We start from the raw sequence: 57,019 nt of genomic DNA on the forward strand, positions 1-57,019 counted from the left end.
CCATCCGGCGCAAGCACAATTGCATTGCGATACAGGGTTCGCCATGTTGTGGCGGGCGCTGACCTGATGCCGTCAGCTGGTTCACCTTGGAAATCAGACGCCGCGCCTGTGCGGCTTTTTTTGAAGTACGATAATGACTGTCCAGACAGTCACAAATATGGGAGCATGACCATGTCAGATACCGTTTTAGTGACCGGAGGCAGTGGCTTTGTCGCCGGCTGGTGTATCGCCGAACTGTTAAAGCGCGGCTACACCGTGCGCACTACCTTGCGCAGCCTGTCCAGGGAAGCCGCGATCCGCGCCATGCTGGTCCCGGTCGTCGACGCCGGCGACAAGCTGACCTTCCACGGCGCAGACCTGACCAGCGACGCTGGCTGGGATGCCGCGATGGCCGGCTGCGACTACGTGCTGCATGTCGCCTCGCCGCTCGGCGGCGATGGCACAAAAGATCCCGATGAATTGATCATCCCGGCCCGCGACGGCACGCTGCGGGTGTTGCGCGCCGCCACCAGGGCCGGCGTCAAGCGAGTCGTCATGACGTCGTCCACGGCTGCCTCGTGTCCGCCGCAGCGCGGCCCCGACAGCTTTAACGACGAAACCGTCTGGAGCAACCCGGACGACCGCAACCTGCCGCCCTACCGCAAATCGAAAATACTGTCCGAAATGGCGGCCTGGGATTTCATGCGGACGCATGGCGGCGCCACCACGCTGACCACCGTGCTGGCCAGCGCCGTGTTCGGCCCGCTGCTGAGCGCCGACAACCTCGGTTCGGTACAAGTCATCGGCCGCCTGTTGAGCGGCAAGATGCCGGCCTATCCAAGGTTGGGCTTCAATGTCGTCGATGTGCGCGACCTGGCCGATGCGCATATCCGCGCCATGACGGCGCCGGAAGCGGCCGGCCAGCGCTTTATCGCGGCCAGCGATTACCTGTGGATGAAAGATATCGCCGGCACCCTGCGCAGCAGGCTGGGCACGCAGGCGGCCAAGGTGCCGACCCGCCGCATGCCGGACTTCGCGCTGCGCCTGCTGTCGCTGTTCGATCCGTCGCTGAAAGTGGTGACGCCCGGCCTGGGCCGCAAGCACAGCTTCAACGCGGCCAAGGCGCGCCGCGTGCTGGGCTGGACGCCGCGTCCTGCCGCCACCACCGTGCTCGATTGCGCCAACAGCCTGATCGAGAAGAACGCGGTGTAGAGCGCCGGGTTCGCGTGCGCGGTATTGGCGCGGCGAGCAGCCGATGATGCACTGGCCGACCGGCTGTGGCGTCTCAGCAAACAGTTGAACGACCTCGAATACGATATAAATTAATCAAATGTAAGCAATTGTAAGTGGCGTCAACGCTCAGGCAATCGACCGCGTTTTTTGCTCAGTGACACGGGAATTATCCCCACTAACAGATTAAACAACCACTTGAGGATTGCACCATGAAAAAAGTTATCGCTACCCTGATCGCCGGCCTGTTCGCTTCCGCTGCATTCGCTCAAGCTCCAGCACCTGCCGCTTCGGCTCCTGCGGCAGCGCCGGCAGCCGCCAGCGCAGAAGCTTCGGCGCCAGCAAAAGCCGCTAAAAAATCGCACCACAAAGCGAAAAAAGCAAAAAAAGCCGCTGAAGCCAAAACCGAAGCGCCAGCAGCTGAAGCCGCTCCAGCCAAGTAATTCAGGGCTGCACCGATGAAAAAAGACAGGTTCGCCTGTCTTTTTTCATTTCCGGACGGCGTTTCAGTCATACGTCACACCTAAACAGCTCCGGCTTTTTCCTGCGACCGCTGCACCGCCGAATCGATAAACGAACAATTCCTGGTGATCGCCTTGTCCATCTGTTCGTCATCCGGCGCAAGCGACGCATCCAGGTCGGGCCCCAGGTCGGCCTTCTCGCCCATCGTCAGCCGTATCGCGATCGAGGCAAACAAGCCTTGCGAGCCTTCTTCCTTTAACTGCGCGGTCAACCGCGCCTTGCCGGCAGCAAGATTCGTGCCTTTTGGCAAACGCGCTTGGCATGCGGCTGACTCTCTGTGCCCTGGTTCCGGTCTGGAGTTGCCGTGGCTGCCTCCGGCCGGCGGCTTGCTGGCGGCCGGCGCTTCCCTGCTGCTGTATTTCAGCCGTTCCGATACCAGCACAGTGCCGCTGGCGGTATGGCGGCGCCTCAACCGCCCCAGGCAATTATTTCCGCAATCAACCGATCCGGCTGCTGCTCCAGGTCCAGCGTGATGCCGGTTTCATCCGATTGCAACGGTTGCAGCGTGGCCAACTGGCTGTCGAGCAAGTTCAGCGGCATGAAATGGCCCGCCCTGCCCGTCATGCGCGCGGCAAGGACATCACGTGCGCCGGCCAGGTGCGCGAAACCGAGCGCCGCATCGCCGCCGCGCAGCACATCGCGGTAACACCGCTTCAACGCCGAGCAAGACAGCACCAGTCCTGATCCATTGATACGCGCGGCGGCGATTTTCGCCTGCAGCGTCAACAGCCAGCCAGCCCGGTCGGCATCGGTCAGGGGAATCCCCGCCGACATCTTCGCCACATTGCCGGCCGGATGAAAATCGTCGCCCTCGATAAACGGCAGGTCCAGCGCGGCCGCCAGGCGGCGCCCGATTTCACTCTTGCCGCAAGCACTGACGCCCATCACGACCCAGCTCTTTTTCTGTTGTTGCATACGTATTCCTTACCTGTTCTTTTGCATCTGCACGCAGATGTAAGCGTTTGTAATGTCCGTCAACGGTCCCGTCCGCCAGCGCGTTTTTTGCTCAGAGACACGGGAATTCAGCCACAGCAGAATTATCCCAGCACTCACACATTAAACAACCACTTGAGGATTGCACCATGAAAAAAGTTATCGCCACCCTGATCGCCGGCCTGTTCGCTTCCGCTGCATTCGCTCAAGCTCCAGCGCCAGCCGCGTCGGCCCCCGCCGCTTCCGCTCCGGTCGCCATGAAAGCCGAAGTCAAGCACAGCAAGGAAGTCGTCAAGGCGGATGCCAAAGCGGCGACCGCCGTGCCGGCAGCCAGCGCGGAAGCCAAGACCGCCGACACAGTCAAAGCGCATCACGGCGTGAAAAAGAGCAAAGTCAACGCCGGTGAAGTGAAAGCGGTAGCCGCGTCGGCAACGCCGGCGGCATCGGCGCCAGCCACCAAGTAAGCGCCGCTTCGCAGCGGCAAATGTAAGCCTTTGTAAAGGTCGTCAACGGATCACCTGCTGCACGCGTTTTTTGCTCAGTGATACGGACTCAGTTACACCGATTCAATGCACTACCCAACATTCAACCACGTGAGGATTACAACATGAAAAAAGTTATCGCTACCCTGATCGCCGGCCTGTTCGCTTCCGCTGCATTCGCTCAAGCTCCAGCACCTGCCGCTTCGGCTCCTGCGGCAGCACCGGCAGCCGCCAGCGCGGAAGCTTCGGCGCCAGCAAAAGCCGCTAAAAAATCGCACCACAAAGCGAAAAAAGCAAAAAAAGCCGCTGAAGCCAAAACCGAAGCGCCAGCAGCCGAAGCCGCTCCAGCCAAGTAATCCGGGCTGCATCCATGTCAAAAAAAGACAGGCTTGCCTGTCTTTTTTTTGAGGCGCCGGTGGCGCACATCGTCCCGCGCCTCCCTGACGCGCAAGCAAAGGCAGACATGCAAAAACATATCATCATATTGCTGGCCAGCCTGGCTTTTCTTTACGCCTGCGACACGTTTGTCCAACACACCGAACCGCCTCTGTATGCCGGCCTGGACGATCCCGGGCTGAGCCTGCCGCTGGCGGCAGACCCCGAAGACGCCTTTAACTAAAGCCTTTATTTCGGTATCAGCACGCTGTCGATGACATTGATCACGCCATTCGACTGATAGACATCGTAGGTGCTGATATTGGCGCTATTGCCGCTCTCATCCATGACCGCGATATTGTGCATGCCGTTCATCGCGAACATCAGCTTGCCGCCGCTGGCGGTCGGCAGCGTCGCTTTGCCGTCATGCAGCTTGATTTCCTTGGCCAGCGCTGCGAAATCATATTTTCCCGGCACCACGTGATAGGTCAGGATCTTGGTCAGGGTCGCCTTGTTTTCAGGCTTGACCAGGCTGTCGACAGTGCCGGCCGGCAATTTCGCGAACGCGGCATTGGTCGGTGCGAACACCGTGTAGGGTCCCTTGCCTTTCAGCGTGTCGACCAGTCCGGCTGCCTTGACCGCCGCCACCAGCGTGGTGTGATCGGCCGAGTTGACGGCATTGTCGACGATATCCTTGCTCGGCAACATACTCTGCCCGCCGACCATGACGCTGATGTCCGCGCCGAAGCTGGCGCCCGCGGCCATGATGGATGCGGCAAACAACATTGCTGGGGTAAAGGTACGCATGATTATCTCCTGAATGACTGCCTGTGCATGATTGCAGGGCTATTTACGCACTCGGATGGCGGATCGGATTCAATTATTTTTCAAGGCAAAAAAATACGGCGGAGCGCACCTGCGCATCCGCCGTATTCAACACAACAACTACCGGGTTAGTTCGAAGCGACTTGCGCGCTGGCTTGCGCCGCGGCCGGCTGGTCGCCCCAGCCGCCGCCCAGTGCGCGTATCAGCGCCACGGTGGTCACCGCACGGCTGCCGCGCAATTGCACCGCGTTGCGTTCGATGGCCGCCAGGTTGCGCTGCGCATCGAGCAAGTCCAGGTAGCTGGAACGGCCCGCCGCATACAGTTTTTGCGCCAGGTCGGCCGAACGGCGCGCCGATACCACGGCTTCGTCGATCTGCCGGGTCTGGCCCGCCAGAATGCGCAAGCCGGCCAGGTTGTCTTCGACTTCGGCAAACGCCACCAGCACGCTTTGACGATAGCTGGCAACCGACTCTTCCAGCGCCGCTTCGCTGCGCAGGATGTTGTTCTTGTTGCGGCCGCCGTCGATGATCGGCATCGACATCAGCGCGCCCAGCACCCACGAACGGCTGCTCCACTTGAAGATGTCCGAGAAGGTGTCGGTCGCGCTGCCGGCGGCGGCGTTCAGCGACAGCGCCGGGAACATCGCCGATTTGGCGATGCCGATGCGGGCGTTCGAGGCCACCATGGTACGCTGTGCGGCGGCGATGTCAGGACGGCGCTCCAGCAGAGTCGACGGCATGCCCGCCGGGATCACCGGCAGCAGGTTCGAGTCCAGCAGCGGGCTGACGCCGGCCGTGAATTCGGCCGCCGGCTTGCCCAGCAAGACCGCCAGTGCGTGCTCGTTGGTGACGCGCTGGCGCTGCAAGCCGATGGCTTCGGCGCGCGAGGTCGACAATTCGGTCTTGGCGCGGGCCAGGTCGAATTCGCCGATGTCGCCCAGGTCGTAACGGCTCTGGTTGACCTTGACGTTTTCTTCACGCAGACGCACGGTCTCCTGCAGCGTCGCCAGTTCGGCGTCGGTTTCGCGCAAATTGAAATACGTTTGCGCCACGTCGGCCTGCAAGGACAACAGCACCGAACGGTAAGTCGCTTCGACGGCGGCGGCATCGGCTTGCGATGCGCTGACATTCGAGGCGACCCGGCCGAACAGGTCCACTTCATAGCTGGCCGTCAGGTTGGCCTGGTAAATCATGCCCGGCGCCACCGGCGTGCCGTTCGGCAAGCCGAGCGACAGCGCCGACGAACGGTTGCGCTGCGCGCCCGCATTCACGCCGATTTGCGGAATGCGGTCGGCTTCGGCGATGCCGGCAATCGCCCGGGCTTGCTTGACGCGGGCCGCCGCCACCGCCAGGTTGGCGTTGGCGCGGGTGGCGTCCGCGATCAGCTGGTTCAGCGCCGTATCGTTAAAGGCCAGCCACCATTCGCCGCGCGGCTGCGCTTCGGCCGATGCGGCCTGTTTCCATTGGGTGCCGTCGGACGCGGTCTGAATCGCTTGCGATTCCTTGAAGGCGACCGGAATGTCGACCTTCGGCTGTTTGAATTCAGGCGCGGCGCAGGCCGCCAGCAGCAACGCTGCCAGCAGCGGCGCAACGCGCTTGGCCATCGTGGTATGCGAGTTCATTAATGGTTTCCTTCCAAAGCAGGCGCGGCGACAGCCGCGGCGGCAGGTTTTTTCTCAAAGCGGTCGGCCAGCTTGCGCAGCAAGACGTAGAACACCGGCGTCAGGAACAGGCCGAAGAAGGTCACGCCCAGCATGCCGGCGAATACCGCGACGCCCATCGCATGACGCATTTCGGAACCGGCGCCGTGCGAGAACACCAGCGGCACCACGCCCATGATGAAGGCGATCGACGTCATCAGGATCGGACGCAGGCGCAGACGGCACGATTCCAGCGCGGCTTCGACGATGGTGCGGCCATGGGTTTCCAGTTCGCGGGCGAATTCGACGATCAGGATCGCATTCTTCGACGCCAGGCCGACCAGCACGAACAGCGCGATCTGGGTAAACACGTTGTTGTCGCCATGGGTCAGCTTGACGCCGATCAGTGCGCACAGGATCGACATCGGCACGATCAGGATCACCGCCAGCGGCAAGGTCCAGCTTTCATACTGGGCGGCCAGCACCAGGAACACCAGCAGCACGCAGATCGGGAACACGTAGATCATGGTATTGCCGGACAAGATGTCCTGGTACACCAGCTCGGTCCATTCGTAGGCGATACCCTTCGGCAGCACTTGGTTGACGATCCTGGTCATTTCAGCCTGCGCTTCGCCGCTCGACACGCCCGGGGCCGGAGCGCCGTTCATTTCAGCCGACACGTAGGCGTTGTAGCGCTGCACGCGGTCCGGACCATAGCTGTCCTTGATGCGCATCAGCGACGACAGCGGGATCATTTCGCCCTTGTCGTTGCGAACCTTCAGTTGCGCGATGTCTTCGGCGTGCGAACGGAACTGCGCGTCAGCCTGGACCCGCACCTGGTAGGTGCGGCCGAACTGGTTGAAGTCGTTGACGTACAGCGAACCGAGGTTGATCTGCAAGGTCTGATAAATGGTTTGCAGCGGCACGCCCAATTGCTTGGCCTTGGCCCGGTCGATGTCGGCGAACAGCTGCGGCACGTTGATCTGGAAGCTGGAGAACACGCCTGCCAGTTTCGGGTTTTGCCATGCCTTCATCTGCACTGCCTGCACCGCCTTGTACAAGGCGTCGTAACCGAGGTTTTCACGGTCTTCGAGCATCAGCTTGAAACCGCCGGTGGTGCCCAGGCCATTGACTGGCGGCGGCGGGAATACCATGATGAAGGCATCCTGCACCACGCCCATGCGCTTGTTGATTTCGGCGGCGATCGCCTCACCCGATTCGCTCGGCCTGGTGCGTTCGTCAAACGGTTTCAAACCGGTAAACACGATGCCCGCGTTCGGCGCATTGGTGAAGCCGTTGATCGACAGGCCCGGGAAAGCGATCGACGATTCGACGCCGGGAATTTCCTTGGCGATGTCGGACATCTTGCGGATCACCGCTTCGGTACGGTCCAGCGACGCGGCGTCCGGCAATTGCGCGAAACCGATCAGGTACTGTTTATCCTGCGCCGGCACGAAGCCCGGCGGCACCAGCTTGAACATGAAGCCCGCGGCCACCGCCAGCAGCGCATACACCACCAGCGAACCGCCCTTGCGGCGCAAGACCGCGGTGACGCCGGTTTCGTAGTTGTGCGAAGCGCGGTTGAAGAAGCGGTTGAACCAGTTGAAGAAACGGCCGAAGATCATGTCCATGCCGCGCGTCAGCGCGTCCTTCGGCGCGTCGTGCGGTTTCAGCAGCGATGCGGCCAGCGCCGGCGCCAGCGTCAGCGAGCTGAATGCCGAGATCACGGTCGAGATGGCGATGGTCAGCGCAAACTGTTTGTAGAACTGGCCCGACAAGCCCGACACGAAGGCGATCGGCACGAACACGGCACACAGCACCAGCGCGATCGCGATAATCGGGCCGCTGACTTCCTTCATCGCCTGGATGGTCGCTTCGCGCGGCGCCAGGCCATTGGTAATATTACGCTCGACGTTTTCCACCACCACGATCGCATCGTCGACCACGATACCGATCGCCAGCACCAGCCCGAACAGCGACAGCGTGTTGATCGAAAAGCCGACAGCCAGCATCACGGCAAAGGTACCGACGATGGACACCGGCACCGCCAGCAGCGGGATGATCGACGCACGCCAGGTTTGCAGGAAGATGATGACCACCAGCGCCACCAGGATGATCGCTTCGATCAGCGTGTGGATCACCGACTTGATCGATTCGCGCACGAACTGGGTCGGGTCATACACGATGCTGTAGGTTACGCCCTCGGGAAAATCCTTGGACAGCTCGGCCATCTTGGCGCGCACGTCGCTGGACAATTGCAGCGCGTTGGCGTTCGGCGCCTCGAAAATAGGAATCGCCACCGCCGATTTATTGTTCAGCAGCGAGCGCAAGGCATACGAGTTCGAGCCCATTTCCAGGCGCGCCACGTCCTTCAGCTGCGTCACCGCGCCGTCGGCGTTCACCTTGACGATGATGGTGCCGAATTGCTCGACCGTTTGCAAACGGCCCTGGGTATTGACGGTCAGCTGGAAGTCGGCGTCCTTGGCCGGACCGGCGCCGATCACGCCAGCCGCGACTTGCACGTTTTGCTCGCGGATCGCATTGACGACGTCGCCCGCGGTCAGGTTACGGGCCGCCACTTTTTGCGGATCGAGCCAGACCCGCATCGCATAGTCGCCGGAACCGAACAGTTGCACCTCGCCCATGCCGGGCAGGCGCGCCAGTTGGTCCTTGACGTTCAGCACCGCGTAGTTGCGCAGGTACAGGTCGCTATAGCGGCCGCTCGGCGACTGCAAGTGGACCACCATGGTCAAGTTCGGCGAAGACTTGACGGTCGTCACGCCGATCTGGCGAACTTCGTCCGGCAGGCGCGGCAAGGCGCGCTGCACCCGGTTTTGCACTTCGGTTTCCGCTTGCTGGACGTTGGTGCCGATCTTGAAGGTCACGGTCAGCGCCAGTGCGCCGTCCGAGGTATTTTGCGAGGACATGTAGAGCATGTTCTCGACGCCGTTGATCTGCTCTTCCAGCGGCGCGGCCACAGTTTCGGCGATGATCTTCGGATTGGCGCCCGGATACTGCGCGCGCACCACCACCGACGGCGGCACCACGTTCGGGTACTCCGAGATCGGCAGCTTGAAGATCGAGATCAAGCCCGCCACGAAGATAATGATCGACAATACCGCCGCAAAAATCGGCTTGTCGACAAAAAAGCGTGAAATGTTCATATTCTTATTCCTTTACAGCGCCGGTCTTAACGGCGGCTAACTTGTCATCTTTTTTTACTTCCGGCTTGGCTGGAGCAGGCTTGGCGGGCGCCATCGGATCGAAATCCATCGCCACCATCTGCGCCGTCACCGGTGCGCCGGGATGGACCCGCTGCAAACCGTTGACGACGATTTTTTCGCCCGCCTTCAAGCCGTCGCGCACCACCCGCATGCCCTCGATTTGCGGTCCCAGCGTGACCGAGCGGTACTCGGCCTTGCCGTCGGCGCCGACCACGTAGACGAACTTGCGGTCCTGGTCGGTGCTGATGGCGCGGTCGTTGATCAGCAGCGCGCTCCTGACGTCTTGCGAACCGGCCAGCTGCACCCGGGCGAACAGGCCAGGCACCAGCGCGCCGTCGCTATTGTTCAGGGTGGCGCGCATGCGCACCGAGCCGCTCTTCGGATCGAGCTGGTTGTCGACGAATTCCAGCTTGCCTTCGTGCGGGAAGCCGGTTTCATTGGCCAGGCCGATTTTCACGCTGGCCGGCTGGCCTTTGTGGGAGGCGGCGCCGACGCGCAGATAGGTATCTTCATCGCCGTCGAAGCTGGCGTAGATGCGGTCCAGCGACACCACCGACGTCAGCACGGCCGAGGTGTCGACCAGGTTGCCCAGCGTGATTTCCGCTTTCGAGACGCGGCCATTGATCGGCGACACCACCTGGGTGTAGCCCAGGTTCAGCTTGGCCGTTTCGTACTGGGCTTGCGCGGCGCGCACGTTGGCTTCCAGTTCCTTCTGGTCGGACGCTTTTTGATCGTAGTCACGCTGGGCGATGGCTTTGTCGGCCAGCAGTTTTTCAGCGCGCACCAGTTCCAGCTTGGCCAGGTCGGCCTTGGCGCGGGCGGCCGCGGCGGCCGCTTCGGCGCGGTTGGCTTCGGCCTGGTAAGGACGCGGATCGATGACAAACAGCACGTCGCCTTTCTTGACTTCGCCGCCCGGTTTGAAATTGATCGCGGTGATGAAACCGCCGACACGCGGACGGATCTGCACCTGTTCGATCGCTTCCAGGCGGCCCGAGAATTCCTGGGTTTCGGTGATCTGTTTTTCCAGCACATTGGCGGCCGAAATCGGCGGACCGCCGGCGGCCGGCGCTTCCGGCGTTTTGCTATTGGCAGAATCGCAACCCGCAAGACTGAAAGCAAGCAATCCCGCCACAGCCATGGCGCCGGCCAGAGGCCGGACCAAAGCACTTAATTGTTTAGCGTTTTTCATTTAGTTCCCTTTTTATATGAAAATTTTTAATGGTACAGGCGTCACGATACTGCCCAGCTTTAAAAACAGGTGCGTTCAGGCTGGCGCCCGCTCAGGCGCCGCTATGGAAATAGATGGATGGGCTGCGAAAAATCGACCAGATATGTACACAGCACGCGTTATGCATGTACACTACACAGTGTAGTTGATAACCATCAATAAGTAAACTACTCAGTGTAATTTATTTCGCCATTCCCTGTTGTTGCCTTTATGAAGCCGGTTCTGGTCCGGAACCGGCTGTCAGGCCGGCCACAAAACTGGCGATTTCAGCCAACACATGTACACGACAGGCGCACTTGCTGCGCGCGTCCGGATCGCTGAGCGGCGCCGCCGGCATGCGCCGCACGGTCGTCTTGATGCCGCAGGCGATCAGCTTGACGCCGTATTGTTCAGCTTCATCGCGTAATGGGTCGTCCTCGGCCGACAAAATCAGTGCCGGCGGCAAATTCTTCAAGCGGCTCGATTGCAGCGGCGACGCATACGGATGACTGCGGTCGGCCGCATTCGGCAAATAGCCCCGGTAGGCGGCGGCGCAGGCGTCGGCCACCTGGCTCATATCCGGACAGCTCGGCACCGCGCGCATGGAACAGGTCGACAAGCCGGGATCGAGCATCGGCATGATCAGCAACTGGCCGGCCAGCGCCGGGCCGCCCCGGTCGCGCGACATCAAGGTGCATACCGCCGCCAGGTTGGCACCCGCTTCGATACCGGAAACAATCATTTGCTGGCCGGTCCAGCCCAGCTTGGCCTTGTGTTTCTTGGCCCATACCAGCACCGCATGCGCATCTTCCACCGCCGCCGGGAATGGCCGCACGGTAGCCAGCGTGTAATTGGTGCTCATCACGACATGGGCAGGATTGCTTTGCACCAGGCAACGCAGGAAATCGTCGCACTCGCCCAGGTCGCCGCCGACAAAACCACCGCCGTGGAAAAACACGATCAGGCTGTCGCGCTTGGTCGTATTCAGACCGGCCCGGTAAGTCCGCGCAGCGAGCGGCCCTTCGGCGCCCTGCACTTCAATCTCGCGGATATTCAGCGGCGCGTCGAGGGCGATGCTCATTGGGTGACCGCCTTGCCGTTTTGCGCTTCCACATTCGCCGGCAACACCTGTTCATCGTTCGAGCACAGCAGCACAGCGCCATTGCCGACTTCCGACGTCAGCGCGTAATAACCGCTGGCCTCGGCTTGCGCCGCGTGCGAATAAGCGTCGGTGTACACCATCCCGGCCAAAGCAACCGAGCTCAAAGCGAGAGCCAGTACTGCAAAGATTCCATTCCGATGACCCATGACATTCTCCTGATAACGATAAACACGTGCTGCAATCCATGCTGCAGTACAACAACTATAGACTTGTTCTACAATCTGATAAATAGCTGAAAGCCGAATTGATTGTTCGGGATCCTGAACAATAGGGAATAAAATGAATAAACTGCAGGCGATGGAAGTTTTCATACAGGTGGTCGACGCTGGCGGATTCACGCGCGCGGCCGAAAATATGCAGTTGCCGAAGGCGACAGTGTCGACCTTGATACAAACGCTGGAAAGTACGCTGGCGGTCAAGTTGCTGCATCGCACCACCCGCCACGTCAGCATCACCGCCGACGGCGCCGCCTATTATGAACGCTGCCTGCGCATCCTGTCGGACGTGCGCGACGCCGAGGAATCGCTGTCGCGCAACCGCCTGAGCCCGAGCGGACGGTTGCGCGTCGATGCGCCGACCGCGCTGTCGAGCGGCTTCATCATTCCTGCCCTGCCCGACTTTTTCGAACGTTATCCCGACATCCAGCTGGAACTGGGCAGCAGCGACCGGCCGGTCGACCTGGTCGAGGAAGGCGTCGATTGCGCGGTGCGCGGAGGCGAACTGGGCGATTCGACGCTGATCGCGCGGCGGGTCGGCATCTTGCACTTCCTGACTTGCGCAGCGCCATCCTACCTGGAAAAATATGGCCGGCCCTTGCATCCGAACGAGCTCGTCAACCACCGCGGCGTCAATTTTTTCTCGGCCAAGACCGGCAAGACCTTCGAATGGGATTTCACGCGCGATGGCGAGCGTATCCAGATGACGATGAACAGCAATATCGCGCTGAACGACTCGAACGCCTATATCAGCGCCGGCCTGGCCGGGCTGGGCGTGGTGCAAATGACGCACTTCATGCTGGGGCCGCTGATCGACATCGGTAAAATGGAAGAGTTGTTGACCGACTGGAGTTCCGACCCGCTGCCGATTCACGTGGTGTATCCGCAAAACCGCCACCTGTCGGCCAAAGTGCGGGTGTTCGTCGAATGGGTCGCCGAACTGTTCGCCAACCATCCGGGCACCCAATTGAAAAGCAAACCGGTGCATGGCGCGCCGGCCATTCCCACTATCGAGACAGGAAAATAAACATGAGCACCGTCGCCACAAGGGATACCGCACACAAGATTGTTTTCCTGGACCGCGACAGCCTGATCGCCGACGTGCGCCGGCCCGCCTTCGACCATACCTGGCAGGAATATCCGGCCACTGGCGCGGCCGACGCGGCGCCGCGCCTGGCCGGCGCGACCATCGCCATCACCAACAAAGTGCCGCTGCGGGCAAGCGACCTGGAACGGCTGCCGCACTTGAAAATGATCGCGGTGGCCGCCACCGGCACCGACGCCATCGACCTGGCCGCGTGCCGCGCGCGCGGCATCGTGGTATCGAACATCCGCGACTACTCGCGCGCATCGGTGCCGGAACACACGCTGGCGCTGATGCTGGCCCTGCGGCGCCGGCTGCTCGAATACCGGGCCGACATCGAGGCGGGCTTATGGCAAAAATCGGAACGATTCTGCCTGTTCGGCCATCCGGTCCAGGACCTGGCCGGCAGCCGCCTGGGACTGGCCGGTTATGGCGCGCTGGGCAAGGCGGTGGCGCAGCTGGCGCGCGCGTTCGGCATGCAGGTGATCGTCTACAGCCGCTCGAAGGTAGCCGACGCCGGCATCACCCAGGTGGCATGGGATGAATTGCTGGAAACCTCGGATGTACTGAGCTTGCATCTGCCGCTAAACCAGCAGACCCGCAACATGATCGGCGCGCAAGAACTGGGCCGCATGAAACCCAACGCGCTGCTGATCAACACCGCGCGCGGCGGCCTGGTCGACGAGGCGGCGCTGGCCATGGCGTTGCGCGATGGCGTGATCGCCGGCGCCGGTTTCGACGTGCTGTCCAGCGAACCGCCGCCGGCCGACCATGTGCTGCTCAATCTGCGGTTGCCGAATTTCATCCTGACCCCGCACACGGCCTGGGCCAGCGGCCAGGCGATGCAGACGCTGGCGGACCAGTTGATCGATAACCTGGAAGCGTTTGCGGCGGGGGCGCCGAGGAATCTGGTCGGCTGAGCCGGCGGGGCCAAACGCTAGAACGATCCCGGCAGCAAAATAGTCCGGTCCACCTGGCGCACGTCGCGCAGCCCGCAGAAGGCCATCGTCAAATCCAGTTCATTGCGGATAATGTCCAGGCATTTGCCGACGCCCTGCTCGCCCAGCGCGCCCAGGCCGTACAGGAAGGGCCGGCCGATATACACGCCCTTGGCGCCCAGCGCCAGCGCCTTGATCACGTCCTGGCCGGAGCGGATGCCGCCATCCATATGCACTTCGATCCGGCCGCCGACCGCATCGACGATGGCCGGCAGCGCGCCGATCGACGATTGCGCGCCGTCCAGCTGGCGGCCGCCGTGGTTCGACACGATCAGCGCATCGGCGCCGCTGGCCAGCGCCAGCCGGGCGTCTTCGGCATCCATGATGCCTTTGAGGATCAGCTTGCCCCCCCAGCGCCGCTTGATCCACTCGACATCGGCCCACGACAGCGTCAGGTCGAACTGCTGCCGTGTCCATTCATGCAGCGACGTCATGCCGGACACCGACGCCGCATGGCCGACGATGTTGCCGAAGCCGCGCCGTTTGGTGCCCAGCATGCCCAGGCACCAGCGCGGCTTGCCGGCCATGTTGATAATATTTGGCAAGGTCAATTTCGGCGGCGCCGACAAGCCGTTGCGCAAGTCCTTGTGGCGCTGGCCCAGCACCTGCAAGTCCAGCGTCAATACCAGCGCGGAACAGTTGGCCGCCTTGGCGCGGTCGATCAGGCGGTTGATGTAATCGCGGTCTTTCATCACGTACAGCTGGAACCAGAACGGTTTGCTGGTGTGGGCCGCCACGTCTTCGATCGAGCAAATGCTCATCGTCGACAAGGTAAACGGCACGCCGAATTTTTCGGCCGCCCGGGCCGCCAGGATTTCGCCGTCGGCATGCTGCATGCCGGTCAGGCCGGTCGGCGCCAGGGCCACCGGCATGGCCACCTGCTGTCCCACCATCGCCGATTGCAGGCTGCGGTTTTCCAGGTTGACGGCGACGCGCTGGCGGAATTTGATGCGTTCGAAATCGCTGCTGTTGGCGCGGTAGGTCGATTCAGTCCATGAACCGGTGTCGGCATAATCGTAAAACATGCGCGGCACTCTTTTTTTCGCCAGCACACGCAAGTCCTCGACACAGGTAATGATCGTCATGCACGCTTTCCTTTTGATGAGTGATGCGCACCATCATCGGATATTTGCGGCCAATTGGCTATCGTTAAATCAGCCGTACAGTAAAACGCGCAAGCGCAAGGCGTCCGCTGGATGCGGCGCACAACCGTCACCAGCGCCGCGCACCGAGGATTTTCTCGCCCAATTCGCTCAATTGCGCACGCGGGTAACGGGTCTTTTCGCGCTCCAGCGGGTCGCCGGGAAACGCATATCCTTGCGGCGCGCAACGTTCATGCCAGCTTGCCACGCGCCAGTCGCGCAGCGCCTGATTGTCTGCTTGCGCCGGCGTGAAGGAAATGTATTGCGCCAGCCGCACTTGATGATCCGACGTATTCGGCCGGATGCCGTGCGCCAGCAAACTGTTAAAGATCAGCAAGTCGCCCTGCTGCATCGCGATGAATTCCAGCGCATACGGCACCGTCGCCAAGTCCGGCTGCCACGGATTGCGGTCCGGCGGCACGGTCTTGCGCCATTCCACGAAATTCCTGAACAATTCTGGATAGCATTGAAATCCCCCGGAGGCCGGCGAGGTGTCGGACAAGGCCAGCACACCCTGCACATTGACCGGCAGCGGGTACAGCGTGGTGTCGGCATCCCAGTGGATGAAACCGGCAAACCTGCGTTTGCCATGGTTCGGCGTGTTCAGGTTGGCGCGGTCGATGGTGACCCACAAGTCTTCGCGGTCCCAGATATCGACAAAGGCATGGTAGATGCGCAAGGTCTGGCGGTTATCCCACAAGGTTTGATGATGGTAAGCCTCGACCATGCCGGAACCGTTCAATTCCTTCATCGCATGGTCGCGCAACTGGGCCTGGTTCCATGAGCCTGGATCGTTTTCGTCCAGCCCCTGGAATTCCCACAAGAAATCGGCGCTGCGCTTGACTTGCTCCGGTGGCACGGCATTGCGGACGATCACATAACCATAGGTTTGCCAATGCAGGAAGTCGGCCTGCGACAAGACCCGCAGCGGCAAGCTTTTCTGGATATCGCGCAACTGGGTTTGTTCAGCGCAGGCCACCGACGGATTGCCGGGGCGCTGGTCGCCAGCGTGGTAGCGGTGGTTCATCTTGTCTCCTTTGTCAGGTAATCGGGCAGACAAATTTTGCGGCCAAAACAAGCAGGCAAATGTGCCAGGACCAGCCGATATTGATACTATCCTGACTTAGAGCCTATCCCAGTAGATGAATACGCCCTCTTCTGGCGCTCCTCAGGAACGGGGACTGCGTTGATCGTCGTCGCGTGGCCCGCCACGCGTCCTCCTTACGCCTGGTCCGCGCTCCTGATGCGCGGCCAGAACAAGACGCTCACTACTGGGATAGGCTCTTAGCGCCTAACAAAACATCCATGGCGGCGCTACATTGCCTTGTCGACCCTTTGTACTGCCCCCGGCGTACTGCCCACGGCGTGATGCCCACGGCAATGCGCCTTGCCCTGAACATTTTGTCAGGCGCTCTACATCACTAAAAAGCCATCAAAAAATCGTCACCATGACACCTCAATTTGAACAGGTAACGATACCGCCCGGCCATTCCTGGGGGCTGTTATGGCGCGAACTGCCGGAATTGCCGTTCCTGTGGCATTACCATCCGCAATTCGAGCTGACCCTGACGATGAATGCGCGCGGCCAGCGCTACATCGGCGACCACCTGGCTGATTTCGGCCCCGGCGACCTGGTGCTGGTCGGTCCGAATTTGCCGCATACCTGGTCGGCCAGCGAGCGCATCGATGCGGCGCAGCCGATGCTGGCGGTGGTGGCCTGGTTTTCTGCCGAATGGCTGGCGCAGCTGGCACAGGTTTTCCCGGAATTGCGCGGCTTGCGGCAATTGGGACACAAGGCGGGACCGGGTTTGCATTTCACGCCGGCCGCCGCGCGGCATTGCGCGCCGCTGATGCTGCGCCTGCAAGCGCTGGCGCCGCCGCAACGGCTGCCGTTGCTGCTGGACATATTGCTGCATCTGGCCGGCGACCATGATGCGCAACCGCTGGTTGCGCGCGCGCTGACGGCGATCGATGCCGGTGTACAGCAAAAAAGAATGGAACGGGTGCTCGATTATATGCACCAGCATTTCAGGGAAGAAATCCCGCTGGCGCTGCTGGCGCAGCAGGCAAGCTTGTCGGCCGGCGCCTTCCAGCGCTTTTTCAAGCGCCATGCGGTGTGCACGCCCAGTGTTTATTTGACGCAATTGCGCATCGGCCAAGCTTGCCAGCAATTGATCGAGACGGATAAATCGATCGCCGTCATCGCGCAAGAGTCAGGCTATCGCAACCTGGCGCATTTCAACCGCCAGTTCAAACAGCTCAAGAACGGCACGCCACGCGCATTCCGGCGTCATTACCGGGATGGTGCACGAGAAACGTCATGCAAAGACTGACAAACAGCATGCGGAAAAGAAAAAAGGGATCAGATTTTTCAATCTGACCCCTGATATTCTGGTGCGGCTGGCAGGAATTGAACCCACGACCCCTTGGTTCGTAGCCAAGTACTCTATCCAGCTGAGCTACAGCCGCAAAAACTTTACATCTTACAACTTACTTGACCGTTCAAGCTTTTCAGCCATCCAAGTCAAGCCACTACTTGTTGAATACTGCCACCAGCGTTTGCTGACAACAAGATTCTGGTGCGGCTGGCAGGAATTGAACCCACGACCCCTTGGTTCGTAGCCAAGTACTCTATCCAGCTGAGCTACAGCCGCAAAACTCTAGATACTACAACTCACTTTATTGCCTGTGCCATACACGCACTACAACAAAGGTATGACTTTTTAGAACGCATCGCCAGACTTTCATCTGACAACAAAAATTCTGGTGCGGCTGGCAGGAATTGAACCCACGACCCCTTGGTTCGTAGCCAAGTACTCTATCCAGCTGAGCTACAGCCGCGCATGCAACATTGTATCGTATTCACTTCGTTTTGAAAAGCTTGATTTTTCAATCGCTTAGCTGGTTTTACGCGATATTGCCACGCATTGCCCGCCAACTTTTCATCCACAAAAAGCCCACGCTTTTTCACAAATGACCTTGCTTGTTCAGCCTTGAAACTTGTGTTTCGAAGAGTTGCTCCCTCGAAAGAAGCAGGATTATAGGGATAAGCCAGCGGGCTGTCTAGTGTGAAAACAAACTATTCCATGGCGAATATAAAACTTTGCATGCATGACAGCAATGTGTGACATCCTTGCAAGGCTTATTGGGGTGCATGGGCGATACAGTCGATTTCAAGTTCCGCTCCCAGCGCCAGCCCATTACTGCCCATTGCGCAACGCGCCGGATAGCGGCCAGCTTCAAAATAAGTAATATAGATATCGTTGAAGCGGCTCCACTTCGACATATCGGCGATCATCACCGAGCACTTCACCAAATGCTGCATGCCCAGGCCCATGCTCTTGAGCGTGGCGGCGACGTTATCCATCATCTGGCGCGACTGGGCCTCGAAACCGTCCGCCAGGCCATCCGGTCCGAGGCCGATCTGCCCGGACAGATAGATAGTGTCGCCGACCCGCACCGCATCCGAAAAAGGATAGGGACTGCCTTCGGTGGCATGGAATTCAACAGGACCAGCGACTACTTTGTTTAATTTACTCATGTTTTTCCAAGGACTGACAAATATGAAGGATCAGGCTGCACAGCGCCAGCCTGCGGTTACCTCAGCATATCACAACATTTTGTTGATTAAATAAATAACATCAACACATTGTTGATTCCCAATCATGCCCCCCCCCCCACAGCACGACAGGCCAGGGCCGGCTGATGCTTTTAAGCGACAGCACCACGCCGGTGCATTAATATTTTGCAGTGCACCAAAATAGTGAAAATGTCCGTTTAACCCCTCATGGCCAAGGGATCCGGCACTCATTCACCAAGCTGATTTCTTTCATCACCAACAAAAATTTGATTTTTATTTTGCGATGCAGCATGATTCAGCTGTCTCCTCTATTCTCTTAACGGAAAATAGATTTAGCCCGCTCTCGAGCGGGCTTTTTTTTATCCGTCGTGAGTGGCCAAAAACGACGCCCGGGTCCGCTAGCCGGACTGTGGCAATGGTGCGAGCCGATTCTGCGGTTGGGGATACAATGCAAGAGTAGACGGCGGATCTCGCGCCAGGCGGAAATACCAGCCCGCCGCTGTTACGATAAATGACGGCTCAGCCGCGCACTCATGACGACTTCAATCGAGCCTACCGACCTGATTTTCCGTTCGCCCGCCTGGCGCGGACCAGCGGCGGCCAGCGCCGTCAACCTGATGCGGGACTACTGATGGCCAAGCACGACCGCGACAAGGAAATGCTGTCGCAATTGGCAGCGATGCGCAGCCCGGGCACTGCAATGACGGCGCATGGTCACGCAGGACAGGAAATACTGGACCCCGGAGCAGCGCTGCGCCTGTCGAATGAACGTATGGAGAGTTTGCTGCAAAACATCAGCGATGGCTTCCTGGCGGTCGACCGCGACTGGTCCATCACTTGCATCAACCAACATGCTGCCGATCTGCTGGGCGCGCGGCGCGCGGCGGCCGGCAGCCTGCCCCGCCGCCAGTTGTGGCAGGCATTTCCCGCCTTGTGCGGCAGCGCGCTGGAAAGCCACTATCGCCAGGCGCTGGAAACCCGCGTCGGCATGACCGTCGAGTTATATTATGTGCCGCTGCAACGCTGGCTGGAAGTGCGCACCTATCCATCCAGCGAAGGCTTGACCAGCCACATCCAGGACATCAGCCAGCGCAGGCAGGCCGACGCGGCGCGGCGCCAACACGAACAAAACCTGCGCGACGAAAGCAATCTGCTGGAGTTGCTGAACCGCACCGGCGCCACGCTGGCCGGCACGCTCGATTTGCGCGCGCTGCTGCAAGCCGTGACCGATAGCGCCACCAGCATCAGCGGCGCACATTTCGGCGCGTTCTTTTACCAGGATCCCGGGCATACCGCGCCGACACTGCAGACCCAGTCCGGCGCCGCGTCGCGCGCCCAGGCGCTGTTGCCGCCGCAGCTGCGCGGCGGCGCCATGCTGCGCATCGACGATGCGCCGGCCGATCCGCGCTATGACAACATCGGCGAACAACTGGGCGTCAGCGGAGCGCTGCGCAGCTATCTGATTGCGCCGGTGCATTCCCGTTTCGGCGAGGCGATCGGCTACCTGCTGTTCGGCCATCCGGAAGCGGCCATGTTCAGCCAGCGCACCGAGCGCATCATCGCCGGCATCGCGGCGCAGGCCGCGGTGGCACTGGACAATACCCGCATGTACGCGGCGGCCCAGCAAGCGGCGCAAGAACGCAAGATCTTGCTCGACAGCGAACGCAGCGCCCGTAACGAAGCCGAACACAGCAACCAGATCAAGGATGAGTTCCTGTCCACGCTGTCGCATGAATTGCGCACCCCGCTGTCGGCGATCCTTGGCTGGGCCCAGGTATTGCGGCGCGGCACGCGCGACCAGGCCGATTTGCACCGGGGCTTGCAAAGCATCGAACGCAATGCCCGCGCGCAAGCGCAGCTGATCGAGGATTTGCTCGACATGAGCCGCATCACGTCCGGCAAGGTGTTGCTGGATATGCAGTCGATTTTGCCGGCCACCGTCATCGACGCCGCCATCGAAGCGCTGCGCCCGGCCGCCGAGGCCAAGAATATACAGATGGAAATGTCGATCGATCCGGCCGCCGGCCCCATCGCCGGCGACGCCAGCCGCTTGCAGCAAGTGATGTGGAACTTGCTGTCGAATGCGCTCAAATTCACGCCGCGCGACGGCCGCGTGCAGATCGCCGTGCGCCAGGCCGACGACGCCCACGTCGACATCACCGTCAGCGACAACGGCATCGGCATCGAAGCGCCATTCCTGGGCCATGTATTCGAGCGCTTCCGCCAGGCCGACGCGTCGACCACCCGCAAGCATGGCGGCCTGGGACTGGGACTGGCGATCGTCAAGCACCTGGTCGAACAGCATGGCGGCACGGTGTCCGCCAGCAGCGAAGGCTTGAACCGCGGCGCCAGTTTTACGCTGCGCCTGCCCTTGGCCAGCGACAGCGCAGCCAGCCGCCAGATGCGCAGCTATGCGCCGCTGCCGCGCCAGGACAACGGCGACATGCCATTGCGCGACTTGTCGGGCGTCAAAGTGCTGGTAGTCGACGATGAAGCGGATGCGCGCGAACTGATCCAGCGCATACTGAGCGATTGCAAGGCCGAAGTCGTCACCGCCGCCAGCGCCGCGCAAGCGCTGCACCTGGTGGTCAAGACCCGCCCAGACGTCTTGGTCAGCGATATCGGCATGCCCGACATCGACGGTTTCGAATTACTGGCGCTGGTGCGCGCGCTGGGGCCGGAATCGGGCGGCGCGCTGCCCGCCGTCGCGCTGACCGGGTTTGCCCGTTCGCAAGAGCGGCAACGCGCACTGGCCAGCGGCTTCCGCGCCCATGTATCAAAACCGGTGGAACCGACGGAATTGATCGCCGCGGTGGCCGGCCTGGTGGCGCCCGGCATGGCTGTGCAAGAACGCTGATGCCGCCGACGGCCCTGGTGCAGCCAGCTGGCGCGGCAAGCGGGCGCAGCAAAAAAGACAATAGCCGCTATAAGAATGATAATAAAATCGTTTCGGGTTCCTACCCGCAGACGCGGCAATGTCCTACAAGCAACTTATCATTCTTTTGCTACACTGAATCCATCGATATGATTGATTGGACAGCCCATACGGATTTGCCGCCCCGCCCGCTTCTGGAACTTGCCGTGCAGCACACCTGCCGTGCGCCCCTTGTTTTCCCAAGGCGCTACTATCTGGAGCGCGCTCGGCCGTAGGCGCCGACTTTTCAGCATTGACAGAGATCACTATGCCTAGCCAAGAAGAAATACTAAAAGCCAAAATCCTGGTCGTTGACGATGCGCCGGACAATATCGACCTGATGCTGGAAATTCTGCGCGATGCCGGCTACACCAACACCACCGCCACCATGCACCCGGAACTGGTGTGTGCGATGCATCGCGAACAGTGCTACGACTTGATCTTGCTCGATCTGCAAATGCCTGAATTAAACGGTTTTCAGGTCATGAAAGGTTTAAAGGAAATCGAACAAAGCGGCTACCTGCCAGTGCTGGCCCTGACTGCCCAGCCCAGCTTCAAGATCGCCGCGCTGGAGGCCGGCGCCCGCGATTTCATCAGCAAACCGTTCGATTTGATGGAAGTCCATAAACGCATCCACAATATGCTGGAAGTGCGGCTGCTGTACAAGGAGTTGGCGCAATACAGCAAACAGCAGCAGGAATTGGCGCTGCACGATGCGCTGACCGGCTTGCCGAACCGGCGCTTGCTGGAAGACCGCATCGAAAACACGGTCCAGCATGCGGCCCGCAATCGCGGCAAAGCCGCCATTTTGTATCTCGACCTGGATGGCTTCAAGGCCATCAATGACACTTACGGCCATGCCTATGGCGACGACATCCTGAAAATGGTGGCCGGCCGGCTAGTCGACGCATCGCGCAAGGAAGACACCGTGGCGCGCATCGGCGGCGATGAATTTGTCATCGTGCTGGGCGACCTGTGCGGTTCCGGCGACGCGCGCGAGCCGGCCACGAAATTGATCGATATCATTTCCGCGCCCTATTTCATCAACGACCTGACCTTGAACTTGTCGACCAGCATAGGCATCAGCATCTATCCGGACGATGCGCTGTCGGTGGAAACCTTGCTGAACGCGGCCGACACCGCCTTATACCAGGCCAAACGGGCCGGCAAGAACCGCTTTTGCTGCGCGCCGCGCGGCGCCAAACCGACTGTCGCGCACCATCAAAGCGCGCTGCCATCGATCGCCTGATCGCTGGCAGCGCGCCACCGAACCGCCCCCTGCAATACCCTATTTGGCCTCGCTGGCAGTGACTTGATGTTTGCCGGCATGCTGGTGATCGCCTTGCGCGTCGACCTTTTCCGGCGCTACTTCAATGCGCGTGATGCCGGCGTCGACCGAGATCGGATCGCTGGCCGGAAATGTCATTTCGACCGCTTCGTCGAGCAAATCCTCCTTGGCCCTGGCGCCGCCGCTGAGCGCTTCCTCGTCGGCCAGCGTGGCCAGTGCGCTGGCCCATTTGACGAAATTCAAGTTCGCCAAGTCGCGCACGGTCAGCACGCCGAACGCTTGCTGCAAGGCCTTGGCATCCTTGATACTGAGGCCGCGCAAGGCGCTCAGCGGCGCGCCGACGATTTCGGTGAAACTCTTGCCCAGGTATTCCTGGTCTACGATAGTGTCGATATTCATGATGTTTCCTTTCGGCTCGGTAGAGGAAGTCATTTCCGTCCCTGCACTATCCCACAGCCGCGCCGCCGCGTATGTGCGAAACCAGACAGAGTCCGCCATCGACTATCTGCCACCTAGGAAACTAAATTTACTTGTAGGAAATTATCTTCCGCCGCCCCGGAGTGCGCCGCGAATTTCATTCCTCATGTATTATCTGGACGTAAAATACGCTGTTCTACTTTTTGACCCTTCACGGCACGCTATGTTCGAACCGGCAAAACAAGATTCCACTACTGGCTTGACGCAGCTTGCGCCTTCCGTGCACATTGATGCGCAACGGGCGGCCGACTTGAGCGAATTGCTCGGCCATGTCAATACCAGCTGGGATGATGAACGGCGCAGCCTGTCGCGCCAGTTGCACGACAGCCTGGGGTCGTCGCTGACGGCGCTGAGCATGCATTTGTCGCTGCTGGCGCAAAAAATGCCGCAAGAACAGGCGTTGATCGATCGCACTGCCGTAATGAAACAATTACTCGCAAATGTAATCGAAACCAATCGCCAGATGCAGTTAAAATTGTGGAACGACAAGCTGGAATTCCTCGGTGTCAATGTCGCGCTGAGCGAGCTGTCGATCCAGTTCGCGGAACAGCAGCACATCGCCGTGCGCTGCAGCCTGCCGGAAGATGAACTGGTTTGCCCGCGCAATTATGGCGTGGCGCTGTTGCGCACGCTGGAAGAAGCGCTGAGCAATATCGCGGCCCACGCCCAGGCCAGCGAAGTCGACATCATCGTCGACGACAACGACGAAGCGCTGACGCTGACGGTCAAGGACAACGGCGTCGGCATGCCGGCGCAGCAAGAGGCGTCAGCCACCGGCAAGCATGGCTTGCGCTCGGTGCGCGAGCGGGTCCAATACCTGGGCGGCGCCCTGAGCCTGCAAGCCGGCCCGGACGGGCGCGGCACCACCCTGACAGTAACATTGCCGCGCAAATCATCTTGAGAGCGCCGAACAAAGCATTCAGGGCAAGGCGCATTGCCGCAGGCAGTACGCCGTGGGCAGTACGCATGGTCGACAAGACGATGCAACGCCGCCATCGATGTTGTGTGCGGCGCGCGCTCTGTTTAATGTAGTTTCACCTGCGGCGTAGTGCGCTTGATCAGGAACCGCGCCAGCGCCAGTACGCCGGTGCGCACCGTGCCCAGCACCGCATTGTGATGCATCAGGTGCAAGCTGACATACATGGTGCGCGCCACGAAGCCCTCGACAAACCAGCTCAAGCCTTTCAGCGAGCCCATCAGCGTACCGACCGAGGTACTGGAACCGACCGACACCAGCGAACCGTAATCGCGGTAGCGGTACGGCTTGCCTTGCTTCGGCTTGTTCGCTTGCTGCAACAGGAAGGTCTTCAGCAAATAATCCGCTTGCTGATGCGCCGCCTGGGCGCGCGGCGGCACCAGCTTGCCATCGGCGCCGGTGCACGCGGCGCAATCGCCGAGCGCATACACATCCGGCACGCCCGGCACGCTCAGGGCGCCGTCGACTTCGATCTGGCCGCTGCGGTTGACCGGCAAGCCCAACTGCGCCAGGAAGTCCGGCGCCTTGATGCCGGCCGCCCACACGCACAGGTTGGCCGCATAGTCGGCGCCGCTGGCCACGCTGACCTTGTGCGCATCGATGGCGGTGACGCGGGTATCGGTGACCACCGTGATGCCGCGCTGGTTCAGCAGCTTCAGCGCGGCGGCGGAAACCCGCTCCGGCAACGGCGCCAGGATGCGCGGCGCGCCTTCCAGCAAGGTGATGCGCACATCCTTGACCGGCTGCAAACTCTGGAAACCGTAGGCGGCATACACGCCGCTCGCTTCGCGCAATTCGGCGGCCAGTTCGACGCCGGTGGCGCCGCCGCCGATGATGACGATATCGACGCCGGACTGGCCGGCGCCGGAAGTGCGCATCTCGGCCATGGCCAGCAATTTCAGCAAGGTCAGCCGAAAGCGCTCGGCGTCTTCGGTGGCGTTCAGCGAAATGGTGTATTCCTGGGCGCCGGGCACGCCGAAATAATTCGAGGTGCTGCCGACCGCCATCACCAGCGAGTCGTAACTGATATGGCGCTCAGGCATTACTTCTTCATCGTCATCGGTGGCAATCGGGCCGACCGTCAATTGCTTGGCCGCCGCATCAAGGCCGGTCATTGCCCCATACACATAGCTGAAACCATTATCGTGGGCCAGCATCTGGTAAGACAGGCCCTCCTGGTGAATGTCGAGCGTGCCGGCCGCGACCTCGTGCAGCGATGGTTTCCAGATATGGTACAGGCGGCTGTCCACCAGTGTCACCAGGCCGGGGCCGAGTTTGCGGCCCAACTTGCAGGCCAGCTCCAGGCCGCCCGCTCCACCACCTACGATCACGATTTTGCTATGCAAACTACCTCCCATGGATTGCCAGTCAAAACAGCGCAGTGCGTCGCTGCCGACGCGTATTGAGCGCAACATCCGCCATTTTGAACGATACGTGCTTGATTAATACATGAACATGCACGGCTGCGCACGCTGAGATTGTACGCCAGCATCGCTGATCGCGCATCTACCAAACGCGTGCCAGCGGCACTACCAGGCCGCTGAACAGCGACCAGTCGGGCGAGGCCGGCGTCAGGCCCCGCGCCAGGCCGACATCGATCGCCAGCCGCGGATTCGGGCTGTAGGTGGCGGCCAGTAAAAACTGGGCGCTGCTATCGGCGCCGCGCAAGCGCGTGCCCGACAATTCGGCCGTGGCGTCCCAGCGCTCGGATAGCGGCACCGAAAACGCGGCCGACCAGCCGGTCTGGATGCGGCCGCCATCATCGGCGTAGGCGCCCAGCCGGGTCAGGTTCAGGTTGGCGTCCATATGGACGCGCGCGATATCGCGGCTGAAGATAGCGTTGACCGAATAGTCGGCCTTGCCGCTGCCGATGGTATCCCTGGCGGTGGGGATCTTGGCGCCCAGTTCGAGACCGAAAGCGGTGGCATCGTCGACCAGGAAAGCGCGCTTGAGCACCAGCGTGGTGTCGCCGGCGCCGCGCGCATGCCCGCCATCGTCATCGCGCGCGGCAATATAAGCCTCGCCTTCGATCACGATGCCCCATTCCGGGGTAAAGCCCAGTTTCAGCGCATACGGCAGGCTGCTGCGGCGGCTATCCCCAGTCTTGCCGCTCAAGCCGCCGAGTTCCAGTTCCAGCTGGCCGGCCAGCGGCAATTGCGCGGGGCTGGAGACCGACGGCCGGTACGGCGTCACCGGGCCAAGCCGATCCTGCGCATATAGCGGCAAGGCCAGGGACAGCGAGGCCAGCAAGGAAAATGACAGGGTGGTGAGGTGGTGCATGGAACTCCCGACAATTGTATTGAAGCAACAGCCTACCATCAGTCGGGAGAAACCACCTCATGTATTACCGCCTAGATGACTTCATGGACCTGGCGCTTATGCGGCGTCGCTCAGGCTCAGGGCAATCCGGCGCGGTCCGCTTGACGCTGCCGGACGGCGCATCGGCGTCACCTTGTCTTGAGCAAACGCTTGTCCAGACGACGCCGATGGCGCGTGCAGCTTGAAAATGCTGACCACGCCGGTCAGCGCCGCGGCCTGGTCTTGCAGCGACGAAGCCGCCGCGGCCGCCTGTTCGACCAGCGCCGCGTTTTGCTGGGTCACCTGGTCCATTTGCGTGATCGCCTGGTTGACTTGTTCAATGCCGGCGCTCTGCTCCTGGCTGGCCGACGTGATGTCGCTCATGATGTGCGCCACCCGCTGCACGCTGCCGACCACCTCGTTCATGGTGTCGCCCGCTTCATGCACCAGCTTGGCGCCGATCTCGACTTGCTCGACCGAATCGCCGATCAAGACCTTGATATCCTTGGCCGCCGCGGCCGAGCGCTGGGCCAGATTGCGTACCTCGGTGGCGACCACCGCGAAACCACGGCCCTGTTCGCCTGCCCGCGCCGCTTCCACCGCCGCGTTCAAGGCCAGGATATTGGTCTGGAAGGCGATGCCGTCGATCACGCTGATGATGTCGACGATCTTGCGCGACGACGCATTGATGGTTTCCATGGTCTGCACCACCTGGCCGACCACCGCACCGCCCTTGCTGGCCACTTGCGACGCGCTGGCCGCCAGCTGGTTCGCTTCGCGGGCGTTGTCGGCGTTCTGGCGCACGGTGGCGGTCAGCTGTTCCATCGACGACGCGGTTTCTTCCAGCGAGCTGGCTTGCTCCTCGGTGCGCGACGACAAGTCCATATTGCCGCTGGCGATTTCGCCCGATGCGGTGGCGATGGTATCGGTGCCGGCCCGCACCTGGCTGACGATGCCGACCAGCTTGTCGCGCATGGTCTTCATCGCGAACAGCAGGCTGTCGTGGTCCCCGGCATGGGTATCGATGGCCACCGTCAAGTCGCCGCCGGCAATCGCGCCGGCGATATGCGACGCATACGCCGGTTCGCCGCCCAGCTGGTGGGTCAGGCCGCGCGTGATCAGCACGCCCAGCGTCAAGCCGGCCGCCACGCTGCCCAGCACCAGCAGCAGCATGAAAGTGCGGCTGGTCTGATACACGCTGGCGGCTTCATCGGCGGCGCTCCTGGCACGCTCTTCCTTCTGGATCGACAATTGATCCAGCATCTGGTCCAGCGCATCGGCGTGCTTGCGGGTTTCCGTCAGCAGCGCATCGAGCTCGGCGTCGCGCTGCTGCATCGGCTCCTTGGCGGCCAGCAGCAGGGCCTGGTTCATGACGTTCTCGTAATCGGCGGCAACCACGGTGAAGCGCGCAAACACTTGCTTGCTGGCGTCGGAGGTGAACAAGGGCAAGGCCTTGGCAATGCTGTCCTTGTTGACGGCCAGCGATTTATCGATGCTGGCCTTGTGCTGGCTGCGCTCTTCTTCGCTGGTGGCCAGCAAATAATTACTGCGCGCGCGGCCGGTCTTGGCCAGCGAGATATTCGCTTCCTTGATATGCGACAGGCCCAGCAATTCATTGTTATACATGCGGGCCGCCATGGTATCGATTTTCGCCATATTAACAATCCCGATGCCGGCCACAATCGCCCCCAATAAGGCGACACAAGAAAAAGCCGCGATCAGGCGCGTGCCCACTTTCATTCGATTTAACATAGTTTCTCCGGTTCTTTTACGTGAAATGCTTATGCCCGCAGCTGTATCGACCAAACCGGAAACCTCCTGCGCATCGAGCCTGCCTGCTGAGAACCTATGCCAGCAGGGAAGACATCGCCTGCTGGCATAGGTTCTTAATCGCCAAAGCAAAGCGCAGCGCCTGGTCGGTACCAAAAGTACGACCAGGAACTAGGTAAATGCCTTGGAGATTGTTCAGGTGCTCCTGGAGCAGTTTGCCGGAAATGTGCAGGGCAAATGAAACACCTTGAATATAAAGATAAAAGATTGCCGAAAATCCACAGTTTGTCACTTAGCCTTAATTACTTGCCTCACAACAACAGTTAACCGGGGTATTTCTTAGAGCCTATCCCAGTAGGGAGCGTCGTCTGCCGACAGCGCATCAGCAGAGGACGTATTCATCTACTGGGACAGGCTCTTAATGCTCCATATGGCCCGACGGTTTGCGCACCGTCATTTCGATATTGTCCGGCTTGCCGGCCGGCGGCATCGAACCGCCGCCGGCGTTGTGGCTGCGCACCGGCTCGGCCAGCGCACCGGTCCATTCATAGGGCTGGGTGCCGGGCGGATGCTTGTACCAGCCGGGATCGCGGTAATCGCCCGGCTTCTGGTCCTTGCGCACCTTGACCACGGTAAACATGCCACCCATGCCGACGCTGCCGAACGGGCCGGCGCCGCCCATCATCGGCAAGGTATTTTCGGGGATCGGCATATGCATCTCGTCCATGTCGCCCATGCCGCGCTCGCCCATCACCATATACGCCGGCACCAGCTGATTGATTTTCTCGGCGATGCCGCGATGGTCGACGCCGATCATGGTCGGCACCTGGTGCCCCATGGCGTTCATCGTGTGATGCGACTTATGGCAATGGAAAGCCCAGTCGCCCGCTTCGGTGGCGTCGAATTCGATGGCCCGCATCTGCCCGACCGCCACGTCGGTGGTCACTTCCGGCCAGCGCGATTCGGGCCGGGTCCAGCCGCCATCGGTGCCGGTGACCGAGAATTCATGGCCGTGCATATGGATCGGATGATTGGTCATCGTCAAATTGCCGAACCGGATGCGCACCCGGTCGCCCTGGCGCACCACCATCGGATCGATGCCGGGAAATACGCGGCTGTTGAAGGTGTACAAATTAAAATCCGTCATGGTGGTGATTTTCGGCGTGTAGCTGCCCGGATCGATATCGTAATTGTTCAGCAAAAACACGAAATCGCGGTCCACTTTCATGAAGTTCGGGTCTTTCGGATGGGTCACCCAAAAACCCATCATGCCCATCGCCATTTGCGTCATTTCATCGGCATGCGGGTGGTACATAAACGTGCCGGGCCGCTTGGCGATGAATTCATAGACAAAGGTCTTGCCCGGCGCTATCGCCGGCTGGGTCAGGCCGCTGACGCCATCCATGCCGTTCGGCAAGCGCTGGCCATGCCAATGCACGCTGGTTTGCTCCGGCAATTTATTGGTGACAAAAATACGCACCCGGTCGCCCTCCACCACTTCGATGGTCGGTCCCGGCGACTGGCCGTTATAGCCCCACAGATTGGCTTTCATGCCGGGCGCCAATTCGCGCACCACCGGTTCGGCCACCAAATGGAATTCCTTGACGTTATTGTTCATACGCCATGGCAGCGACCAGCCATTCAGCGTCACCACCGGATGGAATGGGCGGCCATTCGGCGGCAGCGGCGGCGTTTGGGTAGTGGCGTCATTATTGAAAATGGCTTCCGGCAAGGACGCCGCGCCGACCCGGCTGACGGCGGCCGCGCCGATCGCCATCGCACTGGCGTTTTTAAAGAAATTTCTACGTGAAATCATGATGCTGTCCTCAGGGTGCGCTGGCGGAAACACCGCCGCCGTTGATGGCCGATTGCAATTCCGTTTGGGCGATCCAGAAGTCGCGCTGGGTGTCGATGGCCGCATTGACGCTGCCAACCTGCTCGCGCGCGTCGGCCAGCAATTCAAACACGCTGGCCAGCATGCCGTTGTAACGCAGCAAGACTTGGTTCGAGATCTTCTTGCGCAGCGGCACCACTTCATCGCGGTAATGGCGCGCCAGTTCGTAATTCGTGCGGTACGCGGCATACGCCACCCGCACTTCCGAGCGGGCCCGGACCGCGGTGCCGGCGGTGCGTTCCATCGCTTGCGTATACAACGCTTGCGCCTTGGCGTTACGCGCGCCGCCCCAGTCGAAAATCGGCAATTCCAGCGACACTCGATAACCGTTTTCGCGCGGCAAACCGGTTTGGCTCTTGTTGGCGTAACCGGCGTCGAGCACATTGACCAGGCCGGTGACCTTGCTCAAGCCCAAGGCGTCGGCGCTGGCTTGCGCATCCTGCTTGCTGAGCAAGATATCGAGCCGCTGCTCCATCGCCTGCGCTTCGATATGCGCCGCGTCCTCGGCTGCCGGCGGCAAGTCCGGCAAACGCTCCGGCAAGCTGAACCCGGTTTGTTCGCCCCACAGCCCCAGCAAACGGGTCAGCTGTTCGCGCGTGGCCAGCGCCTGTTGCCGGGCGCGCGCCAGTTCGCTCATCGCATCGGCATAAAACACTTGCTGGCGCGACTGGTCCAGTGCGCTCCAATTGCCGACCTGGGCCATGCGCCGCGCCAGTTCGGCGCCAGCCTGGGCCGATTCGGCGGCCAGCGCCATATAGGCTGCCGTCTGCCTGGCGGCGACCGCGTTGAAATAGGCGCGCCGCGTGTCGGCCGCCAGTTGCACCGCGCGCGAGGCGGCCAGCAATTTGGCTTGTCCAAAACGGCCGCGTTCGATCTTGCCGCGCATCGGCATCGTCAGCAAACCGGCCAGGTCGAAACCGACGCCCCGCTCGATCTCGCTGTCGCCGCCGCCACGCATGCGTCCGAAGGACAAGCCCGGATTGCGCAAGCGCCCCGCCTGCACCAGGTCCGCTTCCGACGCGCCCAGTTCGGCCAGCGCCACGCGCAAGTCGCGGTTGTTGAGCAAGGCCAGTCGCACCGCGCTGTCGGCACTCAAAGGCTGCTGCAGCAAGACTTGCACCTGCTCTTCGGATGCCGGCCTGGCCAGATCGGCGCTGACGCCGGTGCGCGCCGCCGTCAGCGCCGTCACTTGCGCAACCCCGCCATCGCCGGAAAAGCTGGCGCAGCCGCTGAGTATCAGCGCGCCGGCGGCGATGGCCAGCGGTTTGAGCTTGAATATTTGCATCACTGGCATCGTCATTCTCCGTGCCGCTGCAGATGGCTCATATGGCTCATATCATGGCCCTGGTGCGGATCGGCGGCCGGGGTAGCTGAAACGGGCTGGCCGCCCATCTCCATTCCCTTCATGTCTTTCATTTCCATCCCCGGCATGGCGGCCATATGCGCCATGTGGCCCATGCCGCCGCCAGCCTTGCCGACTTCCTGGTTGGCGTCGCGCCAGACCTGGTCCGGCGATTTATCCGATTCCGCAGCCGGCTGGTAATGGTTGAAAGTGGATTCGAAAGCGCTGGCCGGCGCGGCCGCCTTGGCGCCCGGGGCGACAGTCGCTACTTGTGCGCTGGCGGTAACAGTGACAGACAGCAATACTCCCGCGGCAAGCGCGAGGCGAGTCAGATGATGCATGGTCTTCCTTAATAATTTGCAAGTTTGAGCGCGTACAAAAACGCAGCCCTTCAATACACAGGCGTATTACAAGGAAGCTGGCCGGGGAGGACGTTCGAGGCCGGACGGTATATGGTCGGAAAACAGTTGCGCCACAGCGAGGGCTGGCGCGGTCGCACCGGCAGCAGGCAAGATCACGGCGGCGCCGAACGGCGGCCCGCAAGCGCCCGCGCCGCAAGCCAGGTGATTATTGCAGTCATGATCGTGCGGCGCCGATTCTTCCTGCGCCGGCTGATGATGCCCGGTAGCGGCCCCAGCCATATCGTGGCAATGGCCTTCGCCTTGCTGCTGCGCCATCGGCATGTCCATATGCATACTCATTTGCATCATGGCCACCTGCCCCTGTCCCTGCGCCGGCAGGCAGCACGGACGCACGGAGACCGCGAGCCCTTGCAGCGGGAGCGCGGCGATCAACAGCCAGAGCAGGAGTTTGATGACAATACGGTTCATGAAAGCAATCGATGCATGGCGTCCGACATGAACGGCCATGCAGTACTATAAACCTTGCCACCGAGGGAAGGTCAAGCGCTTATTGTAGCGTTTATCAGATAACTGTTGTGCAGCATTTCACGCCCCCATGCCGGTCGCCCGCATCAGCAGCCGCATCGCATACGCTGCCAGGCCCAGCGCGGCCACGCTGGCGCTCCAGATCAACAGCAGCCAGCCCAGCCGTTTCCAGCACGAAGAATGGGCCATCAGTGCCCCCCCTCGCCATCGACCACCTTGCCGCGAAATACATAATAGGCCCACACGGTGTACATCAAAATCACCGGAATGATCAGCAAGGCGCCGACCAGCGTAAAACCCTGGCTCTGCGGCGGCGACGACGCTTGCCAGATGGTGATGGCCGGTGGAATGATGTTCGGCCACAAACTGATGCCCAAGCCGCTATAACCGAGGAATATCAGGCATAGCGTGTACAGGAACGGCGCGGCGTGCCGGCGCAGCTTCAGCGAGCGGTACAACAAGTAGCTGGAGGCCAGCACCAGCAGCGGCACCGGCGCGAACCAGAACAGATTCGGCAGGCTGAACCAGCGCAGCGCGATGGCCGGATCGGACAGCGGGGTCCACAGGCTCAGCGCGGCGATCACGGCCAGTAGCAGCCAGACCAGCCAGCGCGCGGTGCGGTAAGCGTGCTGTTGCAGGCTGCCATGGGTTTTCATGATCAGCCAGGTGCAACCCAGCAAGGCATACGCCACCACCAGTCCGGCGCCGGTGAACACTGAAAACGGCGTCAGCCAATCCAGCGCCGCACCGGCATAAGCGCGGTCGACCACCGGCACGCCCTGGATGTAGGCGCCCAGCGTGACGCCCTGGAAAAAGGTCGCGGCGATCGAACCGCCGATAAAGGCCTTGTCCCAGACATGGCGCTCATGGTCGCGCGCCTTGAAACGGAATTCAAACGCCACGCCACGGAAGATCAGGCCCATCAGCATGAAAATCAGCGGCAGGTAAAACGCGCTCAGCACCACCGAATAGGCCAGCGGAAATGCCGCCAGCATGCCGGCGCCGCCCAGCACCAGCCAGGTCTCATTGCCGTCCCATACCGGCGCGACGGTATTCATCATGATGTCGCGCTCGGTTTTATCCTTAAAGAAAGGATACAAAATGCCGATGCCGAGGTCAAAACCGTCCATCACCACATACATCATGATGGCAAACAAGATAATCACCGCCCAAATCAATGCCAGATCGATACCCATCTGATTATTCCCCCGCCTTGACATGGATAATGGGCACGTCACCATCGCCGGCGGCCGACAATGGCCGCGCCGGCGTGCGTCCATGACCCGGGCCGCCATCGTCGATGCGCGCCCCTGCATGCAATTGCGGGCCGACCCGTATCAGGCGGAACAGATACGCGACGCCGGTGCCGAACACCGCGAAATAAATCACCACGAACAAGATCAGTGTCACGCCCAGTTGCAGCGGGCCGTGCGACGATACCGCGTCGGCCGTACGCAGCAAGCCGTACACGGTCCATGGCTGGCGGCCGATTTCAGTGGTGTACCAGCCGGCCAGGATGGCGATCACGCCGGCCGGCCCCATCAGCAAGGCGGCGCGCCAGAACCAGCGCGCTTGCCACAAGCCGCCGCGCCAGCGCAGCCAGGCGCTGCACAGGCCCAAGGCGATCATCAGCATGCCGAGCCCGACCATGACACGGAAGGACCAGAACAGCAGCGTCGAATTGGGCCGGTCTTGCGGCGCGAACTCTTTCAAACCCGGAATCTTGCCATCCCATGCATGGGTCAGTATCAGCCCGCCCAGGCGCGGCACTTCAAGCTTGAAGCGGGTTTCCTCGCGCTGCATGTCGGGCCAGCCGAACAGGATCAGCGGCGTGCCCCCTGCCCCCTTATTTTCCCAATGGCCTTCCAGCGCCGCGATCTTGGCCGGCTGATGTTTCAACGTATTCAAGCCATGCGCATCGCCGATCACGGCCTGGATAGGCGCGACGATCAGGACCATCCACAATCCCATCGACATCATCTTGCGGATCGCCGCATTGTCGGTTCCGCGCAGCAAGTGCCAGGCCGCCGAGGCCACCACCAGCAAGGCCGTCGCCAGGAAGGCGGCCACGCTCATGTGCATCAAGCGGTAGGGAAACGAGGGATTGAAGATGACCGCCAGCCAGTCGACCGGCACCACCCGGCCGTCGACAATCTGATAACCCTGCGGGGTTTGCATCCAGCTGTTCGACGCGACGATCCAGGTCGCCGAAATCAGCGTGCCGAGCGCCACCATCGCGGTCGCCAGCATGTGCAGGCCGGGGCCGACCTTGTTCCAGCCGAACAGCATGACGCCGAGAAAACCCGCTTCGAGGAAGAACGCGGTCAGCACTTCATAGGTCAGCAACGGGCCGGTGACGCTGCCGGCATAATCCGAAAAGAAACTCCAGTTGGTGCCGAACTGGTAAGCCATCACCAGGCCGGACACCACGCCCATGCCGAAATTGACGGCGAAGATTTTCGACCAGAAGTGGTACAGGTCGCGGTACACCTGCTGGCGCGTGCGCAGCCAGGACGCTTCCAGCACCGTCAGGTAGCTGGCCAGGCCGATCGTGATCGCCGGAAAAATAATATGAAATGAAATGGTGAAGCCAAACTGGATACGTGCCAGTTCCAGTGCGGTAAGTCCCAACATGATGCCCTTCCCGGTAAGGTGTATTCCTTGATGGTCACACTGTAGGCTGGCGAGAGAAAACATAACAGACTCAGATTCGAGAGAAAAAACCGGATCAGATTGCCCGGCCCGCTCACCTCTCTTGCACGCTCGAACATACACGAAAAAAAATGCGGAAAAGCCGCGTTCCCGCAGCTTTTTGTTGCAAATACATATGACTGAAATGCGCTTAGACAGCTGGCGGCGCGGCGGCGACCCGGTTGCGTCCTTGCTGCTTGGCGTCGTACAGCGCCGCGTCGGCCGCCTTCAGCACCCGCTGCGGGTCGCACACCAGCGGCGGCGCGGCCGCGGCACCGAGTGAAATCGTCACGTCGCCTATGCCCGGCAACACCGATTCCTCGACCCGCAGGCGCAGGCGTTCGGCGACCCGCAACGCGGCGTCCAGCGGCGTATCCGGCAACAGCATCAGGAATTCATCGCCGCCATTGCGGCACAGCACATCCGCATCGCGCGAACAAGTCCGCATCAGCAGCGCCAGGTGCTTGATCACCATATCGCCGGCGTCATGCCCCAGCGTATCGTTGATTTGCTTGAAGCGGTCGATATCCAGCGCCACGATAGAAAAACCGCGCCGTTCCGCTTGCCAGGTTTCCAGCGCGGAATCCATGCCGCGCCGGTTATTCAAACCCGTCATCGGATCGGTTTGCACATCGACGTTGAGCTTGCCGATCTTTTGATGCAACAAGGCAAGGCCGGCCAGCATGGCGCGCTTGATTTGCGCCGCTTCGAAATACCAGGAACGGATCGCCTGGATATGTTCCGACGTGGCGGCCACATCCATCCGGCTGGCGCCTTCCGCCAGTTGTCCCAGCGGCCGCGAAATCAGGCGCGCCAGCCACCAGATGAACAGCAAGGTCAGCAAGGCGATCGGCAAGGAATTATGCAACACATCCAGCATCAACTCATTCAACGGCTCCAGCGTGATCGAGGCCGGCCGCTGGGCCACGATGCCCCATCCCGTCAGCGGCAGCACGGCGTAGCCGGCCAGCATGTCCACGCCCTGGCTATTGAACAGCCGCTGGCTGCCGCCCTCGCCGCGGACAATCGCGTCGATCACCGCATTCGGCCCGGTCACCTTGCCGAGCCTGGCAGGATCAGGGTGGTACAGCAGGCGCCGGCTCTGGTCGACCACGTACAGATAAGAACCGTCGCGGTAGTAATGTTCGCCCAGCAAGCGCGACAAACTGCTTTTCTGTTTCAGGTAAATCGTGCCGCCGACATAACCGAGGTAGTTGCCCTTGCCATCGACCACCGGATGGGAAATGAAAATCACCAGGTTGCCGACCGCCGACACATACGGCTTGCTGACCAGCGGACGGCGCTCGCGCAGCGCTTCGATGGCGCCGGCCGAATTCAGTTGGCGATCCTTGATTTCCAGCGTTTCCGGCGATACGGCACGCACCAGGCCCGTTACATCGACCACCAGCACGGAATTAAAACTATGGGTTTGCAGCCGCAGCCGGGACACTTCCGATTGCAGCAACTGTTGATCGCCGAACTTGCCGCCCAGTATCTCGGCGCTATACGCCAATTGCTGTAGCGCTGCCTGCAAGAAGTCTTCCGTACTGTTGGCCAACTTTTCCGCATACGCGTGATTGGCTTCCAGCGTGCTATTGATCAATAGCTGGCGCTGGACCCGATAGCTGGCATAGAAACTGTTGGCAAGAGAAAGGAAGGCGCTGACAAAGGCCACCAATAAAATCAGGCGGCGCAAATTCATGCGCAAGACAGGGTGATTCCACATCGATATAGGGCCGTCCGCAACTCCCGCAGGAGAAAGAGGCATTATATCTAGAATGCAAGTACTCTATATAGGAAAGAAATGTTATTTTAGTAGCAGCGCAAGGCAGGCGCCTCGCGCCGCAGGATTACGGCGATCAGGCGGGGATCGCGTGCTTTTGCACCCAGCTCACATACTGCTTCATCCAGCCCTGGAAAAAGCCCAGGCTGGCCGCGCCGATATTACCGTCCGCATCGAACAAACCGTCCTTGGCCTGGATAAACATTTCCGGCTGGCCCAGCGTCGGCACATCCAGGTAGGCCAGGATATTGCGCAAATGCTGCTGCGCCATCGACGTGCCGGCGGTGCCGACCGAAACGCCCAGCACGCCGGCCGGCTTGCCGCCCCATGCGCTCTGGCCGTAAGGCCGCGAGCCCTGGTCCAGCGCATTTTTCAGCACGCCAGGGATCGAGCGGTTGTATTCAGGGGTGAGAAACAACAAGGCTTGCGACGAACTGATATCGGACTTCAGGCGCAGCACCTGGTCCGACGGGTGGCCATCGGCATCCTGGTCATACAGCGGCAGGTCGCCGATCTCGATATGCTTGAATGAAAATTCCGGCGGCGCCAGCCTGGCGACGGCCAGCGCCAGCTTGCGATTGAACGAATCCTTGCGAAGGCTGCCGACCACGACTGCGATTTGATATTGGCTCATGAAGATCCCCGGTGATGGTTGAAGGTAATATAACGCCTGGACCCTATATTGACACACAACCACGACCGGGGACGGCACGATACACCCAGCCTTTAACCGGCTGCCGCACCGGTATATTCGCGGTAAAAACGCGACCCAAGATTGGTCAGCACTTCATAACCGATGGTATTGGCCAGCCCGGCCACCGCATCGACCGGGTGTTCGGCGCAAATCAGGTCGACCAGGCTGCCCGGCAGCACCCGCTCGCGCGGGATCGCGCTGACGTCGAGGGTAATCGTATCCATCGAAATGGTGCCGATCTGCGGCACCCGCACGCCATCGACGATGGCGACGCCGTGATTGCTCATGCTGCGCAGCCAGCCGTCGGCGTAGCCGACCGACACGGTCGCCACCTGCCGCGTCTCGCTGGCGGTATAACGCAGGCTGTAGCCGACATGGTCGCCACGCTCGATGGTGCGGGTTTGCACCACCTTGCCTTGCAGGCGCACCACCGGCGCCATCGGATTGGCCGCATCCCTGTGCGGCGCGATGCCGTACAGCGCCGCGCCCGGACGCACCAGGTCGAAATGGTAGGCGCCGGACAGGAAAATGCCCGAGGAATTGGCCAGGCTGGCCGGGCATGCCGGCAAGCGCGCGCGGATCGCCTGGAAGCGTTCCAGCTGCATGGCATTCATCGGATTGTCGCGCTCGTCGGCGCAGGCCAGGTGGCTCATCAGGTATTGCAACTCGATGCCGTCGAGGAAGTGCGGATCTTCCAGCCACGCATCGACTTCAGCCGGCGACAAGCCCATGCGCGACATGCCGCTATCGACTTGCACAATCGCCGGCAAGCTGCGGCCCAGCAACGCGGCATGGGCGGACCAGCCCGCCACTTGCTGGGTGCTGTTGAGTACCGGTATCAATTGGCTGGCAATAAACTCCGCCTCGGTATCGACTGGCGGCCCATGCAAGACGAAAATCGCCGCATCCGGCGCCAGCGACTGGCGCAAGGTGATGCCCTCGTCCAGGTGGGCCACAAAGAAATGCCGGCAACCTTCGTCGTACAGGACGGCCGCGATCGGCGCCGCGCCCAGGCCGTAAGCGTCCGATTTGAGCACCGCCGAACACGTGGCCGGCTGGGCGCGCTGGCGCAGCAAGCGGTAATTGGCGCGGATCGCATCCAGGTCGACCGTCAGGATCGCACCGCTGCGGTTCTTCGGCGGCATGCTCGCCTCCAGGTTAGAGAGCAACTCAAGCACCCGCATAATTCAGGCGCGCACCGCCCTGGGCCTTGCTGTAACGGCTGACCGACAGGTCGTCGGCCAGGATCGCCGGCTTGCGGGCCGAAATCAAGTCGGCCAGCAATTGTGCCGAACCGCAAGACATGGTCCAGCCCAGCGTGCCGTGACCGGTATTCAGGAACAGGTTGCGCAGCGGCGTGCGGCCGACGACAGGCGTGCCGTCCGGCGTCATCGGACGCAAGCCGGTCCAGAAACTGGCCTTGGCGGTGTCGCCGGCGCCCGGGAACAGATCGTTGACGACCATTTCCAGCGTGGCCCGGCGGCGCGGGTTCAGTTTGGTGTTGAAGCCGGCGATTTCCGCCATGCCGCCAGCGCGGATGCGGTCGTCGAAACGGGTCACGGCGATCTTGTAGGTTTCATCCAGGATGGTCGAGGCCGGCGCTTTGTCTGCCTCGACGATCGGCACGGTAATCGAATAACCTTTCAGCGGATACACGGGAATCCCGACCACCGATTTCAGCAACGCGGTCGAATACGAACCCAGCGCGACCACATAGTTGTCGGCCTTGATCACTTCATTGCCGCATTGCACGCCGACAATCTCATCGCCCTCGGTCAGCAAATGATCGATGCTGACGCCATAACGGAACGTGACGCCCAGCGCCACCGCCATCTCGGCCAGGCGGGTGGTGAACAATTGGCAATCGCCGGTTTCATCGTTCGGCAAGCGCAAGCTGCCGACCAGTTTATTCTTGACCGCTTCCAGCGCCGGTTCGGCGGCCGACAATTGATCGCGGGTCAGCAATTCATAAGGCACGCCCGTCTCTTTCAAGACTTCGATATCCTTGGCCGCGTCGGCAAACTGTTTTTCAGTGCGGAACAATTGCATCGTGCCTTGCTGGCGGCCCTCATACGTGATGCCCGCTTCGGCGCGCAGCACCTTGAAGCAGTCGCGGCTGTATTCGGCCAGGCGCACCATGCGTTCCTTGTTGATGGCGTAGCGTTCAGGCGAGCAATTCTGCAGCATTTGCCACATCCATTGCAGCTGGAACAGCGTGCCATCCGGCGTGATCGACAGCGGCGCGTGCTTTTGCAACATCCATTTCATGGCTTTGAGCGGGATGCCGGGCGCGGCCCATGGCGAAGCGTAGCCGGGCGAGATTTGCCCCGCATTGGCAAAGCTGGTTTCCTGTGCCGGACCGGGCTGGCGGTCGATGACGGTCACCTCGTGCCCTGCCTTGGCCAGATAATAAGCACTGGTGACGCCAATGACGCCGCTACCCAGAATGACGATACGCATAATTTCCTCGCTGAATTTTCGGCCAGATTGCCAGATTTACCGCTATGATATTGCGAACATCCTAGTAATTGTTCACGTATAAATTGAGAATTTCAGCAATAAATCATGAGAATCCATAGAGAATCAGCCCGCGGACTGGACAAGCTTGACCGCCACATCCTGCGCATCCTGCAACAAGACGGACGCATATCGATGAAAGACCTGGGCGAACAAGTCGGTTTATCGATCACGCCCTGCATCGAACGGGTCAAGCGGATGGAGCGCGACGGCGTCATCACCGGCTACCACGCCAAGGTCAATCCGGCGTCGCTGGGCGCCAAATTGCTGGTCTTCGTCGAAATCACGCTGAACCAGAAATCGGCGTCGGCGTTCGAACAATTCCGCCGCGAAGTGTTGCAAATTCCAGAAGTACAGGAATGCCACCTGGTATCGGGCGACTTCGACTACCTGATCAAGGCGCGCATCCATGAAATGGCCGAGTACCGCAAGCTGCTGGGCGACATGCTGCTGCAACTGCCTGGCGCGGCCCAGTCGAAAAGTTATGTGGTGATGGAAGAAATCAAGGAAACACTGGCGGTATCGACCGAGGTGTTACAGTAAGCACGCGGCAAAAGGTAGCGTCTGACAGTACCATACAGGTCATCAAATGCGCCTTTACTCAATGTGGTGGCAGCAAGGCTGGAAAATGGCGACACTCCGTGAAAGATTGCGATGCCAACCGCATCGATAGCGTATAGCGGAGAACAATATGCATGCCCTGATCAAAGTTACCTTGAGCTGCCTGGCGATTTTCGCCGTGGCGCAATGCCTGGCCACCGAATACCAGGTCAACCAGGCGCCGCGCAGCGAAGCCATCTATGGCAGCATCACCGTCGGCAAGACCACCCGCGGCGACCTCGACGCGGCGCTGGGCAACGCCACCGTGCTGAGCCTGGACCCGGGGTATGAAGTATGGGTCTACAAAAACCAGATCAAGAGCGGCCCGATGGCGCGCCTGCTGCCGACTTTCAGCGCATCGGTGCTGATGATGCCGCAACGCACGCGCGAAGTGGCGGTGATGTTCGACCCGGCGGGAGTGGTCAGGAAGTACCGGATTCATGAACCGAGTCATTGAAGCAGGCGATTTGGCCGCAACTCCATCGATCTCGATGAACACAACGGTTGTCAGCGTGCTGGCCCGCCATGCGCGAATTGACAAAATGGCTGGCCTTGCTTATCACAGGCGGTATACTGCGTCCTTTTTTCAGGGCCGCCGCCCTGCCGCACAGGACCATACCATGAGTACTTTACCTCCATGCCCGCAATGCCAGTCCGAATTCACGTATGAAGACGGGGTCCAGTACGTCTGCCCGGAATGCGCCCATGAATGGAGTGCCCAAGCCGCCGCGCCAGCCGAAGAAGGCGCCAGGGTCTACCGCGATGCGGCCGGCAACCTGCTGCAAGACGGCGATACCGTCAGCGTCATCAAGGACTTGAAATTGAAAGGCGGCGGCGGCGTCGTCAAGATGGGCACCAAGGTCAAGAATATCCGCCTGGTCGACAGCGACCACGATATCGACTGCAAGATCGACGGCTTCGGTTCGATGAGCTTGAAGACGGAGTTTGTCAAGAAGGTGTAAGACGCGTTTCTCAAGCTCACTCGCTCCAGTCGCGCGACCGGTCCACCGCCCGCTGCCATTTGTGCAGCCGGCTCAAGCGCTCGTCGGCCGCCATCTTCGGTTCGAAACGGCGCGCCATCTGCCATTGCCCGGCGATTTCTTCCAGCGACGACCAGAAACCGAGCGCCAGTCCGGCCAGGTAGGCCGCGCCCAGCGCCGTGGTTTCGGTGACCACCGGGCGCACCACCGGCACGTCCAGTATGTCGGCCTGGAATTGCATCATCATGTCGTTGCGCGCCCCGCCGCCATCGACCCGCAATTCCGTCAATGGAATCGCGGCGTCCTTTTGCATCGCGCTCAGCACGTCGACATTTTGATAAGCCACCCCTTCCAGCGCGGCGCGGGCGATGTGCGCCTTGCTGGTGCCGCGCGTGATGCCGATCAGGGTGCCGCGCGCATACGGGTCCCAGTACGGCGCGCCCAATCCGGCGAACGCCGGCACGAACACCAGTCCGCCGCTATCGGGGACGCTGGTGGCCAGCGCTTCGACTTCGGACGAGTCGCGGATGATGCCTAGCCCGTCGCGCATCCATTGCACCGCCGCGCCGGCGACAAAGGCGCTGCCTTCCAATAAATAATCGGTACTCGCCTTGCTGCCTGCACCCAGCGTCCAGCCGACCGTCATCAATAGGCGGTTTTCCGATGCGATGGCTTGCTGGCCGACATTCATCAGCATGAAGCAGCCGGTGCCGTAAGTATTCTTCGCCATGCCAGGTTTTAAGCAAGCCTGGCCGAACGTCGCGGCTTGCTGGTCGCCGGCGATGCCGGCGATCGGCAGCGGCCTGCCCAGCAAGTCGGCATGCGTACGGGCGGCGATACCGCTGCTCGGGACGATGGCCGGCAGCAGCGATGCGGGAATATCCAGCAGCGCCAGCAATTCCTCGTCCCACTGCAAGGTGTGGATATTAAATAGCATGGTGCGCGATGCATTGCTGGTGTCGGTGATATGGCTGCCGCTCATTTTGTAGATCAGCCAGGTATCGACGGTGCCAAACGCCAGTTCGCCGCGCTCGGCCCGCTGGCGCGCGCCCGGCACATTGTCGAGCAGCCATTTCAGTTTGGTGGCCGAAAAATAGGCGTCCAGCACCAATCCGGTCTTTTGCTGGAACAACGGTGCCTTGCCCTGTTCTTGCAGTTGTTCGCAAAACGCGGCGTTACGCCGGTCTTGCCAGACAATCGCGTTGGCCACCGGTTCGCCCGTTTTGCGGTCCCACAATACCGTGGTTTCGCGCTGGTTGGTGATGCCGATCGCCACGATGTCGGCGCCGCTGACGCTGTTTTCGCGCATCACTTGCCGCACCACGCCGATTTGCGAGGCCCAGATTTCATTGGCGTCGTGTTCGACCCAGCCCGGTTGCGGAAACAATTGGCGGAATTCCTGCTGCGCACAGGCATGCGGCCGGCCCGCATGGTCGAACAGGATGGCGCGCGAACTGGTCGTCCCTTGATCCAGGGAAAGTATGTATTTGCTCATTATTCTGTACGACGTGGTATCAGGAAGGACGCGGCTGCGCCCTTCCTTTCAAGCTAGTTTAACAAATCAACGACACGGCCCGATGCGGCGTAGGCCGAATGAGCCCAGGCGCGGCTTAACGCACGCGGCCTTCTTTCCATGCCTGCAACAGTTTGTCGTAGGAAATAGTTTCGCCTTTCGGTTTTTCATTGGCCAGCTTTTTCCATGGCGCAGCCGTATCCGACAGGTATTTATTCGGATCGCCTTTCGGATTCAGCTTCGGCGCACAGGCTTTCATGCCGGCGCGTTCCAGGCGGGCCATGACCTGGTCCATTTCATCGGCCAGGTTATCCATCGCGGCTTGCGGCGTTTTTTCGCCGGTGATGGCGGTGGCCACGTTTTTCCACCACAGTTGCGCCAGTTTCGGATAATCCGGCACGTTGTTGCCGGTCGGGGTCCACGCCACCCGCGCCGGGCTGCGGTAAAACTCGATCAAGCCGCCGTATTGCGCCGCATGCTTGGTGAAATAATCGTGGCGGATATCGGAATCGCGGATGAAGGTCAGGCCGACGATCGATTTCTTCAACGATACGGTTTTCGACGTGACGAATTGCGCGTACAGCCAGGCGGCTGCCTTGCGGTCGTCCGGCGTGGACTTGAACAGGAACCAGGAACCGACGTCCTGGTAGCCGTTCTGCATGCCGTCTTTCCAGTAAGGGCCGTGCGGCGACGGCGCCATGCGCCATTTCGGCGAGCCATCCTTGTTCACCACCGGCAAGCCCGGCTTGGTCATGCCGGCAGTAAAGGCGGTGTACCAGAAGATTTGCTGCGCGATTTCGCCCTGCGCCGGCACCGGGCCGGATTCGGAGAAATTCATGCCGTTGGCCGATGGCGGCGCGTATTTTTTCATCCAGTCGATGTATTTGGTCAGCGCAAACACGGCGGCCGGCGAATTGGTGGCGCCGCCGCGCGCCATCGAGGCACCGACCGGCGTGCATTTGTCGGCCGCGACGCGGATGCCCCATTCATCGATCGGCAAGCCGTTCGGGATGCCCTTGTCGGCCGCGCCAGCCATCGACAGCCACGCATCGGTGAAGCGCCAGCCCAGCGATGGATCTTTCTTGCCGTAATCCATGTGGCCATACACTTTCTTGCCGTCCAGTTCCTTGACGTCGTTGGTGAAGAACGCGGCGATGTCTTCATAGGCCGACCAGTTTTGCGGCACGCCCAGCTCGTAGCCGTATTTGGCCTTGAATTTTTCTTGCAGATCCTTGCGCGCAAACCAGTCGGCGCGGAACCAGTACAGGTTGGCGAATTGCTGGTCGGGCAACTGGTAGACTTTGCCGTCCGGTGCGGTAGTAAAACTGATGCCGATGAAATCCTTCAGGTCCAGGCCCGGATTGGTGTATTCCTTGCCGGCCGCATTCATGTAGTCGGACAACGGTTCCACCGCGCCATAGCGGTAATGGGTGCCGATCAAGTCGGAATCGGAGACCCAGCCATCGTAGATACTTTTGCCCGACTGCATGGAGGTTTGCAGTTTTTCAACGACGTCACCTTCCTGGATGATGTCGTGGCGCACCTTGATGCCGGTGATTTCTTCAAACGCCTTGGCCAGCGTTTTCGATTCGTAAACGTGGGTATCGATGGTTTCCGACACGACGCTGATTTCCTTGATGCCTTTTTTCTTCAGCTTTTCAGCGGCGTCGATAAACCATTTCATTTCTTCCATCTGCTGTTTCTTGCTCAGGCTGGATGGCTGGAATTCCTTGTCGACCCAGGTTTGCGCCGCCTTGGTATCGGCGAAGGCCGGGTTGGACAGCAGCATGGCCGCCGCCGCGAGCGCGGTGAACTTCAATTTCATCGTTAATCTCCTTGTTATATTTTTCCCCTGGCTAGCCTCAGCCAGGACCAACAACCTGCAACAAACTTGCAACAGTCAACCCCAACGCATCACCACTAACAACACCACAAAACTGATGCCGGCGCCGATTGCTTGCTGCATCTCAGTCAAGCCGGCCCAGGCCAGGTTGACATACGCCGCCGTCAACAAGCCGATGAATAAACGGTCGCCACGGGTGGTCGGGATCGGCAGGAATCCCTTGCGCTCGATGCTGGGCGACTTGATTTGCCACACCGTCATGCCGACCAGCATCACCCCAATCGCGGCAAAGAAAATCGCCACCGGCTGGGTCCACGCCATCCACGCGAACAGGCTTTCGGTACTTTCCATGATTACACCCTCCCCATCGCAAAACCCTTGGCGATGTAATGCCGTACAAACCAGATCACCAGCGCGCCCGGCACGATGGTCAACACCCCGGCCGCCGCCAGCACGCCCCAATCCATGCCGGCCGCCGACACGGTGCGCGTCATCGTCGCCGCGATCGGCTTGGCGTTGACCGACGTCAAGGTGCGCGCCAGCAGTAATTCGACCCAGCTGAACATAAAGCAAAAGAATGCCGTCACGCCAATGCCGGATTTAATCATCGGCAAGAAAATCTTGATAAAAAAGCGCGGAAAACTGTAACCGTCGATGTACGCGGTTTCATCGATTTCCTTCGGCACGCCCGACATGAAGCCTTCCAGTATCCATACCGCCAGCGGCACGTTGAACACCATGTGCGCCAGCGCCACCGCCAGATGGGTATCCATCAGCCCGACCGTCGAATACAGCTGGAAGAATGGCAGCAGGAACACAGCTGGCGGCGTCATGCGGTTGGTCAATAACCAAAAGAACAAATGCTTGTCGCCGATAAAGGAATAACGCGAAAAAGCGTAAGCCGCCGGCAACGCTACCGCCACCGAAAACACCATGTTCATGGCGACGTAAATCATCGAATTGATGTAACCGCTATACCAGGACGTATCGGTGAAGATGGTCTTGTAATTGTCGAACGTCACATGGGCCGGCCACAAGCTCAGTGCGCCAACGATTTCCTCGTTGGTTTTGAGCGACATGTTCAGCATCCAGTAAATCGGCAGCAGCGACAGCAGCAGGAACATGAGCAGCAGCGGACCGGTGACTCGTTTATGCATCATTTTTGGTCTCCGGTGCCGACCCGCTGCATCCACGTATACAGGACGAAACAGAACAGCAAAATGATCAGGAAATAAATCAGCGAAAACGCCGACGCCGGCCCCAGGTCGAATTGGCCGACCGCTTTCTGGGTCAGGTATTGCGACAGGAAAGTGGTGGCATTGCCCGGTCCACCGCCGGTCAGCACGAACGGTTCCGTGTAGATCATGAAACTGTCCATGAAGCGCAGCAAGACGGCGATCATCAGCACATTGCGCATCTTCGGCAACTGGATGTAGCGGAACACCGCGAAACGCGACGCGCCATCGATGCGCGCCGCCTGGTAATACGCGTCGGGAATCGCGCGCAGGCCGGCATAGCACAGCAGCGCCACCAGCGGCGTCCAGTGCCAGATATCCATCAGCAACACGGTCAGCCACGCATCGAGCGCATTGCCGCTATAGTTGTAATCGACGCCCAGCTGATTCAGGCTGTAACCCATCAAACCGATATCGCCACGGCCGAAAATCTGCCAGATGGTGCCGACCACGTTCCAGGGAATCAACAGCGGCAGCGCGATCAGGACCAGCGCCAGCGACGCCTTCCAGCCATCGGCCGGCATGCACAGCGCAATCAGGATGCCGAGCGGAATCTGGATCACCAGCACCGACAGCGAAAAAATCAGCTGGCGCGTCAACGCGCCGTGCAAGTCGCTGTCCTGCATCACCATGCGGAACCATTCGGTGCCGACAAACACTTTCTGGGTCGGACTCAAAATATCTTGCACGGAATAATTTACGACTGTCATCAGCGGCAAGATCGCCGAAAATGCCACGCAAATGATGACCGGCAGAATCAGGAGCCAGGCGCGGTTATTATAGGTTTTCATCAGGCCACCCGTTTTTCGTTGACGTAGAACAAAGTGCGCTGTTGCGGGAAGCGCAGCCACACTTGCTGGCCCGGCGCCGCATCGAACTGGCGCAACTTGGCGGCGATGGCATGGCTGCCCAGCGTGAATTCAGCGAGGAAATGGGTGCCCATATTGCGCACCAGCGAGACCGTGGCCGGCAAGGCATCGGCCTGCTGTGCCGTGACGCATTCGACGAATTCCGGCCGGATGCCGAGCGTGACCTTGCCTTGTGCATGACTCAGCGCCGCCTTGGCGATGTCCGACAAGGGCAAGCCGTGGCCGGCGACCAGCGCCAGTCCGTCCTTGACTTTGCAGTCGAGCAAATTCATGCCGGGGTTACCAATAAAATAGGCGACAAAAGTGTGTTCCGGTTCCTCGAACAACGCCTGGGCGCTGCCGGTCTGCACCACTTCGCCCTGCGTCATGACCACCACCTGGTCGGCGAAGGTCAGCGCCTCGACCTGGTCATGCGTCACGTAAATCAGCGACAGTTTCAGTTCGTGATGGATTTCCTTTAATTTGCGGCGCAACAGCCATTTCAAGTGCGGGTCGATCACCGTCAGCGGTTCATCGAACAGCACCGCCGCCACGTCCGGACGCACCAGGCCGCGGCCCAGCGAAATCTTTTGCTTGGCGTCGACCGACAAGCCGCTGGCGCGGTGTTTCAAGTCGCCCGCCAACTCCAGCATTTGCGCCACCTGTTCGACGCGCTTGCGGGTAGCCGCTTCTTTCCAGCCGCGATTGCGCAACGGAAACGCCAGGTTGTCGTACACCGTCATCGTGTCGTAAATCACCGGGAACTGGAACACTTGCGCGATATTGCGCGCCTCGGTCGGCAATAGCGTCACGTCCTTGCCGTCGAACAAGACGCGGCCATGCGACGGTTTGACCAGGCCGGAAATAATGTTCAGCAAGGTGGTCTTGCCGCAGCCGGACGGTCCCAGCAGCGCATACGCGCCGCCATCGTCCCAGGTCTTGGTCATCGGCCGCAGCGCGTAATCGCCGGGAGCCGACGGGTTCGGTTTATAGGCATGCGCCAGGTCGATCAATTCTATGCGGGCCATGGCTATGCTCCGGTGGACAGCGATGGCGCGAACAGCAGGCGTCCATCGGGGCTGAAAATGAACAAGGCGTCCGGCTGGCAATACATGCTGCAGCTGGAGCCGATCTCCATGTTGTTGACGCCGTTCAATTGCGCGACCAGCGCAATCGTCCCGCGATGCGCATGCACATAGGTTTCGGAACCGCTGATTTCAGCCAGGTCGACCACGGTGCCGATCGCGATAGCGCCGGCCGACAACGGCGCCAGGTGCAGGCTGTGGGCGCGCAAGCCCAATATCACTTCGGCATGCTGCGACGCGGCCTGGCGCTGGGCCGGATTGAGCTGGATCCGCAAGTCGGCGCCGAGGCGCACCAGGCCCTCGGCATCGAGCTTGCCCGGCATCAGGTTGATCGGCGGGTCGCTGAAGGTGCGCGCCACCTGGATCGAGTTGGGCGCGTTGAACACTTCCAGCGTGCGGCCCTGTTGCAGCAAGCGCCCTTCGTGCAGCACCGACACGTGGCCGCCCAGTTGCAGCGCTTCCAGCGGCTCGGTGGTGGCATAGACCACGGTAGTTTTGCCGTCCGAAAACAGTTCGCTCAATTCGCGCCGCAATTCCTCGCGCAATTTATAGTCGAGGTTGACCAGCGGTTCATCCAGCAGCAACAGTTCGGCATCCTTGATCAGCGCGCGGCCCAGCGCCGTGCGCTGTTGCTGGCCGCCCGATAATTCGCCGGGCGTGCGCTGCAAATACGGCGTGATGTGCAGCCGCTCCGCCAGGTCCAGCACACGCATGCGTATCTGCGCTTCCGGCACCTTGCGCAAGCGCAGCGGCGACGCGATATTGTCGAATACCGTGAAGGCGGGATAATTGATGAATTGCTGGTACACCATGGCCAGGTTGCGCTTGCTGACCGACATGCCGGTCACGTCCACGCCATCGACCAGCACCTTGCCGGCGCTCGGTTTATCGAGGCCCGCCATGACACGCATCAAGGTGGTTTTACCCGCCTTGGTCGTGCCCAGCAAGACATTGATCGCGCCCGGCACCAGTTGCAGCGACATCGGGTACAAATGATACTCAGCACCATACTTCTTGCTGATGTTGTCCAGTACAAGTTGCACTTGCTTCTCCTTGTTATTTCTGTCGCCGCGCTCTCATGATTGGAGCGCGATCGTCTTGCAGACTACTGTTTTTACTGCGATATTGACTGCGATATCAACTGATCCTGTGCCAGCCACGCATCCAGCCTGGCCTCGGTATCGGGCGGCAAATGCAAACCCAGCTTGGAACGGCGCCACAAAATATCCGCGGCGCTGGCCGCCCATTCGAACTTGCGCAAATACCTCACCTCAGCCGCATACAAGCCCGCTGCGATTTCCGTCCCCAGGTCGGCCAGCCGCGTGCAGCCATGCAGCAACACATGGATGCGCGTGCCGTAAGCCCGCGCATAACGCGCCACTACTTTCGGCGCCAGCCATGCATATTGGCGCTGCAAATCGTGCACGAACTGGGAGAATTCCAGCACAGAACGGTTTTGCGGCAGGCCGCCAAACAGGTCGCCGCCCGGCAAACAGGCGTTTGCCGTCCAAGCGCCCTGCCGCCGGTCCAGCAGCGGCACGATCAAGTCCACCGCTTCTTCCGCCAGCTTGCGGAAGGTCGTGATCTTGCCGCCAAAAATACTCAACAAAGCGGGACCATCTTGATCCAGCTCAAAACGGTAATCGCGCGTGACGGCTTTGGCGTCGGCCGCCGCGTCTTCCACCAGTGGCCGCACACCCGAATAGGTCCACACCACATCGGCCGGTTTTATTGGCTTGCTGAAATAATAACTCGATAATTCACACAAGTAGGCAATTTCTTCATCGCTGATCGCGACTTTATTTTTATCGCCCCGATAATCGAGATCGGTGGTGCCGATCAGCGTGAAGTCTTGTTCGTACGGAATCGCAAACACGATCCGGCCATCCGGATGCTGGAAAATATAGGCGTGCTCATGGTCGAACAATTTCTTAACGACAATATGGCTGCCCTTGATCAGGCGCAAATGCTTGCCATCCGCCTCGGGCGCGGTTTGTTGCAGGAATTCGGCGGTCCACGGCCCGCTGGCGTTGACCAGGCAACGCGCCTTGACCGGGATCTCGCTCCCATCGGCGCCCTGCAAGGTGGCCAGCCAGCCGTCCGGCTGCTTGTGCACCGCGGCGCAGCGGGTGCGGGTCAGGATGACGGCGCCCTTTTCGGCCGCATCCATCGCGTTCAAGACCACCAGGCGGGCATCGTCGACCCAGCCGTCGGAATAGACGAAGCCGCGCGTGAAGGCGGGTTTTAACGGTTTGCCGGCGCTATGCGAGCGCAGGTTGACAGCGCTGGACGCGGGCAGCAATTCGCGCCTGGCGAGGAAATCATAGAGGAACAGGCCGGCCCGTATCAGCAGCGCAGGGCGTTGCCCCTTGGCGTGCGGCATCACGAAACGCAGCGGCCACATAATGTGCGGCGCCGAACGCAGCAGCACTTCGCGTTCGATCAGCGCCTTGCGCACCAGGCTGAATTCGTAATATTCCAGGTAGCGCAAGCCGCCATGTATCAGCTTGGTCGACGCCGACGAGGTGTGCGAAGCCAGGTCGTCCTTTTCGCACAGCACCACCGACAAGCCGCGTCCGGCGGCGTCGCGCGCGATGCCGGCGCCATTGATGCCGCCGCCTACCACCAGGATGTCGCAATCGATCGTGTGCCGCGTGGTCGCCATCAGATTCCCGAACTTTCGTTGAACGCAAATCGCCGTGGCGCGCGCCGGATGCTATGCAAGCCGCGCCATGCTGGTTAAGATACGAGGTATAAGATACGACAAAATACGAAGCATTAGCAACAAAATCTTGCCATAATTTGTTCGTTTGTTTTCGTTTTAGTGTGATTCAATGAAAAAGATAATTTTATGATACTTAATCCGCGCCAGCGCCGGCTGCTGGAAGTTGTACGTTCGCAAGTCACCATGTCGGTCGAGGAACTGGCCCAGCAACTGGGCGTGACGCCGCAAACCGTGCGCCGCGATGTGAAGCATATGGAACAAGCGAAGCTGCTGGCGCGCTATCACGGCGGCGTCGGCTTGCCGTCATCGGTGGAGAACATCGATTACAGCCAGCGCCAGACCATGAACAGCGGCGCCAAGCGGCGCATCGCCAGCGCGGTGGCCAGCCATGTACCGCATGGATGTTCCTTATTGATTAATATCGGCACCACCACCGAAGAGGTGGCGCGGGCGCTGGCGCGTCACCAGGGCTTGCATGTGGTGACCAATAATTTGAATGTGGCGGCGATCCTGGCCGACAATCCGGCCTGCGAAGTGATCGTCGCCGGCGGCGTGGTGCGCGGGCGCGACCGCGGCATCGTCGGCGAGGCGACCATCGACTTTATCCGCCAGTTCAAGGTCGACATCGGCATCATCGGCATTTCCAGCATCGATGAAGACGGCAGCCTGCGCGACTTCGACGCGCGCGAAGTGAAGGTGGCGCAAGCGATCATCGAACAATCGCGTGAAGTCTGGCTGGTCGCCGACCGCGATAAATTCGGCCGCAAGGCGCTGGTGCGGATGGCCGACCTGCGCCAGATCGACCGGCTGTTTACCGACGCGCCGCCACCGGACCTGTTTGCCCAGGTACTGCGCGACGCGCAAGTAAACGTCATCATCGCCAACTGAGCCACCTCATTCAATGTAATCGTTACCAAACGATGACGCGCCAGCAAATGTAATCGTTACCAACTCAGCAACGCAACGAATAAATCATTCGCACCAATTACATCACCGACGTGAAAATTATTCATGAAGGATGACATCGATCATGCTCAAATAAATCAACTCTGCAGACAAAATCGGGATGCGGGAAAAAACCTCGCTGCGTCCCGCAATGCTTGTTCATGAATATTTTTCAGGTAATATGACGTTTTTTCACAACAAATAACAATGTTTTTTCTAGTATCGTTCGCATGAAAAAAATCGGCATGTACAACATATCTTCATTCTGTACACCCGGCTATTTCGCCGAAATACGCGTTGTTGCAGGCAAATTACTATATCCAATAAGCAATATCCCTACGTGAAAATGAAATAGTTCTGTGCTTACACAATATTATATGTTATTATTGATACAACATGATTAATATTTTTATCTTGCTATCCGCTGCGATATATTGTCTTATTAGCAGTGGCAAGTATTTTATTCCATGAATTTAGTAAAATGTTATTGAGTATTTGTATCGCGTGAAATCTGCAATTCAACCGACCCTTGACTTTGGTTTTCTCGGAAACCAATATGTAGAAATCACGTCGCCAGAATGTCCCCAATCAATGTACTGATGGCAAGCACGTCCAGGCCCCAACCATGCCTAGCGTGCTGTTTAGTGAAGGAAGAAAAATGAGCACCAACTTTAATACCGTAAGATTGCCGTTCCCGACCCGCGCCGAGATGTCCGAGGATTCGTATCAGGATCCAAGCGGAAACCCGGTCAGCGAACTGGAATCCCATTTGGGCTACTGGCTGCGTTTCGTGTCCAACCACGTGTCGCAAGGCTTCCAGAAAAAAGCCGAAGCCAATGGCGTCACCGTTTCCGAATGGGTGGTGCTGCGCGAAATGTACCGCCTCGGCTGCACTTCCCCCAGCGTGCTGGCGCAAGTGGCAGGCATGAGCAAGGGCGCGGTCTCGAAATTGATCGACCGCCTCGAAAGCAAGGGCCTGGTCAGCAAGGCCATCCTGCTGGCTGACCGCCGCCAGCATTCGATCGACCTGACCAGCGAAGGCCAGGAACTGGTACCGGTATTGGCGCGCCTGGCGGACCAGAACGATGAAGACTTCTTTGGCAAATTGCCGGAACAATTACGCAGCGATTTGCAGGCGGCCATGAAAGAAGTGGTACGCTCGCATCACTTGAAAAACGTGCCGCTGAATTAAACGACCGGCGTGAAACGGCCGGCGCCCCACGCTGGCCGCGCGCGCGTCGCCACGGTCACGGGTCGGTAAAGTTGCTGAATTTACCGATAGGAAAGTGGCGTCCGTATGGCCCGCATACCGCGATACTATCGCCATACTATCGGCACACCTTTGTTCGCTTCATGCCACCGGCCTGACAGGTCAGGCCAGCTGGTCCAGCTCAATCACGTCAAAGCCGTCGCGCCCCGCATTCTTGGCGTTATACAGCGCGCGGTCTGCGCTATCGAGCAATTGTTCGGCGCTGACCCTGGCGGTCGCCGCGCCGGCATGCAGGATCACCACGCCAATGCTGGTGGTCACGCCGAGCGGGCCGGAAGCCAGCTCGAATGGCCGGTGCATGGTGTCGATGATTTTCGCGGCGATCAGGCGCACTTCGGCGACGCTTTTGACATGCTCGAAAATAATCACGAATTCATCCCCGGCCAGCCTGGCCACCAGGTCGGTCGAGCGCACGCTGCGCACCAGCCGCGCGGCAAATTCTTTCAGCACTTCATCACCGGCATGATGGCCGAGACTGTCGTTAATCGCCTTGAAGCGGTCGATATCGAGGTAAGCCAGCGTCAGCGGATGCGCATCCTGATACGCGCGCTGCAGGCTGGCCGCCAGCCGCTCATCGAACTTGCGGCGGTTGGCGATGCCGGTCAGCGTATCGGTGGCGGCCACCGATTTCAAGGCCGACTCGACCGCCTTGACCTTGGTGATTTCATGGATCAGGCCATACACGCCGGCCACCACGCCGTTTTCCTGGATGTCGGGCACGTAGACGGTCTGAAATTCGCGGGTCAGGCCGTCCTTGTCGATCGAAAATTCATATTCGACTTCCTCGCCCTGGAAGGCCCGCTCCAGGTGCCGCTTGCGGGCATGATAGGCCTCCGCGCCGTACACATCGCTCAGCTTCCTGGACAACATGTCTTGCGGCGCCACGCCGAACCATTTTTCAAACGTCGCGTTACTGAACTGCAAGCGGTGTTCCGGGTCGATATACACGATCACCACCGGCATATGGTCGGTGATCAGTTTCAGGCGTTTTTCGCTGGCGGCCTGGCGTAGTTCGGCCTTGCGGCGGTCGCTGATATCGAGTCCCAATACATAAAAACCGGCCACGCTGCCGTCGGCGCCGAGGTCGGGGATGTAATCGAACATGAAATACTCTTCCGGACAGCCGATTTGCGTCCCCTGGCGCTCGAAATGGACACGCTCGCCGCGCAGGGCGGCCGTCATTTGCGGCGCCACCGACGCATAGCCTTTCTCGCCGATCACCTCGGACACCGGCTTGCCGACCATAGCGTGCGGCTCGATATCGAAGATCTGCCGGTAATGCACGTTTGAAAATTGATAACGCAAGTCGCTGTCGATATAGGAAATCAGCGCCGGCATTGCGTCGGCGATGGTGCGCGCGCGTTTTTCGCTGGCCGCCAGCCGTTTTTCATGAATCAGCCGGTCGGAAATGTCGCGCAGGAAGGCGGTGCTGAAACACAGGCCGTCGTGCGTCACCACGCCCATCGAAATTTCCACCGCTATCGTATGGCCGTCGCGGTGCACTGCCTCGGCGCGGATCTGACGCGACGACAGGCTGGCCTGGCCAGCCATGCGGAACCAGCTGGCCATGTCGTGGTCTGCGCCATCCTGCGCCATGCCCGGACCGATCAGCGCGCCGATTTCGGTGCCGATCGCCTGTTCCCGGCTCCAGCCGAATTTTTCTTCGGCTTCGCGGTTCCATTCGGTGATGCGACCCTGTTCGCTGATCCCGATCACCGCATCCGGCGCCTGTTCCAGGATGCTGCGCAACAAGGCGTCGCCGTGCCGGGTTTGCAGCTCGGCCTGTTCCCGCTCGTCGACCAGCGCATGGAAAGCCCGGCTCAATTCACCGATCTCGTCTTGCCGTTCGATTTGCAGCACGTCGATGCCGCGCTGCTGGCGGCGAATCTGGACGATATGCTTGCGCAAGGTTTCCAGCGGCTGCAGCAAATGCAGGATCACATGCCAGCCAGCCACGCCGGCCAGCGCGGCCAGCAAGATCGCCGCCAGCACGCCATTGCCGCGCATTGCATACAGCGGCTGGAATGCTTCGTCGGCCGGATACACCGACGCCAGTATCCAGTCCGCCGAGGTGATCCGCTTGTAGGCGAACATCGCGTTGACGCCCTGCGTCCGCCCCGCGGTCCAGCCCTCGAAACCGTTCATTGCCGCATGGGTCGCGGCGCTGACGGCGCCATGCGCCTCGATCGGCTGCAGGATGCGCGACTTGTCCGGGTGCTCGACCAGGATGCCGCCGCTGGTCATGATGAAGATGTAGCCGCTCTTGCCCGGCTTTAAGGGATCGAGCTTGGCGAGGAAATCCGGTTCGCGCAAGTTGACGCTGCCGGCGAGCACATAGACGACCTTGCCGGCGGCGTCGAAGACAGGCTGGGTGATCACCACCAGCGGCATGCCGGAATAGCTGCCATTCATCGGCGCCGAAATCACGCCAGCCTTGCGGGCCAGCGTATCCTCGAAATAAGGCCGTTCCCTCAAGTTCAGCGTAGCGCCGGAAACGGACTTGATCGCATGCTTCATGGTGGCGACCAGGTCGCCGTTGACGGCGATCACGGCGACATTGAAAAACTGATCGCGCAAGCTGCCTTGCCGCGCAAGATAACGCCCGATCGGCGCCGCGCCATGCAAGTCCAGCGCCGTCATGCTGTCGGCCAGCACCCGTAAGACTTGCTGCTTTGACTTCAGCTCCTGGTCGATGAAGGCGGCGGTACTCGACAGCGCCACATACTGCTGGCGCCCGATCACTCCGCGCATGTCGCGCTCGGCCAGCATCAGGGTCAACAGGCTGACCACCAGGATGGCCGTCAATACCAGTAAAAATACCACGCTGGCCATGCGCACCTTCAGACTGGAAGGTGGAAGCCTGGCAAAAAAGGATGTCATATCGATCAAGACTTTGGTAGGGGGCAACTGCCTTGCTTGCAGAGTGCAATCAATTGCTGGCAAGCATGTTACCAAATTGCATCGAGGCAAAGTAAAGCGGGATCAATTATTCTGCGGGATCGCCGCGAAAGCAGGCTCAACTGTGGCGGGCGCGCCACCACGGCGGGTTTGCGGGCAATGGGACGGTCTGGATCAGCAGGACTGGATAATAATAATTACAATAATACAAAATATCTTTTTATCTTCATCAAAAAACAAGCAAGCCCCCCGGACTGTCATGGTTTGCGTCGCCGATGGCGTAGTCGCTGGATGTTTCAGCCATGACGCAAGGCCAGATGCCGATACAGCATGCGGGTGCTGTCTTGCAGCGTGCCGGCGCCAGTATCGAGCACCAGCGCAGGCGATAGCGGCGCTTCGTAGGGCGCGGAAATACCAGTGAATTCGGCGATCCGGCCGGCGCGGGCCTTGGCGTACAAGCCTTTGACATCGCGCGCTTCGCATACCTCGAGCGGGGTGCTGACATGCACTTCGATGAAATTGCCGGCGCCGACAATTTCCTCGGCCAGCGCGCGGTCTGCGCGGTACGGCGAAATGAAGGCGGCGATCACGATCAAACCGGCGTCGTTCATCATGCGCGCCACTTCGGCGCTGCGGCGGATGTTTTCCTTGCGGTCTTGTGGCGAAAAGCCGAGGTCGCGGTTCAACTGGCGGCGCAAGTTGTCGCCATCGAGCACATAGGCCGCGCGGCCTGCGTCGCGCAGCATTGTTTCCAGCGCATAGGCGATGCTCGACTTGCCGGCGCCGCTCAAGCCGGTCAGCCAGACCGTGGCCGGACTAATGTTGGCGACCTGATCATCCTGCTGTTTTCCTGTCATGCCATCCCCTTTTGTTGTCTCCGGCAGTGCGCCGGAACGGCGCGCGTGAATGGAGGAAATCATACTGCAAGGTGGATATGCGGTGTCTGGT

At 60.4% G+C, this 57,019-nt stretch carries 54 protein-coding genes and 3 tRNA genes (1 of these 57 only partly in view); 18 read left to right on the forward strand and 39 right to left on the reverse strand.

Annotated features, from left to right (window positions below; translation table 11 throughout):
• The 3 genes from GJA_RS13485 to GJA_RS26715 all read left to right on the forward strand — a co-directional run.
• On the forward strand, positions 1–67 hold the final stretch of the coding sequence (locus GJA_RS13485) for a TetR/AcrR family transcriptional regulator (RefSeq protein WP_038493075.1). Its footprint begins 500 nt before the window's first position; 67 of the gene's 567 nt are visible here — the last part of the coding sequence; its start codon lies off the left edge, out of view; the stop codon is at positions 65–67.
• 104 nt (positions 68–171) lie between these two features.
• The gene (locus GJA_RS13490; RefSeq protein WP_038499804.1) at positions 172–1,191 is read left to right on the forward strand and encodes an SDR family oxidoreductase; all 1,020 of its coding nucleotides are present in this window, start codon (positions 172–174) and stop codon (positions 1,189–1,191) included.
• Positions 1,192–1,421: 230 nt separating this feature from the next.
• Positions 1,422–1,652: a hypothetical protein gene (locus GJA_RS26715; protein ID WP_081905401.1), complete on the forward strand. Its 231-nt coding sequence runs from the start codon at positions 1,422–1,424 to the stop codon at positions 1,650–1,652.
• 80 nt (positions 1,653–1,732) lie between these two features.
• Here the strand turns inward: GJA_RS26715 and GJA_RS27345 are convergent, their stop codons facing one another.
• Both GJA_RS27345 and GJA_RS13500 read right to left on the reverse strand, forming a co-directional pair.
• The gene (locus GJA_RS27345) at positions 1,733–1,942 is read right to left on the reverse strand and encodes a hypothetical protein (protein ID WP_144241528.1); all 210 of its coding nucleotides are present in this window, start codon (positions 1,940–1,942) and stop codon (positions 1,733–1,735) included.
• A gap of 197 nt (positions 1,943–2,139) precedes the next feature.
• Positions 2,140–2,646, reverse strand: a complete 507-nt coding sequence (locus tag GJA_RS13500) for a gluconokinase (RefSeq protein WP_242404534.1) — start codon at positions 2,644–2,646, stop codon at positions 2,140–2,142.
• 167 nt (positions 2,647–2,813) lie between these two features.
• Between GJA_RS13500 and GJA_RS13505 the strand changes: the two genes are divergently transcribed.
• The 3 genes from GJA_RS13505 (at position 2,814) to GJA_RS27350 (ending at position 3,765) form a co-directional block, all read left to right on the forward strand.
• The gene (locus GJA_RS13505; RefSeq protein ID WP_038493078.1) at positions 2,814–3,128 is read left to right on the forward strand and encodes a hypothetical protein; all 315 of its coding nucleotides are present in this window, start codon (positions 2,814–2,816) and stop codon (positions 3,126–3,128) included.
• Between the two features lie 77 nt (positions 3,129–3,205).
• Positions 3,206–3,502, forward strand: a complete 297-nt coding sequence (locus GJA_RS26720; protein WP_242404535.1) for a hypothetical protein — start codon at positions 3,206–3,208, stop codon at positions 3,500–3,502.
• A 14-nt stretch (positions 3,503–3,516) separates the two neighbouring features.
• Entirely contained in the window at positions 3,517–3,765 is a 249-nt protein-coding gene (locus tag GJA_RS27350) for a hypothetical protein (protein ID WP_144241529.1), read from the forward strand.
• 5 nt (positions 3,766–3,770) lie between these two features.
• On the opposite strand, the gene GJA_RS13510 is transcribed toward GJA_RS27350, so the two are convergent.
• The 6 genes from GJA_RS13510 to GJA_RS26725 all read right to left on the reverse strand — a co-directional run bounded on the left by GJA_RS13510 (position 3,771) and on the right by GJA_RS26725 (position 11,683).
• Positions 3,771–4,307: a fasciclin domain-containing protein gene (locus GJA_RS13510; protein ID WP_051780823.1), complete on the reverse strand. Its 537-nt coding sequence runs from the start codon at positions 4,305–4,307 to the stop codon at positions 3,771–3,773.
• A gap of 167 nt (positions 4,308–4,474) precedes the next feature.
• Complete coding sequence (locus GJA_RS13515) at positions 4,475–5,968, reverse strand: efflux transporter outer membrane subunit (protein WP_038493081.1); 1,494 nt, start codon at positions 5,966–5,968, stop codon at positions 4,475–4,477.
• The gene (locus GJA_RS13520; protein ID WP_038493083.1) at positions 5,968–9,150 is read right to left on the reverse strand and encodes an efflux RND transporter permease subunit; all 3,183 of its coding nucleotides are present in this window, start codon (positions 9,148–9,150) and stop codon (positions 5,968–5,970) included. Before GJA_RS13520 ends, GJA_RS13515 begins: the two co-directional genes overlap by 1 nt.
• A gap of 4 nt (positions 9,151–9,154) precedes the next feature.
• The gene (locus GJA_RS13525) at positions 9,155–10,399 is read right to left on the reverse strand and encodes an efflux RND transporter periplasmic adaptor subunit (protein WP_038493085.1); all 1,245 of its coding nucleotides are present in this window, start codon (positions 10,397–10,399) and stop codon (positions 9,155–9,157) included.
• Between the two features lie 247 nt (positions 10,400–10,646).
• Complete coding sequence (locus tag GJA_RS13530) at positions 10,647–11,498, reverse strand: alpha/beta hydrolase (protein WP_038493087.1); 852 nt, start codon at positions 11,496–11,498, stop codon at positions 10,647–10,649.
• Positions 11,495–11,683, reverse strand: a complete 189-nt coding sequence (locus GJA_RS26725; RefSeq protein ID WP_242404536.1) for a hypothetical protein — start codon at positions 11,681–11,683, stop codon at positions 11,495–11,497. The genes GJA_RS13530 and GJA_RS26725 overlap by 4 nt, the downstream gene beginning before the upstream one ends.
• A gap of 175 nt (positions 11,684–11,858) precedes the next feature.
• Here GJA_RS26725 and GJA_RS13535 point away from each other — a divergent pair, with 175 nt between their 5' ends.
• Both GJA_RS13535 and GJA_RS13540 read left to right on the forward strand, forming a co-directional pair.
• Positions 11,859–12,821, forward strand: coding sequence for a LysR family transcriptional regulator (locus GJA_RS13535; RefSeq protein WP_038493089.1), 963 nt, complete (start codon positions 11,859–11,861; stop codon positions 12,819–12,821).
• 2 nt (positions 12,822–12,823) lie between these two features.
• Positions 12,824–13,798 (forward strand): D-2-hydroxyacid dehydrogenase, encoded by a 975-nt coding sequence (locus tag GJA_RS13540; protein WP_038493091.1) that lies wholly within the window; start codon positions 12,824–12,826, stop codon positions 13,796–13,798.
• Positions 13,799–13,815: 17 nt separating this feature from the next.
• Here GJA_RS13540 and GJA_RS13545 read toward each other — a convergent pair whose 3' ends face one another.
• On the reverse strand, positions 13,816–14,961 hold the full coding sequence (locus GJA_RS13545) for an alpha-hydroxy acid oxidase (RefSeq protein WP_038493093.1): 1,146 nt from the start codon (positions 14,959–14,961) through the stop codon (positions 13,816–13,818).
• A 127-nt stretch (positions 14,962–15,088) separates the two neighbouring features.
• On the reverse strand, positions 15,089–16,045 hold the full coding sequence (locus GJA_RS13550; protein WP_038493095.1) for a phytanoyl-CoA dioxygenase family protein: 957 nt from the start codon (positions 16,043–16,045) through the stop codon (positions 15,089–15,091).
• 421 nt (positions 16,046–16,466) lie between these two features.
• Between GJA_RS13550 and GJA_RS13555 the strand changes: the two genes are divergently transcribed.
• Positions 16,467–17,351, forward strand: coding sequence for a helix-turn-helix domain-containing protein (locus GJA_RS13555; protein ID WP_038493097.1), 885 nt, complete (start codon positions 16,467–16,469; stop codon positions 17,349–17,351).
• 59 nt (positions 17,352–17,410) lie between these two features.
• Here GJA_RS13555 and GJA_RS13560 read toward each other — a convergent pair.
• The 4 genes from GJA_RS13560 to GJA_RS13575 form a co-directional block, all read right to left on the reverse strand.
• Positions 17,411–17,487 (reverse strand) — tRNA-Arg (locus GJA_RS13560).
• 108 nt (positions 17,488–17,595) lie between these two features.
• Positions 17,596–17,672: transfer RNA gene (locus tag GJA_RS13565), tRNA-Arg, on the reverse strand.
• Between the two features lie 110 nt (positions 17,673–17,782).
• Positions 17,783–17,859 (reverse strand) — tRNA-Arg (locus GJA_RS13570).
• A gap of 301 nt (positions 17,860–18,160) precedes the next feature.
• Positions 18,161–18,559 (reverse strand): RidA family protein, encoded by a 399-nt coding sequence (locus GJA_RS13575; RefSeq protein ID WP_038493099.1) that lies wholly within the window; start codon positions 18,557–18,559, stop codon positions 18,161–18,163.
• Positions 18,560–19,229: 670 nt separating this feature from the next.
• Between GJA_RS13575 and GJA_RS13580 the strand changes: the two genes are divergently transcribed.
• Together GJA_RS13580 and GJA_RS13585 are read left to right on the forward strand one after the other, a co-directional pair.
• Positions 19,230–21,455, forward strand: coding sequence for a hybrid sensor histidine kinase/response regulator (locus GJA_RS13580; RefSeq protein WP_038493101.1), 2,226 nt, complete (start codon positions 19,230–19,232; stop codon positions 21,453–21,455).
• A gap of 325 nt (positions 21,456–21,780) precedes the next feature.
• On the forward strand, positions 21,781–22,761 hold the full coding sequence (locus GJA_RS13585; protein WP_038493103.1) for a diguanylate cyclase domain-containing protein: 981 nt from the start codon (positions 21,781–21,783) through the stop codon (positions 22,759–22,761).
• A 39-nt stretch (positions 22,762–22,800) separates the two neighbouring features.
• Here GJA_RS13585 and GJA_RS13590 read toward each other — a convergent pair whose 3' ends face one another.
• Entirely contained in the window at positions 22,801–23,199 is a 399-nt protein-coding gene (locus GJA_RS13590; protein ID WP_038493105.1) for a hypothetical protein, read from the reverse strand.
• A 298-nt stretch (positions 23,200–23,497) separates the two neighbouring features.
• Between GJA_RS13590 and GJA_RS13595 the strand changes: the two genes are divergently transcribed.
• A complete protein-coding gene (locus GJA_RS13595; RefSeq protein ID WP_339325659.1) occupies positions 23,498–24,178 on the forward strand; it encodes a sensor histidine kinase in 681 nt (226 codons plus the stop codon).
• 122 nt (positions 24,179–24,300) lie between these two features.
• Here the strand turns inward: GJA_RS13595 and GJA_RS13600 are convergent, their stop codons facing one another.
• The 7 genes from GJA_RS13600 to GJA_RS13625 all read right to left on the reverse strand — a co-directional run bounded on the left by GJA_RS13600 (position 24,301) and on the right by GJA_RS13625 (position 31,898).
• Positions 24,301–25,611 carry an NAD(P)/FAD-dependent oxidoreductase gene (locus tag GJA_RS13600; protein WP_038499812.1) on the reverse strand — a complete coding sequence of 437 codons (1,311 nt, stop codon included), beginning with the start codon at positions 25,609–25,611 and terminating at the stop codon, positions 24,301–24,303.
• 148 nt (positions 25,612–25,759) lie between these two features.
• A complete protein-coding gene (locus GJA_RS13605) occupies positions 25,760–26,533 on the reverse strand; it encodes a transporter (RefSeq protein WP_242404537.1) in 774 nt (257 codons plus the stop codon).
• A gap of 96 nt (positions 26,534–26,629) precedes the next feature.
• A complete protein-coding gene (locus GJA_RS28525) occupies positions 26,630–28,303 on the reverse strand; it encodes a methyl-accepting chemotaxis protein (RefSeq protein ID WP_038493107.1) in 1,674 nt (557 codons plus the stop codon).
• A gap of 94 nt (positions 28,304–28,397) precedes the next feature.
• Complete coding sequence (locus GJA_RS27355) at positions 28,398–28,613, reverse strand: hypothetical protein (protein WP_144241530.1); 216 nt, start codon at positions 28,611–28,613, stop codon at positions 28,398–28,400.
• Between the two features lie 126 nt (positions 28,614–28,739).
• Entirely contained in the window at positions 28,740–30,137 is a 1,398-nt protein-coding gene (locus tag GJA_RS13615) for a multicopper oxidase family protein (protein ID WP_038499816.1), read from the reverse strand.
• A gap of 10 nt (positions 30,138–30,147) precedes the next feature.
• The gene (locus GJA_RS13620) at positions 30,148–31,500 is read right to left on the reverse strand and encodes a TolC family protein (RefSeq protein ID WP_038499818.1); all 1,353 of its coding nucleotides are present in this window, start codon (positions 31,498–31,500) and stop codon (positions 30,148–30,150) included.
• Between the two features lie 11 nt (positions 31,501–31,511).
• Positions 31,512–31,898 (reverse strand): hypothetical protein, encoded by a 387-nt coding sequence (locus GJA_RS13625; RefSeq protein ID WP_144241531.1) that lies wholly within the window; start codon positions 31,896–31,898, stop codon positions 31,512–31,514.
• A 111-nt stretch (positions 31,899–32,009) separates the two neighbouring features.
• Here GJA_RS13625 and GJA_RS27360 point away from each other — a divergent pair, with 111 nt between their 5' ends.
• Positions 32,010–32,438 (forward strand): hypothetical protein, encoded by a 429-nt coding sequence (locus tag GJA_RS27360; protein ID WP_144241532.1) that lies wholly within the window; start codon positions 32,010–32,012, stop codon positions 32,436–32,438.
• Positions 32,439–32,504: 66 nt separating this feature from the next.
• On the opposite strand, the gene GJA_RS26730 is transcribed toward GJA_RS27360, so the two are convergent.
• The 7 genes from GJA_RS26730 to GJA_RS13660 all read right to left on the reverse strand — a co-directional run bounded on the left by GJA_RS26730 (position 32,505) and on the right by GJA_RS13660 (position 40,108).
• Positions 32,505–32,633 (reverse strand): DUF2474 domain-containing protein, encoded by a 129-nt coding sequence (locus GJA_RS26730; RefSeq protein WP_081905405.1) that lies wholly within the window; start codon positions 32,631–32,633, stop codon positions 32,505–32,507.
• The gene (gene cydB, locus GJA_RS13635) at positions 32,633–33,640 is read right to left on the reverse strand and encodes a cytochrome d ubiquinol oxidase subunit II (RefSeq protein WP_038493113.1); all 1,008 of its coding nucleotides are present in this window, start codon (positions 33,638–33,640) and stop codon (positions 32,633–32,635) included. Before cydB ends, GJA_RS26730 begins: the two co-directional genes overlap by 1 nt.
• Positions 33,641–33,644: 4 nt before the next feature.
• Positions 33,645–35,078, reverse strand: coding sequence for a cytochrome ubiquinol oxidase subunit I (locus GJA_RS13640; protein WP_038493115.1), 1,434 nt, complete (start codon positions 35,076–35,078; stop codon positions 33,645–33,647).
• A 208-nt stretch (positions 35,079–35,286) separates the two neighbouring features.
• The gene (locus tag GJA_RS13645) at positions 35,287–36,861 is read right to left on the reverse strand and encodes a sensor domain-containing diguanylate cyclase (protein WP_038493118.1); all 1,575 of its coding nucleotides are present in this window, start codon (positions 36,859–36,861) and stop codon (positions 35,287–35,289) included.
• A 133-nt stretch (positions 36,862–36,994) separates the two neighbouring features.
• Complete coding sequence (locus tag GJA_RS13650; protein ID WP_038493120.1) at positions 36,995–37,552, reverse strand: NADPH-dependent FMN reductase; 558 nt, start codon at positions 37,550–37,552, stop codon at positions 36,995–36,997.
• A gap of 92 nt (positions 37,553–37,644) precedes the next feature.
• Entirely contained in the window at positions 37,645–38,757 is a 1,113-nt protein-coding gene (gene alr / locus GJA_RS13655) for an alanine racemase (RefSeq protein ID WP_038493122.1), read from the reverse strand.
• A 25-nt stretch (positions 38,758–38,782) separates the two neighbouring features.
• Entirely contained in the window at positions 38,783–40,108 is a 1,326-nt protein-coding gene (locus GJA_RS13660; protein ID WP_339325677.1) for a D-amino acid dehydrogenase, read from the reverse strand.
• Positions 40,109–40,177: 69 nt separating this feature from the next.
• On the opposite strand from GJA_RS13660, the gene GJA_RS13665 reads away from it, so the two are divergent.
• From GJA_RS13665 to GJA_RS13675, 3 genes are all read left to right on the forward strand, one after another.
• Entirely contained in the window at positions 40,178–40,672 is a 495-nt protein-coding gene (locus GJA_RS13665) for an Lrp/AsnC ligand binding domain-containing protein (protein ID WP_038493126.1), read from the forward strand.
• Between the two features lie 148 nt (positions 40,673–40,820).
• Positions 40,821–41,186, forward strand: a complete 366-nt coding sequence (locus GJA_RS13670; protein WP_038493128.1) for a hypothetical protein — start codon at positions 40,821–40,823, stop codon at positions 41,184–41,186.
• Positions 41,187–41,349: 163 nt separating this feature from the next.
• Positions 41,350–41,691 carry a zinc ribbon domain-containing protein YjdM gene (locus tag GJA_RS13675; protein WP_038493130.1) on the forward strand — a complete coding sequence of 114 codons (342 nt, stop codon included), beginning with the start codon at positions 41,350–41,352 and terminating at the stop codon, positions 41,689–41,691.
• A gap of 16 nt (positions 41,692–41,707) precedes the next feature.
• On the opposite strand, the gene glpK is transcribed toward GJA_RS13675, so the two are convergent.
• The 8 genes from glpK to glpD form a co-directional block, all read right to left on the reverse strand.
• Positions 41,708–43,204 (reverse strand): glycerol kinase GlpK, encoded by a 1,497-nt coding sequence (glpK, locus tag GJA_RS13680; protein WP_038493132.1) that lies wholly within the window; start codon positions 43,202–43,204, stop codon positions 41,708–41,710.
• A gap of 115 nt (positions 43,205–43,319) precedes the next feature.
• The gene (locus GJA_RS13685) at positions 43,320–45,047 is read right to left on the reverse strand and encodes an ABC transporter substrate-binding protein (protein WP_038493135.1); all 1,728 of its coding nucleotides are present in this window, start codon (positions 45,045–45,047) and stop codon (positions 43,320–43,322) included.
• 75 nt (positions 45,048–45,122) lie between these two features.
• On the reverse strand, positions 45,123–45,416 hold the full coding sequence (locus tag GJA_RS13690) for a DUF2160 domain-containing protein (protein ID WP_038493137.1): 294 nt from the start codon (positions 45,414–45,416) through the stop codon (positions 45,123–45,125).
• A 2-nt stretch (positions 45,417–45,418) separates the two neighbouring features.
• The gene (locus GJA_RS13695) at positions 45,419–46,225 is read right to left on the reverse strand and encodes a carbohydrate ABC transporter permease (protein WP_422567910.1); all 807 of its coding nucleotides are present in this window, start codon (positions 46,223–46,225) and stop codon (positions 45,419–45,421) included.
• Positions 46,222–47,091: a carbohydrate ABC transporter permease gene (locus GJA_RS13700; protein WP_038493138.1), complete on the reverse strand. Its 870-nt coding sequence runs from the start codon at positions 47,089–47,091 to the stop codon at positions 46,222–46,224. The genes GJA_RS13695 and GJA_RS13700 overlap by 4 nt, the downstream gene beginning before the upstream one ends.
• Complete coding sequence (locus tag GJA_RS13705) at positions 47,091–48,176, reverse strand: ABC transporter ATP-binding protein (protein ID WP_038493140.1); 1,086 nt, start codon at positions 48,174–48,176, stop codon at positions 47,091–47,093. Before GJA_RS13705 ends, GJA_RS13700 begins: the two co-directional genes overlap by 1 nt.
• 2 nt (positions 48,177–48,178) lie before the next feature.
• On the reverse strand, positions 48,179–49,276 hold the full coding sequence (locus GJA_RS13710) for an ABC transporter ATP-binding protein (protein WP_038493142.1): 1,098 nt from the start codon (positions 49,274–49,276) through the stop codon (positions 48,179–48,181).
• A gap of 71 nt (positions 49,277–49,347) precedes the next feature.
• Entirely contained in the window at positions 49,348–50,898 is a 1,551-nt protein-coding gene (gene glpD, locus GJA_RS13715) for a glycerol-3-phosphate dehydrogenase (protein ID WP_038493144.1), read from the reverse strand.
• A gap of 186 nt (positions 50,899–51,084) precedes the next feature.
• On the opposite strand from glpD, the gene GJA_RS13720 reads away from it, so the two are divergent.
• On the forward strand, positions 51,085–51,846 hold the full coding sequence (locus GJA_RS13720; RefSeq protein ID WP_174525982.1) for a DeoR/GlpR family DNA-binding transcription regulator: 762 nt from the start codon (positions 51,085–51,087) through the stop codon (positions 51,844–51,846).
• Between the two features lie 715 nt (positions 51,847–52,561).
• Complete coding sequence (locus tag GJA_RS13725; protein WP_242404538.1) at positions 52,562–53,095, forward strand: MarR family winged helix-turn-helix transcriptional regulator; 534 nt, start codon at positions 52,562–52,564, stop codon at positions 53,093–53,095.
• Positions 53,096–53,275: 180 nt separating this feature from the next.
• Here the strand turns inward: GJA_RS13725 and GJA_RS26200 are convergent, their stop codons facing one another.
• Entirely contained in the window at positions 53,276–56,053 is a 2,778-nt protein-coding gene (locus tag GJA_RS26200) for a sensor domain-containing diguanylate cyclase (RefSeq protein WP_144241533.1), read from the reverse strand.
• A gap of 314 nt (positions 56,054–56,367) precedes the next feature.
• Positions 56,368–56,928 (reverse strand): adenylyl-sulfate kinase, encoded by a 561-nt coding sequence (gene cysC, locus GJA_RS13735; protein WP_081905407.1) that lies wholly within the window; start codon positions 56,926–56,928, stop codon positions 56,368–56,370.
• Positions 56,929–57,019: the final 91 nt, after the last annotated feature.

Source organism: Janthinobacterium agaricidamnosum NBRC 102515 = DSM 9628, assembly GCF_000723165.1.
In the GTDB taxonomy this organism is placed as follows: domain Bacteria; phylum Pseudomonadota; class Gammaproteobacteria; order Burkholderiales; family Burkholderiaceae_D; genus Janthinobacterium; species Janthinobacterium agaricidamnosum.

Bases quoted from the DNA above. Each gene is read 5' to 3' on its own strand.
- GJA_RS13490 (WP_038499804.1), top strand. From the start codon at position 172: ATGTCAGATACCGTTTTAGTGACCGGAGGCAGTGGCTTTGTCGCCGGC.
- GJA_RS26715 (WP_081905401.1), top strand. From the start codon at position 1,422: ATGAAAAAAGTTATCGCTACCCTGATCGCCGGCCTGTTCGCTTCCGCT.
- GJA_RS13500 (WP_242404534.1), bottom strand. From the start codon at position 2,646: ATGCAACAACAGAAAAAGAGCTGGGTCGTGATGGGCGTCAGTGCTTGC.
- GJA_RS13505 (WP_038493078.1), top strand. From the start codon at position 2,814: ATGAAAAAAGTTATCGCCACCCTGATCGCCGGCCTGTTCGCTTCCGCT.
- GJA_RS27350 (WP_144241529.1), top strand. From the start codon at position 3,517: ATGTCAAAAAAAGACAGGCTTGCCTGTCTTTTTTTTGAGGCGCCGGTG.
- GJA_RS13510 (WP_051780823.1), bottom strand. From the start codon at position 4,307: ATGTTGTTTGCCGCATCCATCATGGCCGCGGGCGCCAGCTTCGGCGCG.
- GJA_RS13515 (WP_038493081.1), bottom strand. From the start codon at position 5,968: ATGAACTCGCATACCACGATGGCCAAGCGCGTTGCGCCGCTGCTGGCA.
- GJA_RS13520 (WP_038493083.1), bottom strand. From the start codon at position 9,150: ATGAACATTTCACGCTTTTTTGTCGACAAGCCGATTTTTGCGGCGGTA.
- GJA_RS13525 (WP_038493085.1), bottom strand. From the start codon at position 10,399: ATGAAAAACGCTAAACAATTAAGTGCTTTGGTCCGGCCTCTGGCCGGC.
- GJA_RS13530 (WP_038493087.1), bottom strand. From the start codon at position 11,498: ATGAGCATCGCCCTCGACGCGCCGCTGAATATCCGCGAGATTGAAGTG.
- GJA_RS13535 (WP_038493089.1), top strand. From the start codon at position 11,859: ATGAATAAACTGCAGGCGATGGAAGTTTTCATACAGGTGGTCGACGCT.
- GJA_RS13540 (WP_038493091.1), top strand. From the start codon at position 12,824: ATGAGCACCGTCGCCACAAGGGATACCGCACACAAGATTGTTTTCCTG.
- GJA_RS13545 (WP_038493093.1), bottom strand. From the start codon at position 14,961: ATGACGATCATTACCTGTGTCGAGGACTTGCGTGTGCTGGCGAAAAAA.
- GJA_RS13550 (WP_038493095.1), bottom strand. From the start codon at position 16,045: ATGAACCACCGCTACCACGCTGGCGACCAGCGCCCCGGCAATCCGTCG.
- GJA_RS13555 (WP_038493097.1), top strand. From the start codon at position 16,467: ATGACACCTCAATTTGAACAGGTAACGATACCGCCCGGCCATTCCTGG.
- GJA_RS13575 (WP_038493099.1), bottom strand. From the start codon at position 18,559: ATGAGTAAATTAAACAAAGTAGTCGCTGGTCCTGTTGAATTCCATGCC.
- GJA_RS13580 (WP_038493101.1), top strand. From the start codon at position 19,230: ATGGCCAAGCACGACCGCGACAAGGAAATGCTGTCGCAATTGGCAGCG.
- GJA_RS13585 (WP_038493103.1), top strand. From the start codon at position 21,781: ATGCCTAGCCAAGAAGAAATACTAAAAGCCAAAATCCTGGTCGTTGAC.
- GJA_RS13590 (WP_038493105.1), bottom strand. From the start codon at position 23,199: ATGAATATCGACACTATCGTAGACCAGGAATACCTGGGCAAGAGTTTC.
- GJA_RS13600 (WP_038499812.1), bottom strand. From the start codon at position 25,611: ATGGGAGGTAGTTTGCATAGCAAAATCGTGATCGTAGGTGGTGGAGCG.
- GJA_RS13605 (WP_242404537.1), bottom strand. From the start codon at position 26,533: ATGCACCACCTCACCACCCTGTCATTTTCCTTGCTGGCCTCGCTGTCC.
- GJA_RS28525 (WP_038493107.1), bottom strand. From the start codon at position 28,303: ATGTTAAATCGAATGAAAGTGGGCACGCGCCTGATCGCGGCTTTTTCT.
- GJA_RS13615 (WP_038499816.1), bottom strand. From the start codon at position 30,137: ATGATTTCACGTAGAAATTTCTTTAAAAACGCCAGTGCGATGGCGATC.
- GJA_RS13620 (WP_038499818.1), bottom strand. From the start codon at position 31,500: ATGCAAATATTCAAGCTCAAACCGCTGGCCATCGCCGCCGGCGCGCTG.
- GJA_RS13625 (WP_144241531.1), bottom strand. From the start codon at position 31,898: ATGCATCATCTGACTCGCCTCGCGCTTGCCGCGGGAGTATTGCTGTCT.
- GJA_RS27360 (WP_144241532.1), top strand. From the start codon at position 32,010: ATGGTCGGAAAACAGTTGCGCCACAGCGAGGGCTGGCGCGGTCGCACC.
- GJA_RS26730 (WP_081905405.1), bottom strand. From the start codon at position 32,633: ATGGCCCATTCTTCGTGCTGGAAACGGCTGGGCTGGCTGCTGTTGATC.
- cydB (WP_038493113.1), bottom strand. From the start codon at position 33,640: ATGGGTATCGATCTGGCATTGATTTGGGCGGTGATTATCTTGTTTGCC.
- GJA_RS13640 (WP_038493115.1), bottom strand. From the start codon at position 35,078: ATGTTGGGACTTACCGCACTGGAACTGGCACGTATCCAGTTTGGCTTC.
- GJA_RS13645 (WP_038493118.1), bottom strand. From the start codon at position 36,861: ATGTGGAATCACCCTGTCTTGCGCATGAATTTGCGCCGCCTGATTTTA.
- GJA_RS13650 (WP_038493120.1), bottom strand. From the start codon at position 37,552: ATGAGCCAATATCAAATCGCAGTCGTGGTCGGCAGCCTTCGCAAGGAT.
- alr (WP_038493122.1), bottom strand. From the start codon at position 38,757: ATGCCGCCGAAGAACCGCAGCGGTGCGATCCTGACGGTCGACCTGGAT.
- GJA_RS13665 (WP_038493126.1), top strand. From the start codon at position 40,178: ATGAGAATCCATAGAGAATCAGCCCGCGGACTGGACAAGCTTGACCGC.
- GJA_RS13670 (WP_038493128.1), top strand. From the start codon at position 40,821: ATGCATGCCCTGATCAAAGTTACCTTGAGCTGCCTGGCGATTTTCGCC.
- GJA_RS13675 (WP_038493130.1), top strand. From the start codon at position 41,350: ATGAGTACTTTACCTCCATGCCCGCAATGCCAGTCCGAATTCACGTAT.
- glpK (WP_038493132.1), bottom strand. From the start codon at position 43,204: ATGAGCAAATACATACTTTCCCTGGATCAAGGGACGACCAGTTCGCGC.
- GJA_RS13685 (WP_038493135.1), bottom strand. From the start codon at position 45,047: ATGAAATTGAAGTTCACCGCGCTCGCGGCGGCGGCCATGCTGCTGTCC.
- GJA_RS13690 (WP_038493137.1), bottom strand. From the start codon at position 45,416: ATGGAAAGTACCGAAAGCCTGTTCGCGTGGATGGCGTGGACCCAGCCG.
- GJA_RS13695 (WP_422567910.1), bottom strand. From the start codon at position 46,225: ATGATGCATAAACGAGTCACCGGTCCGCTGCTGCTCATGTTCCTGCTG.
- GJA_RS13700 (WP_038493138.1), bottom strand. From the start codon at position 47,091: ATGAAAACCTATAATAACCGCGCCTGGCTCCTGATTCTGCCGGTCATC.
- GJA_RS13705 (WP_038493140.1), bottom strand. From the start codon at position 48,176: ATGGCCCGCATAGAATTGATCGACCTGGCGCATGCCTATAAACCGAAC.
- glpD (WP_038493144.1), bottom strand. From the start codon at position 50,898: ATGGCGACCACGCGGCACACGATCGATTGCGACATCCTGGTGGTAGGC.
- GJA_RS13720 (WP_174525982.1), top strand. From the start codon at position 51,085: ATGATACTTAATCCGCGCCAGCGCCGGCTGCTGGAAGTTGTACGTTCG.
- GJA_RS13725 (WP_242404538.1), top strand. From the start codon at position 52,562: ATGAGCACCAACTTTAATACCGTAAGATTGCCGTTCCCGACCCGCGCC.
- GJA_RS26200 (WP_144241533.1), bottom strand. From the start codon at position 56,053: ATGACATCCTTTTTTGCCAGGCTTCCACCTTCCAGTCTGAAGGTGCGC.
- cysC (WP_081905407.1), bottom strand. From the start codon at position 56,928: ATGACAGGAAAACAGCAGGATGATCAGGTCGCCAACATTAGTCCGGCC.